Source organism: Actinoplanes campanulatus (assembly GCF_014647795.1).
In the GTDB taxonomy this organism is placed as follows: Bacteria; Actinomycetota; Actinomycetes; order Mycobacteriales; family Micromonosporaceae; genus Actinoplanes; species Actinoplanes campanulatus.
On record NZ_BMPW01000020.1, the window covers coordinates 106,435 to 161,003 of the forward strand.

The following is a 54,569-nucleotide window of genomic DNA, read 5'->3' on the forward strand; positions in this document are numbered from 1 at the left end:
AGGATCAGTGGCAGGCGTGGCTGGCAGGGCGGCCGATCCCGCCGACCGAGAACAAGGAGCTCGGGGAGTGGATGGCCCAGGTGCGGCAGCAGACCTCGAGCGGCAAAACGATCGGCCGAGTTCGGGTCGTCGACACGCCACCTACCGACTACCAGCAGTGGATGCGGTGGATGGACCGCTGGAACCGTGAATCCGGTGAAACGGTGCAGTACCTGACTCGCAGTGTCGCCGAGGCGGAGGGCATCATTCCGGCGATCGGCCCTCAAGATTGGTGGCTGTTCGACGATCAGCGCCTCATGGTGATGTACCACGACGAGCAGGGCCGGCCGGTGCGGTACGAGCTCGTCGAGGACGAGCCGGAGGTGGAGCAAGCTCTGCGTTGGCGGGCGCTCGCTATCGCAGCTGCGAACAGGGAGGCTGCCACCTCGCAGCACTGAACGAACGACGGAAGACGGCCCGCGCCGGTGATGGCGCGGGCCGTCTTGGTTTCCGCTATGCCAGGGGCACTCGAACGCCTGCGGTGAACATCGACTCATGAACGACGATCGTCGCGGGTTTCGTGCCGGCGGGTACGTCGAACACCAGCACACCCTTGATCTTGTTTCCGGGGTTGATGTTCTCCAGCCACGTCTGGTTGTCGTCGTTCACCGCCAGTTCCGCGGCAGAGTCGACGGAATATTCGGTGCCGGCCTCGTCGTAGGCCTTCTGTGAGTTGCTGTCGAAAATCTCCGCCGAGGTGCCGACGTTCTTCACCGTCACACTGACCTGGCAGAACTCGCCCTGGGCGCGGACCTCGTTGAACTGGCCGCCCACCTTTTTGGCGCCGCATTTCATGCCGGTGACCGTGAACTCGAACTTGCCGTCCTTGGCGGGCTTGCCGAGCTCACCAGCGGCAGCGTTCTTGCCCTTGTTGTTGTCATCCATCTCGGTGGCAGCATCGCTGACCACCTTTGCGGTGCCGCCGAGGACCAACGTGAACAGGCCGACACAGCCGAGGATCCCGACAACGACGACACCGGCAACGATCCACGGCCAGCGCTTCTTCTTTGGCGGCGGAGGTGCGCTGTACGGGTCTCCGGTGGCCGGCGGGTATGAGGACTGCTGATGCGACATGCGGAATCGGCTCCACGGACCGGGGGAGTGGACTGGAATGCGGCCGGGCCCCAGTCCACGAAACCCAGCCGCACCACTCCAACGCCGACACACTCATCGACGACGATGGGCCGTTACGGCGGCAACGAACGACAAACGGATGAGCAATGCCCTATCGGGGTGAATGTCGGCGTTCACCCGCGGGTGCCTACTGATCACTCACCTGGCGGTCGGCGCCGGGGATACGGCCGCCGAGGCTAGCTGCGAGGCCAGTCATGGAAGCGGGCCCGCATCTGCGCCACCTGGCGGGCGTCGAGCCCGTAGGCGGCGAACGCCCGATCCGGAGTCTGATCCAGCCTGCGTCCCGCCGCAGCAACATCTTCCTCGAACAGGCCCGGATCGACCGTCCGCGCCAACGCCAACAGCGTGCTGGGGGACCGGTCGGCGAGGAACGCCGCCACATCCACGAAGTCACGAACCTCAGCCCTGTTTACCAGCGCGGCGACCTTCCACGCGATCAGGTCGTCAACGGCCATCACCGGGCCGATGTCCAACAGCACAGGCTGCCGGGTGCGGGACAGATGACCGAAACTCAACCGCACCGCCCGACCATCGGGCCGGTAGGCGACCAGTTCGGCCATCAGATAGTCGAGGTCAACGACCTCCGAACTCATGTCCACCGGCTCGACCCGGATGCCCGCATCCTGCAGGGCCGCCGTCACCGCGGCCGCGGCGCCGACCACGCTGCAGCCCTCCTCACCGAACACGTCGACGTCCTCGGTCGGCCGGGACACGATGCCGTGCAGGATCAGCGCCAGACCGCCGCCGAGCGCGAACCCGTACCGGTTGGCGACTGCCAGCGCGGTCCGGGCAACCTGTAGATGGAAGGCGTCTACGGATTCGATCGTCACTGTGCTGGTACGGCCGCCAACTGCGGGTGGCTGGTCTCCCACGCCTGCCGTACACCACGAGGCAGGTACAGGTGTGGCCACAATGCGGTCAGCAGCGTGCCGTTTAGCCACGTACGCAGCTCGGCTTCCTGAACCGCCTCACGGAGCACAATCTCGTACACCCGCAACCGGTCGAAAGGGTCGTCCAGGTCGAAACGGCCCGCCGGATCCGGCGCCCACACCAGCCGGTTCGGTAGGACGACAGTTCCCGACGTCGGCCCCCGCAGCACGCTCAGGTTGGCGGCGACGAGCGCACGTCGGCCTGGCCTGCTCTGCCACGCCGTAGACGGTGCTGCCCGGGAAGTCACGAGAACCAGCGTACGCGGCGCCACCAGCCGCCAACAGCACTGCTCGACCCGCACCTAACCTAAATCACACCGAAGTGCGAGAAAACAACACGATGCTCGTTCTCCTGCACCTCGTAGTAGCAGACCACGGGCCGGCCATCGACCTGCACCGGCCTTCGATACAGGTCGTACACCCTGGCCCGCAACCCGAAGTAGTCGTCGAACATGCCCTCTTCGGCGAAAGGGTCGGTGTCGCCGTACGGGTCGTCCTGGCGGCTGTGATGCCAGCGTTCCACCTCGGCGAGGACCTCCGGCGGAGGCTCCGCGGCGATGGTCCACGTGTGCAGAGCCTCCGGGAAGTTGTCCAGCTTCCACTTGTCGGGCCAGTCGGGCATGCGTGCTCCTTCGGGCGGTCAGCCCCCGGTGCGTGCCTTTCGCCGTGCCGCGAAATCGGCGGTTTCCTCGGCGGTCGGTTTGCCATGCCGTTCGGCGGGGCGCCGGAACCAATCGGTGAGCCACGCCCACTCGATGCGGGGGTCATCCTCGGCACGGGCGGCAAGTTGCCAGGCGCTGGACACCTGGACCAGCGACAGCAGGTCGGCATCGGTCATGTCGGCGTACCGGTGCAGGGTGTAGCCGACAAAGCCGAGTTGCCGGTTGTTCATGTCGGCGGCGGGTTCGTCGGGGTCGGCGTCGATGTGGACGCCGGCGGGGGTGGCGTAGATGGGTTCGGCGAATAGAGGTGCGCCGGTGCCTGCCAGGAAGTGTCCCTGGCAGAGGAAGAGCAGCAGGTTCAGGCGGGTGCCGGTCTGGTCGGGGCGGCGGGACTCTATGGCTTTGATGACGGAGTTGGCGGTGGTGGTCATCGGCGCAAGGTAGTGGTCGAGGCGGGTGATACGCGATCCTCCGTCTGATACCGGCAAGTGCCCGCTTGGAGGTGGGGTGGTTGTGGTCACCGTCGGTTCCTCCTCGTCGGAGCCGCTGCCATTACGAAAGGTATCGATGCGGCTACTTGTTTGGTGTCGGATCTGAGACTTGTTCGGCATGGTCAGGCTTCCTTCATCTGCGAACTCGGCTGAACTGCCGTTAAGTAGGACCATCGGTGATGGGTTGGTCGCGGGCGAATCGGGCGGCGTAGTGCGACCTTCCGGTCGGCGAGGGCATTCGCCGTGCCCGGACTGCCTCGGTCTGGATTGTCGTCTTGGCTGCCCTCCGTTTCGGATCTTCTTCATCGATGGATGAGTGTGCGGACGACTGTGCGGAGATCGTTTAGGCGAGTGAGTGTGCGAGCGTGCGGCTTTCTTAAGCCGCCGCACACTCGCTCGACGGCGTTTTCGCAGGTCAAGGCCGCTTTTCGCCTGTTTTTGATCTCCGCACACTCCCGCACACTGGGTTGAGCTGCGAAAATTCAAAATCATCACTGCGAAATCGAGTGTGCGGACGATCAAGCCGCACACTCCCGCACACTCCGCACACTCGACCCGTTCCAGTCACGCCGGCACCGCCTTCAAACACTCGATGCACGACCGAGCGCCAGCCTCGAACGCCGCCGAAGTGATGTAGTAGCCGCAGTCGCACACCACGTTCCCCCGCGGACCGGCAAGGAACTCCGCGTCACTCACCGGAACCGACGACAACGCCAAGATCTGTCCCCGGCCCAACGCCGAGATCGTGTGCTGCAAGCCGTTACGCGGAGCATCCGCCGCAACGACGTAACCCTTGGCCGTCGCCGCCTTCAACGCCTTCCGCACCGTATCCCTGCTCCCCAGCAGCGCCGCAGCGCCCTCCTGCAAGCCACGAGTCCCGAGCCCAGGATGATCCCGCACAAACACCAACAACTTGCCCAGCGCGACCGTGTCATCGTCCTGCTTCCGGCCGCCCTCCATGTACGTCAGATGCCGCGACTCCGACTCGAACACCAACCGACCCTCACGAACATCCACATCCCGGCCGTACGCCGAGAAATACCGGGTCGCATTCGGATCCGGCTCCGCCGACGGATCCTTCTCATCCCGCTGCCGAGTCAACTTCCAATTCACATCCGGCCAGCCAATCAACCGCGACGCGCCACGAGACCGCTCCGCCCCATGCCCCATGTGATGAATCAGCAGGACATCATCAATGCCGGCCTCAGCAGCGATCGTGTTGATCCCGTCGAGAACAGCACCGACCTCGGTGTTGTTGTTCTCATCGATACCCAACGCCGACAGCACCGGCGACAGGCAGTCGATGACCCACACCGACACGTTCGCCGTCCGTAAACGCTCCACCCACAGCACTCGTGCCGCCCGATCGCGAGTATCAAAGCGCCCCGCCCTGCCTCGCTCCGTCCACACCAGCACCGCATCGGTGTTCCGGATCCGCTGGTCACGTAACCAGCCCCTCACCTTCGCACGGGGCATCTCGTAATCCAGCACCGCCACAGTCCGGCCCGGCGCCACCGGCTCGACGTCGGCGATCCCCAGAAACCGGTCACCGTCGGCCAGGCAACGCACCACGTTCCCCACCGTCGTCGTCTTGCCCGACTTCGCGCCCGCGGCCAACAAGATCCGAGCACCGGACGGCCACAACCCGGACATCCGCCACGAGTCCTGTTCATCGTCCTCGCCGAGAAGATCAGTCAGCGAGACGGGCAACTCGAGCGGTGACACGTCAGCCAGTTCGGCGTCCACGAACTGGCGGGCCTCGCGCCGCGCCCGGGTTCGAAGAATCTCCTCCGCCAGCATCGCCAAATACCGACCAGCAGCCGCATCGCCGATGGCCCGCTGCAGTGCCCGGTCGCGTGCGCTTCCGGGATCCTCAGCAGGTTCCGCATCCGCGTCGAGATGCTGCATGTTCGCCAACGCGGCGTCGTACGCCTGGAGGTTGTCCTCCTCGAGAGCCCGCGCGGCCTGAGAGTGGAGCTCCAGCCGCCGCCGGCGCACGTAGGCGTCCTTCACCTGCCGCACGTGGAAAGCGAACTCCCGTGTGCCGTAAAGGTCGGCGTAGTCCTTGCAGTCGGACAGGTATGCGGCAATCCCACCTGGCAGCGCCTTCACCGAACGGTGAGCATCCGCCGTCGCCAGGTCTGCGGTGACAAGCAGCGCCAGATTCGGGGCACCGACATGCGCCAGGATGCTGCCGAAGATCTCGCGGTGGGCAGGCTCAACAAGATGCCGGATGCTGAGGTCGCGAACTCGCTCCTCCGCCTCGGCATGGTTGGCCGGCGACAGGAGCCAGCCCAGAACCGTCTGCTCGTGAACCCGCAACGCGGCGAGATTGCCGGGTCCAGGCGACTGGGCGGCGGCGGGATGCCCGTTACGGGTCTTGTGGCGCTGGTCCTGGTGGGGGACCGTCATCCGGTACCTCCCGGCGCCTCAGGAACGTGGTCTAACGTCAAGGGAGTCAGCTCCGTAGTCAAGGGCGGGGTATGGCGAGACGGCCGTGGTGTTCGTGCACCGCGGCCGTCCTTATGCGGAGGGTTGAGCGGTCCGCGTCTTGGCGGTCTCCGCTTGCAGCTGTTCGAGCAGCCGCCGGTACAAAATCGCCTTGTCCGGTCGAGGGTCTACTCCGCCTTCGGCCTTCGGCTTCTCCCACCACTTGACGGCGCCCTCTGTCACGGCGATGCCCTGTGCCCGGAGTTCGCGTGCGATGTCTTCTCGGCTAACGCGTGCCCTTTTCCTGATGGCCAATCGCTCCTCGGGGGAGGGCAGGCGCGCGGACCGGATCCGCTGCATAAGGGGTACTGAGCCCCGCTGGCGTGTCGTGGTCATGCAACGACCTTAAAGCAACTTCTAATTTGTTGCTAGCAACCTATGAAGTTGCGTGGTACGTTGCTTACATGTCCTTGACCGCCGTGCTGCGCCCCGACACCGGCTCCGTCTCCGGCACCCCACAACCCGCCGCAGACCCGAGCTGGTACGACGCTGCCTGGAACCAGGCCGCGGGCAGCCCCGCAGTCACCATCACCTGCGCGATCCTCGCCGCCCTGGTCACTGGCCTCGCCGTCTACGCACTCACCCGCCGGCCCTCGAAAACCGACCTCGGCAAACGGCTCATGTACGCGCCCTTGCTGCTGGTCAACGGCGCCGCCGTCTACGGCCAGGTCGCGTTCTTCTACGAAGAAGTCGCACCCCACACCTGGCCCACCCTCGGCAAGGTCGTCCTCGCCCTCGTCATCGCGCTCGCCATCGAATCCGTGTCCGTCTACGTCGGCTGGCACGCCCACGACGCGCTGCTCAAGAAGGCCACCAACACCGCCGCCCGGCTCCGCCGCTGGTCATACCTCATCGCCGCCGGTGTCGCCGCCATCAACTACGCCCACTTCGCCGACGACACCGGCCCGCTCGGCATCAACGCCGCCGCCGTCGCGTTCGGCATGCTGTCCCTACTCAGCCCCTGGCTGTGGGGCCTGCACACCCGCCGCGAACAACGCGTCCAACTACTCCGCGAAGGCCGCGTCGACGAAGCCGGCGCCACATTCTCCGGCGAACGGATCCGCTCATTCCCGATCCGCTCCTACCTCGCCCGCCGCTGGTCCATCGACCACTACGTCACCGACCCCCGTCAGGCGTGGGAGGGCTACAACACCGAACTCCGCACCCGGTGGGCCGTCGAATCCACCGACCAGCCCGGCTGGTGGCTGCGCATCAACCCGGCCGCCCGCGTCCGGCAACTGGTTGCGGCCACCACCGAACTTCGTGCCATCACCGAACGGCAGGCCGATGCCATCGCCGACCGGGACAACCGCATCGCCGATGTCATGCAGGCACTCACCGCCGCGCACACCGAACTCACCGAGACGACCGCCGCCCTCGATGAGGCGACCGCCAAGAGCGTCACCGCCGACACCTCATTGCGGGAACTCACCGACCAGGCCGGCGCCGACCGGGAGGCACTCATCGCCGCCCACGAGACCGAGAAGGCGAACATCATCGCCGCCAAGGACACCGAACGCGATGAGGCTTTGGCCAAGCGCACCAAGGAACTCACTGACGAGTTCAACGCGAAGCTCGCCGCGGCGAAGCTGACAAACCTTGCCCAGTACCGCCATGGGCATCCCAAGAACGGCTCATCGAAGGGGCCGAAACATGCCTCATCGAAGGTGGCATCAGCGGCGGCGAGCAAGCAGCTCATGACCGACGAAGAAGCAGTTCAGGCCATGCTCGCCGTGCACAGCGACCCGAACCATGAGTGGTCGGACTATGCGGTCCGCAAGACCACCGGCGCCGGGTACGGGGCCCGTATCCCACGGCTCGTCGCGGCGTGGCGTGAGGCGGCCACCGATAAGGCAGCCGATGACAGTGCCGACGATGACAGCGGTGAGCCGTGGGCGGTTGGCCAATGAGATGGCTTCGCATCGTGCATCGGCTGTTCGCGGTGACAGCCATCGCCGCCGGTGTCATCGGGATCCGCGATGCGTACGCCGGTGAGTTTCCGAACCAGGCGGCGTGGGTGTGGCTCGTTGCGAGCCTCGGTGTCATCGCCACCTACCGCCGCATGAGGACTGTGGCCCAACGCGATAACCACCAGACCCCCGAGGAGACCCGATGACCACCACCCCCACCGACTTGGCCCCCGTCATCGTCGTGTTCGACGAGTGCCATGGGCTGCTCGCTTCCAACAAGGCGGAACTCCCGGACCTCACCGCCGAGCAGACGCTCGCCCTGATGCGTGCCGCTCATACCGAGATGAACCGGCGGGCCGCCCCCGTGGCCGAGACGGCGACCGACCAGCACATCAACACCGCCGGGTCGCTCATTGTGCTCGCCGGCGCGCTCACCGGACTCGCGCAAACCGCCATGACCCGTCCTGACCTGGTCGGATACCCGATCACCGCGAGCTTCGCGGCCATGGTGATCGGCGCGGTCGTGCTGCTGCGCACCCCTTCCGGGAACGCCCGGTGAAGCGCATGCCGCGCCGGGCGAGCCCGCGTGTTCCGTTCATTGTGCTCACCGTCATGGTGATCGGCTTCGTCTACGTCATCGCGCTTGTGGCCTGACCTGCGCAAACACTGAGGAGAAGTCGCTTGAAAGCCGTTCGTGGAACCACCGCCGAAGAACGTTCGGCGGCACGGCGTACCCGCCGAGGTCAGCGCCGGTTGGCGTTCTTCACCGAAGAGATCCGCAAGGCGGCGAACGGGCGTCAGCGGCTCCAACAGGCCTGCCAGTTCGCGAAGGCAGTCGGTGACGAACTCGACGAGCACGGCCGCAACGAACTCGCGAAAGCGATCGCAGAAATAGCCGATCGGCGGAACCCGCGGTGAGCCCGCGAAGCCAGCACGGACCGGCGACCGGGCATGGCAGTCATGGCATAGCAGTCGCTGTGGCAGTGCCCGACCCGACTGCACAGGGCGAGCGCAGGCCTGTAGGCCTGCACGCCTGCGGGCGCGCGATCTTACACAGCAGTGCCTGTCACCAGCAAATGCAACCCTGAGGAGGTGCACCGCCATGTCGATCAGTGAAGCGTTCGACGGGGTGATCCCGGCCCGCCCGGTGTCACCCGCCGCCCCCCGACTCACCCCGCCGGCGAAGGTGGTGCGCATCCACCCCGACGCGCCCACAGACAGCCGCACCCGCCGCATGCCCCGAGCTGTCGCCGTCCGCCGGCTGGCCAGGGTCGTCTACACCGACGCCGCCGACTCGTGGATCACCGAGGAGCAGTCGCCGTCGGCGAAGACCGTGTGGCACACCGACCACACCGCCCACCTCGACAAGCCGTGGAAGCCCTACCAGGCGTGGGCCTACTGCTACCGGCCCGTCGCCGTCGTGGTCGCACTGGCGCTCGACGGCGTCAAGTGGCTGCTCATCCACCCCGCCCGAATCCTGCTGACCGGCACCGGCACGTTCGCCATCTACCTGATCTACCTCGTCACCCACTGACCACCCCGGAAAGGACACATACGTCATGAAGGTTCTCGCTTGGTTCGGGTTCGTGCTCGCCATCATCGGCGGCGCCGGGCTCGTCGGCGCTGGCTACGCCACCGTCGTGCAGGTCATCGCCGTCCTCGGCGTTCTCACTGTCATCGGCATCGATATCTACAAGGACAAGACCCCCAACCAGTACGCCGTCATCGGCGCGTTCGTCGTCCCGTCGCTGATCGTCGGCATGAACGGCAAGGCCACCGAGAAGATCAGCGACGGATTGACCAGCTTGTGGGACTGGGCCGATCGCAACCTCGGCGACTGGGTCGGCACGACCACCGTCGGCCTGGCCCTGGCCGCGGTCGTCATCAGTTTCCTCGTCTCCCACAAGGCGATGCCGCGCGGTGGGCGGTAGCCCGTGGAGTTCATCGTCTGCATGCTCCTGGCATCGCTGATCACCGGTTTCCGGCCGGTCAGCGACCTGGTGCACCTCATGAGAGGCCAGGAACCGCCCCACCTCACCAAGGCCAGGCTACGTGCCGAAACCGAGAAGCTGCGGCTCGCCGCGAAACAGGCCAAGACCGAGAACCGGCGGCCCCGGCCCGGTGAGGACAAGCCGACCATCGGCGACGTGGCCCGCGTCTATTGGGGCGACGCCCTCGCCGACGTGATCGCCGCCCACGACCGGCGGCGCACCGAGAAGCACGCCCAGCGCGACGAGGACCGGGCAGCCGCCGAGGAACAGCGCCCGGCCCGCCGCGTGCGACCGCTGTGGAAAGAACGCCTCGCCCGGCTCGCTCAAATGCTGGTCCGCCCGGTCGGCGACGCCCGACACCCCGGCGACACCGAAACCACACCGGCACCGGCAGGTGACGCCTCAACCGAACCGAAGTTCACCGACCCGGCCGGCACCCCCAAACCATCGGCAACGAAACTGCTGCACCGCTGGGACTGCGACGACTGCGGTATCGGCTGCGACGGCTACCCCGACGACGACGCGGCAGCAGCCGCCGGCCAGCAGCACATCGACACCGTGCACGGCGGCCGCGGGCGTCCGATGTGGCGGCCCACGCCGATCCCCGACCGCGTCGCGGCCGACTGCCCCGGCTGCGGGCCAACCCCGGACCCGGACGCCGCCCTGTGCAGCCGGTGCGTGACGAAACGGATCGCCGCAGACCACAGGCACGGGCGGAACTGCCGCCGGCCCGGCTGCCCTACCTGCACCGCCCCCCACAGCCACACTCCGCCCGTCGACAACCACAGCACGACACGTGACGAAGAGGAGAACCCCATGACCGACACCATGCCCGCCGCGACCGGCGACGCCCACGACGTCGAATCCGCCCTCAACGAGTGCAGCCTGCTCGGCGACGACCTGACCCGCATCGACACCTCCCTCGACGTCATCGACGAGGCCATCACCTCCGCCGGCGCCGCCGCGGAGCGAATCGAGGCGTTCCTGATGTCGAAGAGAGTCGACGACTGCGCGGTCGGCGGCATGTCCGTGGCCCGCGACATGCTGTCGCCCACCCACATCAAGGCGCTGATCGACGCGATCAGCGCCGCCAAGCAGGGTGTGCAGGCCGCCGAGGAGGAGCTGCGGCGGCTGCAGGAGCTGGAGTCGCAGCTCAATGGCGCCGACGGGTCCGTGCTGAACGGCCGCTGACCCTGCCGGACTCCACCCGTGATCGCCGAACCCTCTGTTGGTTTGGCGGTTGCGGCACCAGCCCGGCACCACCACCCCGACCACACCTGGAGTTTTTCCGTGAAGACCGAGAACCGGCCCGTGCCGCTACCGAACGGCGGACCTCCGGGCGCACCGCAGCAGGGCCGTGCCCGTCAGGCGTCGCGTGACCTGGACGGCAAGCTGCTGCTGCCGTCCGGCGCTGTGTCGTTCTCCTGGCACCACGCCGGCCCGAACGGGCAGACCGTGAAAGCACGGCGGCAGCCGGTGCCGGTCAACGACAGCGGCGAGGTCACCCACGTGGAATGGGAGTGCCCCGAGTGCCCGGACAGCGGGCAGTGGTTCTCCGCCAAGTCGAAGATCGAACGCCCGCTGTGCGGTATCTGCGGGGTACGCCTTCACAAGACCAGCGACCGGCGCATCTCCATTCCGTGGGGGCGCCTGTACCGGGATCACACGGGGTCTGTGAACAGTGCCGCCGCTACCAGCCTTGTGGGGATGGCGGGTGTGGCGGCGGACGTCGCTGACCTGTCACTGGCGGGAGAGGTCGCTCAGTTCGCGGCGATCCCCGCCATCGTGGCCGGGTCCTGGTGGATGACCCGTGCCTGGCTACGCCGGCAGGCCGAGACGGACGAGGAACTCACCCGTGACACCATTGCCCGCCGCGCGCGCGGCGCCGGCTACCTGGCGGCAGCGGCCGGACTGTGGATCGAACTAACCGACGTGATCGGCTTCGCTGACCATGCGGCAGTCGCGCTCACCGCGTTGTTCGGGCTCGGGGTGGTCGGCTCCCGCCCGTACCGGCGGTGGCTGGCTGACCGGCGCGCCCAGGCACTCCGCCCGCCTGTGCCGCTCGACGACGAGGACGACCTGTACGACGACACGCCGCAGCCCAGCGAGGAAGACCTGCTGCGCGAGTACGTGCTCGCCCGCTGGGAGAAGGTGTCCGCGAAGGGTCGGGTGCTGCACGGCACCAGCCTCGAGAACATTCAGGCGTCGGTCGGTGGCTGGTCGGCGATCATCGTGGCGCACGACGACTCGGACCTGGATCCCGAGAAGTTCGACATGCCCGAACCGGTCCGGAAGATCGCCCGCGCCTACTCGGTCGGCACCTCCATGGTGTCGATCATCGCGGATCCCCTCGACGCGAACCGGGCCATGATCCTCGTCCAGCGGACCAGCCCACTCTCGACCGGCAGCCGCTGGAACGGCGACGGCATCGACCTCACCACTGGCACCGCCGAAACCATGACCCTCGAAGACGGCAACCGCGGACGGCACCCGTTCTGGCGGCCCGGCTGGGGCGCCCTCATGGAACTCATCGCCGGCTGCACCGGATCCGGCAAGAGCGAATACGTCAACCTGCTCCTCGCCCTGGAACGCAAGTCCGGGCGGGTGGTGTCGTGGGTCGGCGACCCGCAGATGGGCCAGTCTCTCGGTGACGTGCGCGACGGTGTCGACTGGTTCGCGCCGACGAACGAGGAAATCCTCGTCATGCTGCGCACCGCCGTGACGGTGATGCTCGCCCGCAACCTGCTGATCACACGGATGCGGGTCACCGAGACCCGGCCCGACGGGACAGTGGTGCAGCGGCGCGTCAAATACGTGGAGGTCTCCCCGGACTTCCCCCTGCTGTCGATCACCATCGACGAGGCGCACCTGCCGATGAACGACCCCGACGTCGGCAAGGAGATCGTCAAACTGTTGGCGCTGCTCGCCAAGTCCGGGCGTAAGGCCAACGTGAAGGTGCGGCTGTTGGTGCAGTCACCGCTGCTGTCCGAACTCAAAGACAGTGTGCTGCGCGCCCAGCTCGCCTCCGGCGTCGTCACCGTGTTCCGCACCGCCGACCGGCTCACCGGCCCCGCCGCCTGGCCCGGCGGGAAGATGCCCGGCGACCCGTCCGCCCTGCCGGCCGAATGGGAGGACGGCACCACCGCTGCAGGGGTCGGCTACAACTCGGCGACCGCCCGCATGCGGATGCGATCGGATTACGCCGGCGACCTGTGGGACGTCATGACCAGGGGTGACACCGTCAGCCTGGAAACGGCCGTGCTCGGAGCGGCAGGCCCGCTATACGCGGACCGGTGGAAGCGGCTCGAAGCGTTCGACAACATGGACCCGGCCGAGATCCTCGGTGCGGGAATCCCGTCGAACCTGCTGGACTCCGCACCCGGCGACACCACCCCGCCCGCGGGCGGCCGGGAGGCGGTACTCCGGTTCTTCGCCGACCGGTGGCTCGACGGCGACCGCGACCCGGTCCAGTTCGGCGACCTGGCTGCCGCTGTCCGATCCGTCATCAAGACTCGGGCCTGCACCAACGCGGTCAACAAGCTGGCGGGGGAGCAGATCCTCGACACCGATGGCCGTGGCGGCTATTGGCTGACCGAGTCCGGGGCCGAGCAGATCGGTGTGCTGGACGAGGTGATGGCGTGACGTCAGCGCTGCCGGAACTCGTCGATGATGGTGTGCTGCATCAGGGTGAACCCATCGCGGATCTCTTTGGCTACCACGGCGAACCCGACTGTGACGGCTTTGATGAGGGCAGCATGGCGTTCGGCGGCGACCCGGTCTCGTTTCTCGGCGTCATCGACGAGCCGCTGGAGTTGCCGGGCGATCTCAGCATCGGACATGAGCCGAGGGTAGCGGCCGGATCGCTGTACGGCGATCTGCCCGGTGGGGAAGTGCCTCAATGACCGCGACCTACTCGTCCCGACGCCGCGCCGATGCCCGCTACCGGGGTGTCGTCTACGGCCTCGACGTCATCGACCACGACACGGGGCAGATCGTCCGCAACGACTACGTCGGCCAAACTCGGCAACGTGGCCGGGGCCGGGAGAACCAGCACCGCGACTCGCAGCCGTGGGCCGACCTGATCGTCGGATCACCGCGAGTGCTGTGGGAAGGCCTGTGTACCGACGTCGAACTCGACGAGATGGAACGCCTGTTCATTCAAGAGCCACCGACTGGTGAGCGGCCTCGCCTGAACTGGCTGTTGAACGAGGACAACCCCCGCCACGTGCCGAAGTGGGTGCTGGTCGACCAGCGCCATGAACGCGACGACCGGGAGGGTCGGCCGCGGTGGGTGCCCGTTGACGAGCGGCGGCGAGAGGGCCTGCTCGAGTGGGAGTCCGCACCCGTACAGCCAACGCGTCAGCCGAAGGTCCGGCGCCCATGGAGTTCGCGGCGGCGGCATCTGACCGGCCTCGGCGTCGCACAGGCGGTGTTGCTGCTGGCTGGCTGGCTCGCGCTGCTGGTGTACGGGCAGTGGCGTCAGGAGACGGCCCTCGCCGTGGTGGTGGCGTCCCTGGTGCTGCCGGTATGGGTGTGGGCGGGCTGCCCCATCCGCAGACGCGGGCGCCGGAAAGCCGCAGCCCGGGTCCGCAAGCGTCTCCAGTGGAGGCGGTCACGGTGACCCGGCCCCGCAACGAGCGTGCCGGGCACCCGCCGTGGTGCGAACACGACGAAGGTGCTGGCCGTCTGGTGCGGCACCGATCCCGGCGGTTTCGGGTGGGCGCCCGGCGCCGGATCGGTGACCGCGGTGAAGTCACCGCCTGTCTCACCCAGACCGGTGACGGGCCGACGTGGCTGACCATCAACGCCGCCCACATGGTCGGCGTTTCCGTAGACATCGCGCTGCTCGACACCGCCGAGCTGCGAGACGCGCTGACCGGGCTGTTGCTGGCGGCCGGCTACGAGTAGTGCTCCGAAACCAGAGAGAGGCTGCGGGGTCCTTCGTTCGATACAACCCCTATCGCTTCCTATTTTAGGAAGCTACTGTGGTGTCAGCGGTCAGGGGAAACAGCCCCAGACCCCACCGGAAGGAACCGGCCATGACCACTCACTTCGCCTGCATCGCCACCGCCCCCGATGTAGTCGCGGATAACGTCTGCGACCTCAGCATCGGCACCGCCACCATCACCGGCTACCGACTCGACGACGCCGGCAACGAAACCGCCGAGTACGCGATGAGCGACAACATCATCTTCACCGCCGACCTGACCGTGCTGGTGAACGACGAGGACAAGCTCGCCAAGGCAGCCAACGAGGCCGACGAGATGCTCACCAAGAACGCCTGGACCCGCACCGCCGCCTGGGACATCGTCGACAACGCCATGTACGCCGAAGTCGAGCCTGCCTGACCAGAACCATCCGACAGTGACCCCGGACCGTCTCGGCCGGGGTCACTGTTTACCCAAAGGGAGACACCGTGGAGTACACCGACCCGCCCGGCATGCCGGAAGACGAGCGCATGACCGATGCGGAGTTCCGGGTCGTCCGCGAACACCTCGGCCTCACCGGCGACTGGCTCGCCGGCCACCTCGGAGTCTCGGCCCGCACCGTGCGCCACTGGGAGCAGGGAAAATACCCGATCCCCGACGGGGTGCGACTGGCCATGGAGGATATAGAGCGGCGTACCGGCGAGTTCATCGGCGGATGTGTCGAGAAACTCGTCGGCATTCCCGACCCGGGCGTGCTGGTGTACCGCAACGACCACGAGTACCACGCAGCCCACCCTGAGGTCGAGTTCCCGGCCTCGTGGCACCGGGCAGTCGTCGCCCGGATCGCCCTTGAAGTGCCAGGCCTGCGCATTGCGTACCCTGCCCCGGACGGCCAGCCGTGAGTAACTGGACAGCCTCCCGCCTCCCAAAGGTCCGTGACGGGCTGCAACGCCTGCTTGCCGACCCAGGCAGCGCGCTGCGTGCGAGTCTGGCCCGATCCGGGCGCGACGACACGGCTGCCCAACTCGACCACGTTGCCCGCAGCCTCGGCGTTGCCGATCTGTATTGGGTGGCGCCGGAGATGGCCGCGTTGTCCGTCGGCGCCGCTGAAACGATCCCGCAGGTGCGGTGGACGGATGCAGATCGGCCCTCGACTCATGGTTTGCTGGTCTTCGACGGCGGCATTGGCACCCTCGACTACGAGAACGTGCCGATCCCCGTGGATGCCGTGTCGTGGGGTCCGCACCCGCAAGGGCTGCTGGTCTCCTACTATGTGGCCCGCGGCCGGCTCGAAGACCAGCTTGCCGAGCGCGGTGCCCGGATCGACACCACTGCGGTGCCGCCGCTGGTACCAATTGCCGGGCAGAGTTTGGCCGTTGACGACAATTGGCAGGACCCGGGCGAGCTGCCGGACCGGGACAGGACCGTGCTGACCACCCTGGCTGCGGCGTGGGCACTCATGCAACAGCCTACGGTCATCGACCGGGTTCCCGTCGAGGTCGAACGCAAGATCCGGGCTGCTTACGGCCGAGCTGGCCGCGGTGATCCCGAGGTGACCCTCGTGGAGTTGCGCCGACAGTACCGACTCTCCGGGCAACCTCCACTCGACCCCGACCAGCCCGGCCGACACTACAAGCACCGGTGGATCGTCCGCGGGCACTGGCGGGATCAGGCGTACGGCCCGCAGCGGTCGTTGCGTCGCCCGACGTGGATTGCTAGTCACGTCAAGGGGCCGGAGGGTGCTGATTCGCTGGAGACGGCGACGGTCAACGTCTGGCGGCGTTAGCTCGGGTACGAGAGAAACGCCCCATCCCGTGGCTGCTGGCGGGCAGCTCACGGGATGGGGCGCAATGGCGTTCGGCCGGGTGTGACTTCGCGGGGGCGCGAGACCGGCCGACGCCGATCAGTGGCAGCTCCAAGTTCTTGGAGAACCTTGGAGCAACGTTGGAGAACGGGGCTAGTCGGCGTGTACGACGGCTGGCGTTTTCGCGTCGACCTGCGTGCGGACGAACATTGCGGCGGCGGTGCCGACGAACGACATGATGACCGCCTGCGACTCCGCGGACAGGTCCGCGCCGAACCCGACCGCCAGGGCAAGCACGGCTTGGACGACACCGAGCAGGGCGGCGACCTGCCCGTCGCGGCGAACCCAGACGGCGACGATGAGACCCGCGACCGCGGTGGCGGTCGCGTTGAGAACGGCCTGTTGGCCGTCGGACAGGTCGAGCCAGAACGCGGCGAGCAGCCGTACCAGCGTCGCGAACAGGGTCAGGTACAGCGCGGGCTCGCGGCTGATCTTCATGACGGGCCCTCCCGGGCTGTGTAGGAATCTGCGGGGCGGTGTAGTGATCTGTGGTGCATATGTGGGGTGCGGCTGTGCTCCACAGGGCGTGGCTGGTGCGCCAGATGCGCGGACGCCGTTACGGTGCGCACATGGGGGCGGAACGCATGACGGCAGACGAGCTCGCGGCGGTGACCTGGACCCGGGCGTGGCGGCAGGGCCCGGTCACGGTGCGGCTGGGGGAGACCGGCGACGGCCGGTGGGTGGCCTGGCATTCCCGGCGCGGCGGCTACGCGTACTGGACCGAGCGGGGCGCGTGTGACCGGGCGGAGCGAATGCTGAGTCGTGGCCTGTGGTCAGCGGTCGAGCCGGCGCAGGAAACTACAGCCGCGTAATTCCAGGCCAGCCCCGTGATTTGAGCGATCAGGGCGGGTAGCTTCGCGGCATGAAGCGGGTCGAGGCGGCGATGCAGACACCCGACGGCTACTGGCGGGTAGAGGTCGTCAGGTCCGGGCGGGAACGCTGGTATCGGGTGTCGCATGCCAACACCGTCGTGGCCGAGAAAGCGGCGATCGCGACGGTGGAACGAATCCTTGGACCGGCGTTCGAGACGCTGGTCGAAGCGGCTTAGTCTTCGTCGTCCTGGTGCGGGCGCTTGACCTTCACCCAGGCTTCGACATCCGAGGCCAGCCAGACTTTGCCCTGCTCCAGGTCTGCGACCGGTTTGGGGAAGTCTGCGCGTTGGGTGATCTGGTAGGCGCGCTGGCGGGAAACGCCGCCGAGCCGGACCCGGATTTCGTGCGCACCCATTAGCTTGACGCTAGATGTCATGCGCACACTCTAGCTGCGCGACGACTAGGCGTGAAGGATGTTCAGTCGAACGTGACCGGCGGCGGATCCGGGAAATCCGGATGCACCCGCCGCAGAACGGTCGTGGCCTGATCGTCCCACTCGGCGTGCCGACGGAACGCCTTCTCCACCCCGGACAGGCGGGCTTCCATGGTGCGCATATCCGCCTGATGCTGAACCCGCACCGACTGGATCTGTGCCTCCTGCTGGCCGCGCGCCATGGCGATCTGCTGCTCGTAGGCTTCCCGCTGCTCGGTCATCATCTGTTTCACGTCGGCGAGCAGCCCACGGGCGGTAGCGACTTCGATCGACACGGTCTCCGCGCGCGCCTTCCCGGTCTCAGCCTCGGTCTTCACCGTCGTCGCCTCATCCAAACGCCGGTTCAGCCGCTTCACCACGATCGTGCCCACAGCACCCACCACGGCCGCCACAATCACACCGATCAACGCCGGCGCCCACGTCTGCCACGCCGGGGGAGTAGCCGGGGCATCGCCGGCCCACCACAGCCATCTCATCGGGCTGCCTTCCGCCGAGCCCGGCGGATCTTCGCTAACGTCCCCAAATGCACGATCATGATGGTGAACAGGTGTAGATAGATGCCGTGGGCGTACGGTGCAGGCCGGGACCCGTCCACCCAGTCCCAGCGCAGATACCAGCCCGCCGCGCCGAGCCCGAACGACACCGCCACGATCAGATACCAGGACAGCAGCACACACAGCCCTGCCATCTCCCAGACGAGGGCCCGCCGCCACGTGGCCACGCCGAGCACCACACCACCGGCGGTGAGGAGCACACCCAGTGAGGTGGTGCTGCCCGGGATCAGCCGGATCACCGCCCATGCGGCGCCGCGGCGGCTTTCCTCGCCGATCAGGGTGAACAGCGGGCCGATGTAGCAGGCGGCCAGCGCGTGGAGGTGCAGCATCGACAGCCGGTTGCGTTCCGAGCGGCGGGCCGTCGCATCCGACGACCGCAGATGGTCGTCGAGGGCGTCCAGGGTTCGGGCGAGGGCGTCGATCGTTTCCTCGCCGGTCACTGCGGGCCCCCACCGCCACGGCGCTGCTGGGCTCGGCGCAGCATCTGCCGGAACGCGAGGATGAACCCCCAGGTGCATACGGCCTGGGCGACGTGCCACAGCATCCACGGCCAGCCGTCGTGGCCCATGACCGCCATCCACGTGTGGCTGCCCGCGCAGCCCACGAAGAATCCCGCGCCGAACAGCCGCACCATGCGCGTCAGCGGCAGATAGGGCAGCACCAGGAACGGCACCGACAGATACCCGGTGACGATTGCAGTATTGGCGGCCTGGAACAGCAGCGACACGGCATCGATGTGGTGGTGCACGGCGGCTCCCCGTATGTAGTTGTGGTGGGAAGGCGGCTACGCGCCTGACTGCTGGCCGAGTCGGGCGAACACACCTGCCAGCGCCTGTTCGAGTTCGGCCGTGGTGATGTCGTCGCGGTCCGCGGGCAGCGCCGCCACCACGCCCTGCGCGACGAGCGGGGCGATCGCCGCGGCGAGGGCCTGCTCGTCGATGTGGTCCTGCTGCGCCAGCGCGGTGATCGCCTTGAGGGCGGTGTCGGCGAGCAGCCGTGCGGAATCGGCGTGCCGGTAGGTCCACTGGGCGTAGGAGGCGAGCGTCCAGTGGGTGTTCGGGGTGCCGTCCGCATTCACCGATCCGGGCGGGCCGGGGATGAGCCCGTCAGCGGTCAGCAGTGCGCTGGCCAGTGCCACCCGAACGTCCTTGTCCTTGAGCAGGGCCAGGAACTCGGCCTTCGTCACGTCGTCCTCCTCGGGGATTTTGCCGATGTGCTGCAGCCAGCGGGTGGCCAGCCGCACCATGCGATGCCCGTCGGCGTCGCGGTGCTCCGACAGGTGGGTGTGGGTCAGGTGCGAGGTGTCGCCGCTCATACGCCGGCCGAGCCGATCCCAGCGCTTCACCGTCCGGCCGTCCGGGCTGTAGATGACTTCCCGCAGGTCGGCGGTGTCCGGATCCCCGGCCTTGCACAGGGCGATGAGCCAGGCGTTGAAGTCGTACAGGTCGAACACGCCGCGCCCTGTGGTGACCTTGAAGGTGCCGATGTCCATCGCCGACGCGTAGTCGCTCAAGCCGCGCTGATCGCGCGGGGACTCGTCGACCGAATACCGGTCCCGGCCCGCCCGCGCCCGGATCTTGTCCTTGCCCAGATGGTAGGAGTCGCCGCCCGCCTGGTGGGCAGTGTCGCCGACCAGACCCAACTCCAGCGGGTCGAGGTCGTTACCGACCGTCTTACCAGGATGCACGTCGAGGTGGTCAAGCAGCAGCCGGCGGGCGGTGAGGTGATGGGGTTTCGCTGCGGTCACGGCCGCCCCTTTCCTAGACGCTGCGGTAGGTGAGGTTGACCCGAAGCCTTTGGCCGCTGGTGATGTCCTGGAACGACGTGGACGGCAACATGATCACGATCGTGTCGAGGGTCGACACCACCATCGCCGCCAACGGTGTCGTCGGCGCCCCCGAACCAGTGATGATCGCCTGCCCGAGCAGCGGCGGAGTCGACGCCAACGCCGACACCGGCAGCTGCAGCCCGCACCCGCCCGAGCTGGTGGCGCCGGCCAGCACGTCGACCATGACGTTCACCAGCCCGGCGCGAACCACGTACTGGGCTGCGGATACCGTGCGGGTGATCGAGGATTTGGTCGTGCTCATGGCCGAGTACAGCAGCGGGCTGTACGTCTGCCAGCCCGCCAACAGTCCGTTGATCTCGCTGGCGGGGATGCGTTTCCCGGCGACAGCCACCCGCCACCCCCTGTCAGAGTGAGTAGGTGGCGGGGTCCGCCAACTGAATCAGGTCACCGGCGCGGTGTGCCTTCACAATGCCGTTTGCCCCGCGTTCCACGGTGGCGGTTTGCAGGTAGGGGCCGGACCCGGTGACCGCGCCCATCGCTGTCACCGTGACTTCTTCACCGTTCGACTCCCAGACGTAGCCGACGTCGACCGTCTCCCACACGTCCCCGAGCAGAGCCGTGGAGATCTGCCACGACTCCACCGCACCCACCGACGTCGCCGGCTGATCAGCAACCAGAGTGGTGGACACCGAATCGGCCAGCCACGCGTCGTCGTACAGGCCCACATCCCACACCTCAGCCGGCGCGCCCTCGATCGACGCCACCCACGTACGGCGGCCGAGCGTCTCCGAGAGACCCTCCGCAACCTGATCGACCGTGCCGAGCCCGGCAGTAAGCGGCTGGTTGATGCGCTGCACCCGGGCACCGGGGGCGCACAGCAGCCAGTCGTCGATCAAATCGGGGTTCGCGGTCAAATCAATCGACGCGCCCGGGTAGTGAGCGCCCCGGGCATCCTCGACCAGGTGGATGCGCCACTGGGCGTGCCCGAGCAGATCCCCGTCCTCCAACAGGTCCAGGGTTTTGGAGGCAGCCAGATTGCCGCGCCGCTTCCGGTACTCGGCGTCCGCCGCCCACATGGCCTGGGAACCGCCGGTCCGCTGAACAGTCCAGATCGTCGGCTCCTTCAACCGCAGCTGTGGTTGCAGAACCTCGGCCGGATCCGTGCCACCAGTGCGCCGGTAGGTAGCCAGGTCGATGGTCAGATCGACGGCCCGGTTGTAGCGGGCGACACGGGGCAGCATCTCGTAGCCGAACCCTGCCTCGTACAGCAGCCCACCCGACTCGGCCTCCACCGCGGCAACCAATAGGTCCGGGGTGGTTCCCTCCTGCTGGCTGTTGAGCCGGGTCACCTCGTCCGGCTCCGCGACCAGCCGGAACGGTACCCGGCCCTCCCGGGAGACCCGATCCGCCCGCAAATGGGTGGGCTCCCGATACCAGCCCTGATCGGCCCGGTACAAGGTGAGATCGTCGTCGTAGTAGTACGGCAGCGAGGAGGCGGTAGCCGTGTCGTGGATGACCACATGCCCGGCCAGCCACCTGATGCCGAACGCGCTGGTGGAGCCGGTGGTATTGGCCCGGTCCGGGTTGACTTCGATCGCATGCGGCGCCCCGAGTGTGCCGGCGACGCTGCCGGCGGCGTAGACAACCGTGTCCAGGAGCAGGGTGACGTCGATGTTGGCGCCGGCCTGGACCGCCTGAACGTCGAAGCCGCACAGCGCATTCACCGAGTTCACTGTCGAACACGCTGTGGTCGACGTCCCGGCGACGTCGTTGTAGGCGCGTACCTCATGACCCGTTGCCGTGGACACGAGCGCCCAGCGGGTGAAGGTGCCGAGCGTCGACCATTCCAGCATGCGAATCTCGGACACCGGCACCAGCGCGGCGATCACCTGCGCGGTGATCCCGACCGTCCACTCGTTCTGCACCGAGCTGGGCGTGAACGCGGTCGACAAGCGGGCGCCCGCCGCAACAGAACACAAATTCTTGGATCCGTAGCGGCTGATGAGGGTGTCTTCGGGTTCGCCAGTGTCGAACGAGAACACCACCGGGCCGGTCACCTGCAACGCCGGCTGGCCGGTGATCCCCGACGCGGCCTGGGTGGCACGGTCGGCGTCCTCACAATGCCAGTAGGCGACCGGATCGGCGTCACCCCACTGGATGGAACGCCGCATCGGCGACCACGCGTCGGAGTCCCGCAGTTCAAGGCGGGTTCCGACCCCACCGATGTCGATCACGGCGATCGAGTGGGTGGTTTCGTCGTCGACCGGCTGGTAGGAGGCCTTGATGTCGGCGATGTAGCCCTCGATCCGCGGATAGCGGGGCTGGGTGATCGTGAGGTTGTCGATCGACACGGAGACCGGCAGCGGATTACTCAGCGTCGAGATCGGCCAGGCCGCGATGCCGAAGTAGTTTCCTCCGGCGATCAACGCGGCGTCGGTGAACGTGTAGTCGAGAGTCCACTCGCCCGGCTCGATCCCGGCGGCCAGCCACGCTTTTGCCCGCAGCCGGGCGCCGATCAGTAGGAATCGGACCCGGATGACGGTGCCGACTGTGTAGGTGAGGCCGGGAATGGTGGCGGTTTCGAGCTGCGTGTAGGAGCCGCTGAGCCGTCTCCACAGCGCCCACCGTAGAGAGGCGTCGGGCTGAAACTCCAGCAGCGGCCAACTGTGGTCGGCGTTGGAGGTGCTGGCCCGCAGTGTCGGCCCGGTGGCCAACGGTCCGCCGGTGGTGACTACCGAGGAGGCGACGTCGTAGGTGACGTCCACATCCCGGTGGGGCTTGAAGATGCGGGACGTGTAGACGGTGTTCGACACCGCGCACGAGATCTGCGCCGCGGTCCCGTCGACGGACAGGCCGCTGGTGTTGAGCCAGCTCGTGCCGCCCTCACCGCTGACAGCCTCTGCCGTGCCCCAGCCGGACGCCACGGTGCGCGTGAACGTGTCAGTCAGATACGGCACGGTGCGGGTCCGCACCGAGATCCGCACCGGCGTGCCGGCGTCCACGTGCGGCCACCACGGGCTCCCCGGATGATGCAGCGACAGCCAGCCGTCTTCGTTGAGCAGCGCAACCGTGCCCGACGTACCCCGCGACGTGCGGCCGCCGACCAGCACACCGCGGGTGATGCTGATCGGAGAGTCGATGACCCGATCCGACAAGTCCGTCCACTCCCACGAGTCGGGCTCTGCATCGAGGTCGGCACCCCAGGCTGCTTCGCAGGTGAGTTCCAGGTCCTCTTCCGGAAACAGGCCGGTGGTACCTGGGCTGGGGGAGGTGAGCAGGCCAGGCAGCAGAACCGGCACTAGCCACCCCCTGACAGAGAAGTCGCTAGTGCCGACAAGGGCCTAGGCTGCTTGCGCTTGATTCCGCTTTCGGGCGCAGAACTCCAGGACGCGTCGTTTGGCGCAGGTTCGGCAGGCCCGGTGGCCACCGGGAGACACGTAGAGATTTTCGCCCGACAACGGATGCCCGTGTTTGCAAGTCGTACGCGGCGGCCTCGGCACCCGCGCGCTGAGGCGACGCACTTCAACGGGGACGCGGCGGTTGTTTTCAGCCTGCGTCACAGGTTCCAGGTGATCCGGATTGATGCATGGGCGGTTGCGACACAGATGGTCGATGGTGAGTCCGTCTGGAATGGGACCAATCAAAGACTCGTACGAGTAACGATGCGCAGTAACCGCCTTGCCATGCTCGTTCCGGAACATTCCGTAACCGTGGGTCCCAATCGCGCCCGTCCAGACCCAGCAGTCACCGTCGGCGTCCACCTTCGCCCAGAAGCGCTGCTCCGGAGTTGCCGTCTTGGCGAGGCCGTGCTTGCCGAGGTAGTGCACGTCGCCGTGCCTGTACCACCGGTTGCGGTGCATCGAGCACCATAGGCGGGAATCCTTCGGCGCGGACGGTTTGCCGCATGCCTTGCCGTCGGTCTCGACGGGACAGGTACGATCTCCCATTACGGGATACCTCCGAGATAGGCTATTCCGTCAGGTCCCGGGCGATTGCAGTCGCGCCGGGGCCATCTCATTCTATCGATTTTTGCGCGCTATACCTTGCACGCAGGAGTGAATTGCTCTAGCTAGCCGCGAAGATTGAATACCGGCTCACTCGCCATCTGCTATTTGCCGAAGAATAGGTGGCCGCGATTTCCGCGGTGGATCCGGACGCGATCGCCGCCACCGTCACTGCCGGGCTACCCGTCGCAACGACGAATCCGCCCGCGCCTGAGGCGAGAGTAGGAGTACGGGCACCACCGGACGCGGTGAGCCGCCATACCACGGTCTGCCCGTCGAGTGGGTTGGTGGGCGCGCCGAGCGTGCGGTTCCCGGCGATCGTGCAGTCGAACAGGTTCCCCAGACTGGCGTCGGTGGCGATCGTCGCCGCATCCGACAGTGTGATCGCCCGGGTTGGGGCGGGCCGTGCCGGCGGCCGTCGAAGCGTGGACGCGTAGGTGGCGGAGTCGCCGTCGAGAACGATGCGTTGCAGCACGGCCGTGTTGCCCGGCGTGGCGTTCGCGGTCGCGCCGGTGTCGGCGTAGATGTTGATCCGGTCGTACACCGATGGCTTGGCGTCGTAGCCGTTGCTGTCGGTGAGGATCGACACGGTTGCCGACGGTTCGATGTACGCCAAGCCGCAACGAAAGACGCTGTTCGAGCCCGCACTGTTGAACAGGGTGGACCCGTTGCGCAGTGTGACGTGTACGAGGTCGATCTCCAGGTCGTTGGCATTCGCATCCGCTGAGACCGTGGTGGCGAACTGCTCAACATTGCAGTTGATCAACCGGATGTGGCTAGTCGAACCGGTAGTCCCGGTGAACTTCCATGCCACCGTGCCAGTGTTGGCCGGATTCGCAATAGAGTGGCAGGTTATCCAGGTCACCTGGTTGAGGTTGCCTGCCGCCGAATCACACGAATACGCGACCGCGTTCGTGCCGACCACCTCGACGAAACACCGGTCGATGGTCATGTCACCGCTGTTGAACTCCGACGTCTGGTTCAACAACCTGATGCCATTGCCGGTACCGCCGACCTCCATGTTGGCCATCCGGGCACGGAACACGTTGCCGAGGTCGATCGCCCAGCCGGAGTGGCTACCGTCCCACGGGCCTTTCACCTGCAACCGCTCAAAACTCGAGAACCACGCCGACCGGTACAGGGCGGCAGGTGTCGCCGAATAGGTGGCGACGATGCCGGACGAGCTGCCGCCGACCTCGATGCCCAGGTCGGAGATGTGTACCCGCACTGCCTTGCTGAGGTTGAACGCGCTGGCCACACCTGAGCCGACGACCAGGGTGGTGTTCGACGGGCCAGCCCCGCGAATGTAGATCTCACCTTCGACGTCGGCGTCGTCGGCGCCCCACACGTCGACTACGTCAGCGAGGTTGAACGTTCCGGAGGTGAGCTGGACGGTGCCGCCGAGTGCGGTCGCGGTGACGGCTGCTTGAAGCTGGACATCGTCGGCGGTGCCGTCGCACACCCAGTCGGCATCGAGGATCCCCGAGTCGGCCGAGGCGACGACCAACGTGTTCGGCAAGCTCGACCCGCCGCCACCGCTGGTGCCGTCGGACGGCTGCATCACCCACGACAAGCCGGAGGTGACGTGTTTGAGCCGGATCGGTCCGGTGTAGTCGTCGGGGGCTTTGAACTGAGGGATGACGCCGGCGCTCGAGGAGACGACGATCCCTGACGGCAGGGCGACACCGGATCCGTCTTGGATGTCGGTGAGCTGCTCGGTGTTGGCGTAGTTCCAGACTTCGAAGTTCTGCGAGGCGGGCAGGCCGGCGACCTGGGTGGTGCCGATCGTGACTGGGGTGATGACCACGTCATCGACGGAACCGCCGTAGATGGTGCGCGCCAACATGACCTCCTGCCGGGTGAACTCGGGCAGGAGCCGAGCCTGTGGTGGATAGGATCCGAGTGCCGGGCGGGAGGCATGCCGCTTTGCCCGCCCGGCGTCTTATCGGCGGGTGCGGGTGAACGCCGCCTCGACATCCCCCTGATAGGAGATGTCGATCAGCCGGGCCACCGCATCCAGCAGTTGGTCTCCCGTGGCGCCGGTCTTCCAGCCCAGCAGCATGCGCTGCTGGTCGGCGACCGACAGACTCTGCGCGATCGTGGCGTCCGCCTCCCAGCCGAGGCCGAGCGCCGCATCCTGAACCTGCGGCAACGCTGCCGCTGCGATCCGGTCTGCGGCCGCCTCGACCCGGCCGGCCTCACCCTCCATGCCGAGGGCGAAACCTTGGGCGGTGTAGGCGCCGGCCTGCGCCATCACCTTCGACGGCGATTCGATGCCGAGTGCCGAGTTGACGGCGTTGGTGACGTAGTTGCGGGCAAAGCTGGTGACCTTGTTCCACAGCCAGGTGCTGAGGCTGGAGATCCCGTTCCACAGGCCGTACACGACATTCTTTCCTGTCGAAGAAAGCCAGTTGATCGAGTTCGACAGTGCGCCCGTCACCGTCGTCTTCAAGCCGGTGGCCTTCTCGCGCAGCCACGTTCCCAGCGACGAGAGCCCGGAGCCTAGCCCGGAGACGGCGTTCTTTCCGGTCTGGACCAGCCACGAGCCGGCGCCCGACAGGGCATTACCGATCGTCGTCTTGAGTCCGACTGCCTTTTGCCGTAGCGACTCCACCATCGCGCCGATCCCGTTGAGGAGACCGCGAACCAGATCCTTGCCGATCTCCGCGAACACCGTGCTAGGCGACTTGATCCCGAACGTGGTCTTCACCGCGTCGATGAAGTTGGTGAACGGCGACAGCAAAAATTTCAGATTCGCCTCGAACGCCGCCCCTAGACCCGCGAGCAGACCAGCGAATATTGCCCGGCCGATGTCGGCGCCGACCGAGCCGCCCTTCTCCGAACCTCCGACGCCGATCCTCTTCAGGAAGTCGTTGATTGCGGTCGCAGCCTCACCGAACTCGACCGCCGCGTTGGCGATGTCGCGAATCAGGTTGCGGATCTGTTCCTGGTTGGTCGGGTTGTTCAGCCAGTCCGCGACCCGGTCCAGGCCGCGCCGGAACGCTTCCAGCGGCGACTGTGACGAATCCGTCGCCTGCGCCCCAGTGATCGTCTCGATGATGCCGCCGATGATGCGGACTACGGAGCCACCGATCCGGCCGATCTCACCGAGTGCGACGGTGGCACGTTCGAAGAAGTCCTTCAACGCGTCGGAATCCTCGCCAGCCTGCACCCAGTCACTGAACTTCGTGACCACCGTGGCGATGCCCTCACCGAGCGCCTCGAGGAACGGCGCTGACGCCTCGACCAAGTCACCGAGCGCGGGCACCAGTTTCTGCGACACCGAGTCGAAGACGGCGTCCATGCCGACGCGGAAGCCCTCCAACCCGATCGAGATGTCCTTCATGAACTCTCGGTCTGTCAGCGACGTGCCGAGATCCTTGAAGAAGCCGTTGAACGTGGTCGCATAGTCGCCGAGGTTCTTGTGTAGCCGCGGAATCCACTCCGACCCCAGATTGGTGACCGTCTTGTCCAAGTCACGGAACAGGCGTTCCTGCACGTCCAGGCGCAAGTCCTCGAACGCCGGTTTCAGGTCCTTGACCGCCTGCACGAACTTCGCCGCCGCCGGCGCCAGCCTCGTGATCTCGCGGGCGACGCCGCCGCCCCCCGCCGCGACACCCTGCTGTGCCTGCGCCAGGGACTCCTGCGCCGACGTCAGCCCGTCCGCCGCCGACTTGACGCCGTCCATCGCGGCGGCGACACCGTCCTGCGCGGAGGCGAGGCTGTCGTTGGCCTCGATGATGCCGATCTGCGCATCCCGGACACCCTGCAAAGCGTCCCGCTGCTCCTGGAGTGCGTCTTGAACCTGGTCGGAGCCCTCAACACCCTTGCGGTTGGCTTCCTCGGTCTCCGCCGATAGGTCGCTGGTGGTGTCCTTGGCCTCGTCGAGGGTTTGCAGCGCCTGCCTGTAGGCGAGATCCGCCCGCTTGATGTCGGGAATGTTGCCCGACAGTTTGGCCTCGTTGAGGGCCCGCAGCGCCTCTTCGACACCGAGGGCAGCATCCTCCTCCGACAGGCGGGCCCCACGAAGACTGCGGTTCAAGTCGTCAATCGACTCGGCCGCCTCCTCGCGGGCACGGGCGATCGCCTGCTGCGCCGACAGAGCACGCCGCTGCGCCTCCACCAGCCGCAGCTCCGCCGCCTCCACCCCCCGGTGTGCGGCAGCCAAAGCCCGCTCGGACGCCTCTACCTGCCGGTTCGCGGCGGCGATCCCACGCCGGGCAGCCTCCACCTGACGCGCGGCCGCAGCGATCTGCTTGCCCTGGTTGCCCGCCCCGCCACCACCCCCGCCACCGCCCCCGCTCGGCTTGAACGCCTCCGAGATGCCCTTGAACCCGAGTGCCAGCGCCCCAAATGCGGCACCCGCACCCGCGAGAGCGCCAGGGATCGCCGCCGCCGCACCCGCCACCGCCGTGATAGCCGGCACTGCCGCCACCGCCGCTGCTGCCAGCGCAGCCATCGCCGCGACAGCCCCACCGAGCAGGCCGATGATGGTGCCGAGCGGCCCCGTTGACGAGCTGAGGGCGCCGACGAGTGCCCCGCCCATCTGAGCCGCGCTGGACGCGGTGCGGGTGATCGCCGCGTCTAGGCCGTTGAGCAGCCCACCACCGAGTCCCGAGAACAGGCTGCGGATTTTGGACAGGGCTCCGCCCTTGTCAACATCCACATCGACCGGGACTCGGACTTTGGCGCGGCCAACCGCCCGGTCGGCGGCAGCCTCGACCTTCTCACCGAGCCCGGTCGTGTCCGGATCAACCTTGATAGAAGCCTTGACCCGCTCCGACAGGGCAGCAACGGACGCCCGCAGTTCGGTTTCCAGTTTTGCCCGGTCGTCGACCTCGACCGGAATCTTCGCTTTGGCCTGCTGCGCCACCGCAGCCAGCTCGGCGGCGAGTTCACGGCGCAACCCGTCGGTGTCGGCGCCGACCGGGATTTCGGCGTTGATCGTGCGTGCCAGCGACTTGATCTGCCGCTGCACTTCTTGCTGGAACGCCTCAAGCAGCGGATCCAAGCCGACCGGCACCCGCGGGGTGCGAGTCTTCTTCGCCTCCTCCTCAGTGTCGGCCGGCAAATCCTTCGTCACCGGCTCCGGCACGACCGGCAGCGGGATCGGCTTCGACCCCTTGAGCTTGGCTTTGAGCCCCTTAGCCGGGTCGAGGTCCTTGAACCCCTTCTCGACTTTGTCTTTCAGATCCTTCGCCAGCGTCGCTGCATCGGCGACAACCTCTACGCTGACTTCGCCCACCGAATCCGGGGATGTCATCACACCCCCGACCCGCTGATTCAGCTACCGCCAGGCGGGATCAGTCCGAGATTCATCAGCCGCTGCGCGACATCCGGGCCCGCCGGTTTCGTCCGTGGCACCTTCTGCTTCGGTAGCTCGACCGGTTTCGGTTTCTGCCCCTTACCGCCGCCGCGCTGCCAGTTCGCGCCCGCCAGGCGCAGATCGATCTGGCGAAGCAGGAACTCATTGACACCCCACTCAGCCATCGGACCCCGCCGTGCCCGGTCCAAGGCGCCACCGGACGGCAAGTATTTGATCCGGACTAGGAGTTCGCGGGCAGTGCGCCGGCCTCCCGCGGTCGGGCCGTAGAGCGCCGCGCCGAGCCGGATGCCGTAGACGGCTTCGAGGTCCGCTTCGATGGCCTCCCCGTGCTCGGTGAGGAGCTGGTGGAGGCCGAGGATTCCCCCTCATCGACGCCAGATTGTTCGGACCACTGGGACAGCAGGTCCATCAGCATCGGCAGCGGCCGGGGCTTCACGGCCCGCCAGTCGGAGGCCTGGCCTTCATGTCCGGCGTCCATGATGAGGTCGAACAGGTCGTTGACCATCGCCTTCAAGGCGTTGACGTCGGGGTTGTCTTCCGACACCCGGCCTTGGAAGCCCATGACGTCGACTTGGATATCAAAGTCGAGCATGTGCATGTTCGGTAGCCGCCACCAGCGGTCGGCCCACCGGAACCAGAAATCGGGCTTGTTTTCGGCGTAGGTGCGCTGTAGGTCGTAGCCCTGGCCGGGGGGCGGCGCGAACTCGGTCACTGTGCCCTCCGGTGCGACACGGGCGGGTACTCGCCGGTCTGCCCGCGGCCCGCATCCGCTCTCGCGGGTGGTGGCTGCCAGCCCGGAATGTTCGCCCGCGGATCCGGTTGGCGCGGGTCGCCCCACGTGCTGACCGGCGGCTGGTTGGGTGTCTCCATGCGCCGCGTGGACTCCAGATCGGAACGACGCGGCGGCACACCGATCTGCAGGCTGTCCGCGAACACGGCCAGCGACACGATCAGCCTGCCCTCGGCGTCGGGTTCGGCGGCGTACGAGTCGATGGGCAGGCTGACACCGGCGAGGGTGGCGATGTATCCGGCGGAGCCTTCCCCGCCGGGCATGATCTGTACTGCTGTCATGACACTCCTTGCGCGAGTACGCGGGTAGGAGACGCCGCCGGTCACCCGCGCGGGACCGGCGACGTCGAATAGGGGGTCAGAGGGCAAGCGCGTCTGACGCGATGTACCGGTACGCGAAATTTCCCGAAGGGTCGGCGTAGGCGCTCAAGGTCCACTCGTAGACAGTGACCCCGGCCGCCGACCACACCACGTCGCCCCGCTCGGTCACCTCACCGAGCGGAACGTAGATGCGCTGCAGATCGCTGCCGTCGATGCCGTGCAGCACCCACTGACGGATGTCGGTTCCGGGTGCCTTCTCCTCGATCGAAACACCCTCGGCTGTCTGGGTGATGGTCGAGCCCGCGAACTGAACCCCCAGCGTCATCAGGTTCGTTTCACTCGCTGCCAGGGTCCAGGTTTTGGTCGTCTGACCGGGGATACGACGGGCGAGTGTGTTGTTCTGCCAGATGAACACATCGGTCCGGTCCTGGCTGGTGGATTCGGTGATGCCGTCCTCGGAGATCGCGCCGACCTCCTGGAAATCGGGGTCGAGCGAGGAGCCCGCGTCGGTCGGTGCGGTAGCGGTGACCGCCGAAGAGCTGGTGGTGTATACGGCCCCGTTGGTGTACGCCCTGATCAGGGTGATGTCGACCGCCATGGGTCAGCCTCCTTGTGGCATGGCAAAGGCCCGGCGGTCGCCGGGTAGGGAATTCGGAAAGCCGAGAAGGATCAGGCAGAGCAGCCGATGACCACGATGTCGTAGGTGACGCTCGTGCCCGACGACGAGTTCGCGATCTTCAACAGGTCGGTAGAGCCGGCGGCCGTCACGTAGCCGGTCGCGTCGGCGGACCCGGCCACCAGAGCGAACACCGCCCCCGGGCGGACAGTCACCGTGTGCGTGGCACCGCCGTTCCAGGACACGAACTGCGTCGCCGAGGCTCCACCCACGAGCACGTTGTTGGTGTTCGCCGCTGCCGCCGCGATGATCAGGCCCTTGACCCGGGCGAGCGTGATGGTGGACCCGAACGCGTCAGTGAGCACACCCGCCAGGTCGATGTCCTCAGACGAACTCGCGGCGAGCGTGCGCGTGTCGTGGAAGATCCGGTTCGCCTGGCCGGCGGACGTACCGTCAGTGAGGTCCGTCATGTAGCTCTTGGCCAGCTGGGCGGACGCGGAGCCCAGGTCTAGGGCGGCGGTCTGCATTGCGGACGCGGCAATGGTGATTCGGCTGGTCAGCGACATGGTTCCTCCGGGCATGCAGAAAGGCCCGACACGGCGCCGCCGTCCGGGTAGTGGGGAAGTATTGGTGGGTTAGATGACGCCGTGCAGGAGCACGCGGTATGAGGCGGTGCGCCGGTAGACCGTCGGGTCGGGTGACCAGCAGGGCGGTGACGCCTTCACTCGCTTCACAAAGATCCCGTTTGCGAAGGTGTGCCGGGGGAGCAGGAACGTCATCGCCTGCCAGATGGTGTGGGCGGCGTTCCGGGCGTGGGCGGCTTCGGCGGCGTAGGTGTCGACGTCGAACAGCGGCTCATCGAGGCTGACCGCCAGGTCGTCGGTGCCGGGCGCGCGTTGCAGGTGGTTGAACGCTGCCGTAAACCGGAGGTTCGGTGGCAGGTTGGGATCGCACCAGATCTTTAGCCCGGTGACGGTAGCCAGCCACTCGCTGATGATGAGTTCGGGGTCTGCGTACTCGGCCATCAGCGACCTGCTGCTCTCAGCGCGCGTCTAAGGACGTGGAGCGCCGGCGTGCCGGGGTGGTTGACGCGCCGCACCGGGTGTCGTGCGCCGGGCCAGGCGAGTGCCTTCTTGTTTTTGGGTTCGATGACGTGGGGACGTGACCCGTTCTCCAAGATCACGGCATGGTCTGAGTCGTTCACGACTTGTACGGCTGCCATTCCGCGAATGCGTGTGCGTTCGGTGCGGAATGAGTTGTGGTATTCGCCGGTGTCGCGGTGGGGTGCGGCGATTTGTTGGGCGAGGGTGATGACTTTGTTGGCGCGTCGTTCCAGCTCACGGTAGATCGCGTTGGACGACCCGGCCTGGCGCACGCCGCGCGAGTTGGGGCGGAAAGTCACGCGGACGGAGGCCATTGTCGCCACCTCCCGTTCGGGGTGACGCGGGCGTTAATGATCGTCTTTGCGTGAGATAATCAAGGCTCAAATTAAGACGGGCCGGGCAGGAGTTGGCGCTCCTGTAATCCCGGCCCTTGACCGCCTATCGGGAGGCGACCCGTGACCATCGTTGCACAAGAAGATGCCGACCAGGATCAGACGCTTTATCGCTTCTACGACGCCTCTGATGCCCTGCTCTACATCGGCATCACCGGCGACCCCGGAATCCGCTGGTATGACCACGCCAAGCTCAAAGGCTGGTGGCGGGACGTTATGACGGTCAAGGTGGAGCACTTCGACACCCGCAAGGAGGTCGAGGCCGCCGAGAAGTCCGCGATTGTCACCGAGCGTCCGGTTCACAACATCACTTACAACTCCGACAAGCGGAGACTCGCCGCCGTCGTGATCGGGCCACCTACTGACCCAGCCCATTTCAGCGGTTCGTGCTGGAAGTGCGCTTACGCGGTCACCGGCAAGCACCGTGGGCACCTGCCAACACGGATGGAATGGGCCGAAGGCAACCTCACGATCCGCTATCGCTGCATCATTGGGCACGAGTGGAAGGAGGAGTGGGAGGACGCGATCTACCGCATCGCTGGGTGCAACTGTGACTGGTGCCTCGACGCCAACCATGCGCGGCTGGAGATGAGCTATCCGCAGTAACCGACTGCACGCGCTCGCTTCGCTCGACGCGGCCGACGTGAAGATCCGGAAGAGCAGAACACCTCGACGAGCGATGCCGCCCGCTGCTCGTCGGTGAGAAGTTCAAGACCGCACCGAAGGAGAAGACATGCCCGGTCCGACTCAGCCCGAGGGCTACGACGACGAGGCGCTGGAAGCCGAAGGCTGGGCGATTGGCCTCGACGTGTGGCTGGTTGTCACCGGTGCGCTCGCCCGTCACTATGGCGGCGACGCGGAGCTCGCGAATGCCCAGTTGTGGTCGCTGCGGCGGGCGATCCGGGCGGAGGTGTTCGACGAACTCGGCCATCCGGGTCTCGACGGCGAGTGAGCCTGCCGCGAGCTTCGCACTACCTCGCACCTGTGCGATGTTGGGTGTGAAGTAGTGCGAAGCTGCTGCCAAGTAGAGGAGACACGTGGACGACCTGATCGAGTTCTACCGGGCGCGGCTCGACGAGGCTGAGCAGATCGCCCAGCAGGCGACTGCCGGGCTATGGGTGTGGAGCCGTGAGTACGTCACACCGCCCGGCTACCACCACCGCACCGTCGGCCCGCTTGAACCCGGCGACGCGGTGCATATCGCCGCGTGGAATCCGGACCACGTGCTGGCCGACATCGCGGCGAAGCGGGCCATCCTCGATGAGTACTCGTGGGAGGCTGGCGAAACCCGCGCGATTCGACATCTCGTGCAGCCGTTCGCCGGCCACCCGGACTTCCGTGACGAGTGGCGGCTACCTGAATGACTGAGCCGCGCCGACGCCTGCGAGAACTCCGGGCCGCCGCCGCCGAGCGCCGCCGGGCCATGCCTGATTACCCGGACAGCCCGGAGGATCGGGCCGAGCAGCTTGCCATCGTGATCGCGTTCGAGCCGTTGCAGGCGGAGGCCATCGCCGGACAGGAGGTTGAGGCGGGCGGCTACCAGTAGCTGGCGTCGTCGTAGCGCGGGTCGGCAACTGGAAATGACCACACCGGGTAGGCGATGTCCAGGCCGAAGTCCCCGGAGTCCGTCTCCGTGTTCGACGCCGACACCAGATCGGCCATCAACAGATCGGCCCGGCGCTCCATGTCGTTGGCGCGCTGCAAAGACTGGTCGTCGTTCGGCCAGGACCGTTCCACCCAGGCGGCGCTCAGGAGTGCGGCGGCGGCACGGGCGAGTGCGTGGTGGGTGGCGGTCAGGTTGGGGACCCGTGCCGACACCCAGGCTGCCGAGTCGACGATGAGTGCGTCGACTTGCCGGCCGGTGGGGGTGGTCGTCTCATCGAACGTGTAGGCGTGTTCGTCTTCGGATGTGACGGTGCTGGCAGCGGACCGGACGAGAGTGCGATGGGGCACGTAGTTCGCGACCCGCGACCGGCCCGGTGTCCAGGTCGGCCCGCCCGCTGTGGGTGAGGCGACCACGAAGACCTCGACGTCTTCGACGCCTTCGCCGGTGCCCGTGACGGTCCAGGTGAGGACCCACCGGCCGGGCTGCGTGTATTCGAGCGGGTCGTCGGCGGTCCACGTCTGCCGTGACTCGGCCGGATCCGTGCCCGCTACCGGCTCCAGCGCGCCACCCGAGACCGGAACGTCGGTGCTGGTGCCGTCCGGGGCGGTCGCGGTTAGCGTCGCCACCGTGTCCGTGTCGGCCGGCAACACGGTGATGTACGGCAGATCCGCGTCACCGACTCCAAGGTCGCTACCCATCGACGCCTCCCGTCCGGTAGGTGCCGGCCCGTACCGAGCCTGCGGTGATTCGGGGCCGGGTGGAGCCGGTCGTGTACCGGCCTGGCTGCCGCCGGGTGACCGTAGCGGCGGACAGGGTTCCGGTTCCGGCTAGCACTGCTGTCGCGGACACGGATGATCCGGCCTCCGCCGTCAAAGATCCGACGGCAGCGAACGTCCCGGCCGTACTGTGCGCGATAGTCGCGGAGGCGGTGAGACTGGCGGACGCCGCCAGCGTTGCCGCCTGCTCGTTCGCTACCTCGCCTATCGCGGCGAGGGCAGCAGTGCCGGCGAACGTCGCCAGAGTGACCCGCTCGACTGTCGAGGCAGCAGTGAGAGCGCCCTGAACGGACAGAGTCGCAGTGTCGGACGTCTCCCGGGCCGCCGTCGCAGCCAGCGCGCCTGAGGCCGAAAGCGTGGCGGCATCGGCCGCAGCTAGTGCCGCCGTGGCGTTGAGGGTGCCGGTGCCGGAGAGTGTGGTGTCGGCGAACTGGCTGCGGTCGGCGGCGGCTGCCAGGCTTCCGCTGCCGGAGAGAGTGACGGTGGCGACCGCGGTACGGTCCCCGGCCGCTGTGAGACCGCCCGTGGCGGCCAGGGTGGCGCTGCCCTCGACCGGTAGTGCGTCGGCGACGAAGTCCCAGTCGGCGAAGTAGCTGCCGTTGCTCCCGGCGCCGGTGGCCGGGTAGGCGAGTCCGGCCGAGATCGTGAACGTGGCCTGCCTGAGCGTGCCAAGCCCGACCGGGTCGTCACCGGCGGCATCGGCGATCAGGTCGCCGTTGGTGATGTCGCTGTTGTGCACGTTGGCCGAGTACACGTACCGGCCGGCGCTGCTGTGGACGGCGGCGCGGTAGAGGACGCCGGCGGTGATCGGGACCGGCGAGTCGAAGGTGATGCTGTTCCAGCCGCTGCTCGTTGGCGAGCCCACCAGGGTCTTCTGCGCTAGTTCGGTGCCGGCCGGGGTGGGGTCGTCGGCGGCGGTGACCTCGTAGAGCGCGCCGATGTAGGTGCCGCTGGTCGTGGTGGTGGTGTACCAGCGGACGCCGGTGACGTAGCCGTCCACTGCGGACCGAATCGTGGTGCCGAAGGTGATGCCAGGAGTGCCGTCCGACGCGTCGGTGATGGTCGGCGTCTGGTCGGTGAATACATGCTGGAGCTGACCAGGGATCTCACCATCGGCGGTGAGCGTGCCGGTTGCTGCCAGGGTGGCGGTGGCGTCGGTGGAGCGGAGGCCGCTGCCTGCCAGAGCGCCCGTCGCCGCCAGCGTGGCCGTCGTGTCTTGGGCGCGAACACCGGTGCTGGTGAGCTCGCCGGTCGCGTTGAGCGTTGCCGTCGCCGCCTGGGTGCGTTCGCCGGCGGCCGCCAGTGTTCCGGTGGCGGCGAGGGTGGCGGTGGTGCTCGTGTCCTGGGTGGCTGTCGCGGCGAGGCTGCCGGAGGCGGTGAGGGTGGCGTCGGCGTTGTGGGTGCCTCCGCTACCGCCGCCACCCTGATTGAACAGCAGCAGCAGGGACACGCCCACACCTCCCCGCTCTTGGCTTGCATCAGGTGCCTGTCACCCCATTAGGCACTGAGGTTCAGAGGCCAAAGCGGATACAATTTATACGTGCTAGAAGAAAATCCCTATGCATACATTCTTGGCGTGACGCTGGGCGACGCATCTCTTTTCCTGACCCGCGAAAAAAGCTGGAACGGAAAGTACTACACGCGATACACCATCTCAATGGAGTGCAAGGATGAAGTCTTCATGTCCAGATTCACAATGGCCCTTGCGAGAATTGTCAAAAAGCCGGTGAACTATCGGCCTGTAACTCGAACCAATTTTTCAACCTCAACCATCAAGGGCTTGCCGAAGGACTACTGCTTCAACGGTTTCACCATGCGGATTCGTAGCAAGCCGCTCGTGTCTCAACTCATCGCAGATAGGCAGGCGCTCCGGGAAGGAACCGTCAGCTACCCATCCGATGAATGCTTGGCGATCATCTCCGGGATGGTCGACAGCGACGGTTATGTCACTGTCGACGGGCATGTTGTTGTGCGGACGCGTGAAACCACAGCCTTGTCAGCCCTTTGCAGGGCTACAGGGATGCCGTTCCGGGCCTACGACATCCCTGGGCAGTCCGCGCCAGAGATTCACCTTCGGCGCAACAGTGTGGCGCTTATTGACACGTTCAAGAAACGCAAGCCCCGGCGGTCGAAGGCTGCCTGATCATTCTTCCGTGCCAGCCGCCACCACGCCAATCGCCCCAGCAGTGAGCGCTGCGCTGAGGTTCACGTTCAGGTTGGTGTTGATCGCTGCCGCGCGGACGCCGTACGGGCCGACGTCGATCCAGCCCGACGACCAGCCGCCCAGCGCGGTCCCACCGGTAGCGGGTACGTAGACGGGGATGGCGAGTCCGGTGGAGGTGGTGACGTCCCGCAGCGTAACGGTGATCACCCCGCCGCTCGACTGCGCGGCATCAGCGGTAGCGAACAACTGGAAGCGCAGCAACTGCCAGCGCTTACCCGACGTCGGCGTCCACACCGCCGTGTCACCCGAGGCTGTCGCGGTGACCGACTTGAAGATGTTCGCCAGTCGCTGCCGGGACCAGGTGGCACCGTTAAAGCCCAGCCCGAGCGAACCCACGGTGCTCCACGGCGTATTGGCCTGGGCGTCCGACAGAGTCGTAGTACCGGTCGCCGAGGAAGAGACCGACAGCGACGAGTTCGCGACATTGACCCGCATCGCATGCAGCGGAGCGGCGGTAAGGGCAACCTGATACGTGCGCGTGCCGCTGGTATAGGCAGTACACACGAACTGGTAGTAACGGAACCAGACGGGCACGTAGTAGCCGTTCGAGCCGTTGGGTGTGCTCGACTGTGTGAAGTCGCCGTTGGAGGCAACGCCTGCCGTCGACGCTCCCATCGCGGAGAGACTCACGGTCGTCCAGTTAGTGCCGTCGAATGAGCCCTGTAGCACCGTGGTGCCACTGAAGGTCCCAGTGACGGTGATGATGATTGCGGTGTAGCCGCCCGACACGTCAAACGAGCCGACTAGCGTGCCTGTGCCGGTAACCGACCCTGACCACTGCTGGTATGCGGGCGGGCCGACTGGGAGCGGGTTGCTACCGGACACCATGGTCGCGCTGCCGTCTGCCCCGAACGCGGGCTTGACGAGCTGGACCTGTCGGCCGGAGCCGATGTCGTCGGTTGCGACAACGGCTGCGGTACCGGGTAAAACAATGTCGTCGGCCATGGCGTCCAGCCTTTCCGGAATGGATTGCAACCATCCATTTGAGCGACGCGCCGTTGGTTGCAACGACGTACCTTTAATAAGTGACGAAGAGGTTCAATCCGGAAGCCGAAAAGCTTCATTCCACCGTTGACTGGTGGACGACTGAACGGGTTGCAGGTCGACTCCACGTGAAGGTGACTTGCCCATGGTGCAAAGAGCCCAGGATGGAATACGCCGGGCAAGTCCGAAACCGGATCAAGAACGGCACCTTCACCGGCTACTGCTACCGGGATCGACTACTACAGAAGGGCAAGGTCAGCCGAACAGGCAGGCCAGAGCACCCAGCCGTTGACTGGAACGACACAGCCATCGTCAATACAGGCCGTCAGCGCCTCACCAAGGTTGCTGTTACCTGCCCTGGCTGCGGCGAGAAACGACACGCATCGCCCGGACCGATCGCAGCACGAGTCCGGTCCGGGAAATTCACCGGCACGTGCCTGCCATGCAGCCCAAACGCCCGCAAGCGGGAATGGACGGTTCTAGGCCTCGGTCGCAAGATCGACCCAAACAAGGGGTATATCCGCCTATCCCACGAGGCCATCGCGCCCGAGCACCGAGAACTATACGACGCGATGCGTGGATCTCTGACCTTCGTCACCGAACACAGGATGGTTGTGGCGATTGCGCTTGGTCGTCCGCTCAGCTCTCGGGAGTTGGTCGACCACATGGACGGCGTCAAGACCAACAACGACCTCGCCAACCTGCGAATCTACCGCCGAGGTCGGAACGAGCCGGGTGATACTACCGGATACGGCACCTTCTACCACGAGTGGCAAATGGCGCTCGCAGAAGTCGAACGACTGCGCGCCCAACTTAGAGTGCCGTGATTTGTACGTCGTCTGCCACGTCAGGCCGCCAGCGTGCCCTGCGTCGCCGTCACCGTCACGTTCAGCGTGTCCCCGTTCGCCACCGACTTCGACGCGGAGAGAGCAGCGGACATCAGGAAGTTGCCGCTGGTCGACGCATCCCACAGCGACACGTGGGTGATCGTCTCCGAGCCCGCCGACCAAGACGTCCACGACACCGCCGACGCCACGCTGCTGCCCGCTGACGGGGAACCGAACGTCACCTGCTTGCGGGTGGTCTCCGCGCTGGCGTTGCTCGTCCCAGCCGACGCCGGGTCCCCCGTGTGCAGCTTCAGCCACACCGACGCCGGGGCCGTGTAGTTCGTGCCCCGCAGCACGTTCAGTACCGCGTGCGAGTGCGTGGTGGAGATCCCGACGCTCATGGTTCCTCGTTCTCCTGTTCTCCCTCGACGGCTGGGCGGATCACCTCGGCGGTCGCGGTCATCACCAGCACCCCACCCAGCGGCTGCTCAGCCGGAGCCTCCTGCTGTTCGCTCATGAGCCCTCCTCGGGCACCGAAAGTGGCCGCCCGAAGCGGCATGAAGAGATCAAGTGTTGGCGTGGTCGGCACGACGGGGCCTGCTGTGGGGCGGACACAGGTGCAGCAGCCGCCCCACAGCGGGCACCACAGCCGAAGCTGCTACTTGGCGGCAGCGACGAGCGCCTTCAACTGCGCCCGGTCCGCCTTCTCCGCCTCGGCCCGGTCGTAGCCCTTGCCGACGAGGAACTCGACCATCACCGCGTCCGACGAACGTCCGTCCGGGACGCCACCGGACTCGGCCAGCTTCGCCCGAGCGTCGGCACGGCGTGCCTCAGCCTCCGTGTCGGTTGACGCCTGTCGGGGCTGCTCGGCCGCCTGCACCACCGAGCCCTCCTCGACCACAGTCTTCGCCACCGCGTCCGACGCGTCCGAGCCTGAAACAGACTGCTCCTCGGCCGGTTCTCCACGCAGCACCTCGGAGGTCACTGAGCCGAGGCCCGTTTCGGGGTCCTGCGGTACCGCGGAGTTCGGGGCGATCGGCACCTCACCCACAGGTGCGATCAGGTGGGCGTCGAGCAGATGCCGGATCCGGGCCTCCGGGACACCGGCTGGCAGCCGGGATCCCTTGTACAGCAGGGTCAGCGACTTGGCGCCGCCCAGCTCTTCGGTTTCGACGTGGGCGCATTCGCCCACCACCTGGTATTCGGTCATCACGACGTACCCGTGATCTTCCGGCCGGCGAGCGGGTCCGTGACCACCGGCACGGTGATCCGGCGCGCCCACATGTGCCAGGCGTCCCGCTCGGCGACCCGCCGGGTCTGGACCTGCACGCCGTTCTCCGACGAGGCGTAGCCCGGGTCGAGCTCGTTCTCGTCGGCCAGCCCGCCGAGGGCACGGCTGTCGACGACCCACGCGGCGCTGGCAGCGCCGGGCATGTTCGCGACCGGCGTCTTGAGCACCTTGAGACCGGCGATCGTCTCGATGACGCCGCCGTACACCGGGTTGTCGGTGGACTCCCGACGCCGCAGGGTGGCGATCTTGTCGTCGGCGGCGAGGTACGCGTACAGCGTGTTGTCGATCAGCAGGGTGTCGGCCTTGTAGCCCATCTCCTGCCCGTCGACTGCCGCCTTCGACTTCTCCAGGTCCAGGAGGATGTCGGCGGACGAACCGGTCCACACCGCGGCCGCCGCCACGGTCTCGGTGACCGCCGACGCGACCGCGGCGATCGCCAGCCGGTCGATCTTCTGGATGATGGTGTTGACGACGATCCGCAGCGCCCAGTCCACCGCGCTACCCATCGGCAGCGACCGCTTGATCCGCTCGTCGGTCAGCTCGGTGGCCTGACCCCACTTCGACACCGCGGCCAGCGCAGCGGTACCGGACTGGGGGAGCGCCCGCGGGTACTCAGAGCCCGGTGCCACAGCGGTGATGCTGCGGTTGGTGAACAGCGGCTGGTCGTTGATCTCGTAGGCGACGGAGCCGCCCGACGTCCGGTACTTCGCCGGCAGCAGCTCGTCGGCGATGAACCCGATGTCGGTGAGCATCTTGAGACGCCGCTGGATGACTGCAGGATTCTGCAGCATCCGGTTGATGGTGAGCAGGTCACCCGACAGGGACGCCGGGGCCGGCGGGTATGCCAGCAGAGGCATGGCTTGAGTCCTTCCGCCCCGGTGTCAGGGCATGAAAAAACCCCGCACCGGCAGGTGACGGGGTTGAGAGAAGAGCGAGGGGAAGCAGCTGGGCTGCTAGATCTCCATCCAGGTGACCGTGGCCGTGTCCGCCGCGGTCGTCAGGGCGATACCGATCACCGACCTGGCGGAGTTGATGTCGGTCGCCGTGTCGGTGCTGGCAGCCGCGAGCGCGGCCACGTTGCCCGACGCGGCCGTCACCAGCTGATCCCCGGCAGTGATCGCACCCGCCGCGGTCGACGTGTGGACCTGGCCGCGGCCGTGCATCGGGCCGACCGCACCAGAGGCGATGTCGCAGGCGGCGACACCGACCCACTTCACCGACGACGCGGACGACATGGCGACGGTTCCGTTGCCAGAGACGACGAGGCACTTGCCGCCGGTCACCGCGGCGGAGGTGGTGACGGTGATGACGTCACCGGGCATCCACAGGGGGGCGTAGTCAGCCATCAGGCACCAGCCTTCTCGCCGAAGAGGCGCTCGTACTCGGCGTCCAGGCTGTCGCCGCTGGTCGGTTCGGCCGGCCCGGCGTGCCCGGCCGCCATCACGGGAACCGCAGTGCCGGGGGCGATGGAAGCGAGAACCCGGGTGATCGCGGCTGGGGCGTCGTCGTAGTCGGTTTCCCACTGCGCCTTGTCCGCGGGCTTGATCTTGCCCTGCTTGATGGCGTCATCCAGCACGGAAGCCTTCACCGTTGCCGCCTGCTCGGCCTTCGCCGCCGCGAGTTCGGTGGTGACCTGCTCCATGCGGGAAGCCAGGACGTTGACCTCCTTGCGGAGTTCGTCCTTCTCCGCCTCCGCCTGCTCGGCCTTCGCCGTCGCGTTGGCCGAAGCCTGGATCATCTCCGCCGTCGGCTCGGGGCTCTTCTCGGCCGCCGCCTTCAGCGCGTCGATCGCCGCCAGAGCGTCGACCTCCTCGGCGCCGTCGGCGAGGCCGAGCCGCGAGCGCAGTTCATCGCTCAGGGACACGAGGTCCTCCTCTTGTTTGTTGGGCTCCGGCTCGGCGGCCGGGAGACTGGATGCCGGGTCTTCCGGCGGGGGATCGGCGGGTGCAGCCGCGGCCACCAGCCGGGCCAGGCGTTCCCGGATCGGCGGGATCCGGCCACGGATCGCGGCACTCGCCGCGACCATGTCGTCTTCGTCTGGGCCGATCAGCGGGATGTCGATGTGCTCGCCGCCGAACGCCACGCGGATCCGGTCGAACCGGACCGGCCCGATCCGGTCGACCAGGTTGGCCAGCTTCGACAGATCCTCGGTGTACTCCAAGGTCATATGCGCGTGCCACGGGCGATGCTGCGGCGGGACGTCGATCGACCACAACGCCTCACGTAGCGCTTCGGCCACCAGGTCGTGGACGGCGTCGATGGGGTCCCCGGACAAGCCGAGCACCAGACAGGTGTCCCGATCTTGGCCGTCGTCGCGTTGCGCACCCGGCGGGTTGAAGACGTTCAACGCGAACGCTTCGGCCTCGAACTGGGGGAGACCGTTGGCTGCGGTGGAGACGCCGTCGATGACGTCCTGCCTGCCGCGGGCGCCGAGGGCAGCAGCCTCACCGAGGTAAGCGAGCGTGACGTGCAGTTCCTCGGCCGGTTCCCCGCCCTCGACCGCCAGCCGTGCCGCGTCCTCGGGCGTGGGGATGAGCGCCACCATCGCGCCCGTGTGCACCTCGGCGGCGGCCTGAACCTGCGCGGCGGCGGCCTGCACCGGTTTCGCGGCGCCCGCCTTCTCCAGTAGGGCTGCGAGCCTGGTCAGGTGTCGCACTTCGAGGATCTCGTCGAACCGGGACGGCGCTTCCCGGCTCGCTTTCACCTCGACCTTGAACTGCGGGCTGTCGTCGGACATGTACGCCTGCAGGTGCAGGTCACCCCACTCGGCGTGAATCACGCCCTCTTCGAGGACACCGAAGTCGGCGAGCTTGTCCAGCGCGTCCTCGTTGGCTTTCCGCTGTTCCCGGATCTCGTCCAACTTGTTCTCGTCGGACTCCGACATCGACGACTTGCCAAAGAGTTTGTTCTCGGCCGCTTCGAGCCGGTCCCATTCCTTATGCAGGGCACGGACCTTGGCTTTTCCGGTCTTTGCCGCTTCGAGGAGCTGGGCGATCGCCTCGCGGGTTTGGTCGAGACGTTCCTGGTCGAGGACGACCGTTCCGCCCCGGTTGGCGCCGGACCACTGGCCGATCTCGTCGGGGTCGATGCCGACACCGAGCCGGACGGTGCGCCCGTCCGGGCCGTCCACGGCGGCGACCGCGAACCCGCCGTCACGGACGGTGCCGCTGCCGACATACGTTTCGCCCTTGCCGAGAGGGATGCGTTTCGCGAGCCGCTCATTGCGTTTCAGCCCGGAGGCTGGGGCAGGCTGAACAGGCGATCCGTCACCACCGCCGCCACCGGACCCGGACGTGAACTTGCCGTCGTCGTCGCGGGCATGTTTCGACTCGTCGAACGAGTGCCGGCCCGCCAGGACCGTCACCTGCACATGCTCGGCACCCTCGGGTACCTCACCGGTTGCGGCGACCCCGAGCATCTCTGGCAGGTCGTTCAACGACCGCAGCGTCTGCACCCCGGGCGGGGTTACACCAAGCAGGGCGACGGTGTGAATGACGAACGGGTGCAGGTGGCCTTCGGAACAGCGATGGTTGTAGTTGCCCTCGATCGACCGCGATGGGTAGGCGGCAGCCTGAACCGAATGCAGCCACGGCAGCGTCACCTGGTCGGCGACCAGCGTGTGCCCGCCGTCAGCGGCACGCAGGTTCTCGAACCAGCCGAGTGCCGGCTCCCCGTCGCCGCGAGGCACGAACCGATCGTCGGTGTGCCCAAGCCGGATAACCGGCTTTCGGATCGCCGGGCAGTCCATGGCCTCGACGGCGGCCTGAATGTCTTTCGGTGTCGGGTTCCACGAGCCGGTGAGGGTTTGGAACCTGCCGGTGCGGACCAGCTCGACGCCTTCACGGCGGGCGAGTTCCACGTCAGGCATGGGTCACCGCCTCACGTTCGCGTCGGCCAGTGCCACGTGCCATAGGTGTGGCCGTCGTCGTACGGGCATTCGTTCTGGCTGTGGGCACCACGGTCCGGCGTCATCACGTACAGGCCAACCGTTCCGTCGTCTTCGACGTCGGTGATGATCGCGGCGCGGCATTTGTTGCCCTCGTACTGCACGTAGTGGACGATGCGGCCGATACTGGGTTTCTGCTCCACCACCGACCTCCTTCCGAAGTCGGTCCTACCGGCTAGAAGATCGGAACGATGAACCCGCGGCAGCGTGAACGCCCCTCGCACGCGGCGTGCTGGCCCGACAGCGGGTAGGCGGCGAGCGCGGCCCGCAGCGTCTGAAACTCGGTCCCGTTGATGGCCTTGCAGGGGTCGCAGGTGTTCCGGTCCGGCGTCTCGTTCGCCCGATATGCCGTGGCCGGGTTTTCCTCGAGGACAGCGAGGCGGCCAGCGAACTGTGCGGCACTGAGCAGGCTGCCGATGTTGTCGCCGACCAGGCCGTTCACCGAGGTTCCCAGTTCGGTGAGATGCCGCTCTACCTCGTTGCGGACTTCCTGCGGCGCAGCTCCGGCGAGTTGCAGGCTGGTTCGGGCCGCACCGGAGGCGTAGCCGGCGGCGATGATGCGGGCGACGGCGTCCGCGTGCTGCTGCACCCGGTCCGCGCCCGGCTCGGCCGGCACGTCGATGACGGTGTCCTGGGCGGCGGCCTCCGCCACCACCCCGGCTGCAGCCTCCGCAGCCAGGTCGGTGCCCGACTTTCGTAGCGGCACCGCCAGCGCGGCGACCACACCGGCGGACGCCTGCAGCTGCCCGAGCAGTCCCAGGTCGCCGACTTCTACGGCGGCCTGCGCCTGGTCGGCGAGTTCGCCGACCAAAGGTGCCGCCAGTTTCGGCCAGCGGCGCAGCAGCCGGGCTTTCGCCTGATCCCACTGCTGCTGAATGCGGGCCGCGTCAGATTCCCCGTCGTCGTCGTCGAACAGTGACGGCTGCTGAGTACGGCGCCGCGACCGCGGGCGAGGCTTGGCTGCCGCCGCAACCTCTTGCTCGGGTTCGGCGGGCGGCTTCTCGTCCTTGTCCGGCAGGTCCACGCCCGGCGCAGTCGGCTTCGGCTGGGCCATACCCTCACGTTCTGGCAGCCGCCATTCACGACGGATCCACGCCTCGAGACCAGGGTCGGAGGCGAGCCCACCGGAGGCGAGAAGCATTTGCAGCGCCTCAGCGGTGACTTCGCGCCGGCTACCGACGCCGGACACCACGATGCGGGGGACGGGTTCGTCGGCGCCCCAGTTCCAGTCGACGATTCGTGCCGCTGCCTGCCGGGTGGCGGTGTCCGCGACGGCTTCGGCGGTCGCCTCGAGGGCAAGCAGGAACGCGTCGACGAACGTTTCGCCAAGGGCGCGGGATCCGTTCGGTGTCTCGCCGAGGTCCAGCATGCCCATCAGGGCGGCGCGGGACATCTGCTGATCGAGCCAGCGCATGAACGACAGCGTGTCCGGCACACTACCCGAGAGTCCCTGAATCTTGAGGGTGAAGCCAGGCGGAGTCGCCGCGCCGGCCTGTTCCCCGGATCGGGCGGCGGCAGCCAACTGCATGGCTTCGGTCATCTGCCCGCTGGTCGGGTTCGTGCCGGGCAGCGCCTCCATGACGGGGACGCCCATGCCCCATCTTCGGTTGGCGATGGCGTGGACGCGCCGCATCTCCTCCTTGATGAGCCACGCAGCGTAGGCGGGCCGCAGTAGAGAGGTGCCCGCCCAGTTCGCGCCTTCCCGGTCGGCGACGTACCAGACGAGCCGGTCAGCCTTGATCTGCGGGCTAACGAGGTTGGTTGCCGCGTCCTGGGTGATGCCCTCGAGTAGGCCGGTCTTCCCGTCCACGTGGATGTGGGAGATCGTCCACTGCGGGCGCTCCCACAGCCCCGACAGCAGTGCCTTGCCGCTGGACACGTCCGCCTGCATCTCGAACGCCGCGTGCCCGAACGTCAGCGCACGCAACGCGGCCTGGAGATGCTCGCTCCAGGAAACGCCACGCAGCCGCGCCGCACCCGGCTTGTCCGCGCCCGCCACCGCGAGCCCGAGCCCGTCCGCGACCGCCGACACCACCTCGGGCCGGCAGCCGGCCGGGTCGATCTGCCACTGGGCGCGCCGCAACTGCAACGTCCAGCCCTGCAAGATGGCGGTCAGCTGAGGATCGCGGCGCATCTTCGCGTACACCGGAACCGACAGCGGCCACGTCAGGTCGGGCACGTGCTCGAGCAGGTCAACGTACAGGGACCCGAAATCGGTGCCGAGCGTGTACGGATCGACGAAGCCCTTCACGGAGGTTGGGGCGGTCACCGGAGACCACCACCTCACCAGCGTCTATCACATCGGGCTGTTCAGCGGGTCTCCGCCCGATGACTGGTCCGGTGGGCGAGGCGGCGGTGGCGCCCACTTTGTCACCGCGACACGAACCGCGTAGGCGAGTGTGTCTACCTGGTCGTCGTGGGCGGCGTTCGGGAACCCGGCGAACTCGTCCACCCACGTTTTGATCCAGTCGGCGCCGGCAGGTAACCAGATCCGGCCGTTCGACGCCCACGCCGACGCGGGCAGGGCGCGGCTCAGTTTGTCGGTGTCAGCGACCAGCGGTGCGATCGGCACTCGGTCGTTGGTTGCTTCACGGACCAGTGTGGTGCCGTACTGGGATTGTTCGACGTACAGGGTGTCGAGCTGCCAGCGCTGTACGAGCGGCCGGGCGTGGGTGAAGTGGTCGATTTCGCCGATCTTCGCCCGGGTGCGGTCAAGTAGGACCAGGTCGCCGTCGATGCTGCGCGCCCATGCGGAGATGACCGTCCAGTCGCCGGACGTCTTCGTCGAGTTGGCGAGGTCGACGGTCGCGAACCGCCAGCAGTCCTGCAAGTCGAAGATCCGGCCACCGAGGTCCAGGCGCGGGCTAGCGCCGGTCTGTGGGGCATGCGACCAGTAGCGCCACCAGATTCGTTTGAACAGGTTGCCTTCGGCGGGGCTGGGCCGCTGCTGGTAGAGGGCGGAGAACACGTATTCGCCGACGGTCTTGCGGATGCCCGCCCAGTCTCGTTCGCCGCGAGCCGATTCCTGCCATTCGCCGATCTTCCGGCCGAGGTCGTCATTGGGGGAGTCCGCGATCGCGGGGATGGTGATGGTGCGCCACCGGCCGCCGTTCTTGCGTTCGCCTTCGTTGGCGAGGATCTGCCGGATCGGCTCGGACTCGTGCCAGCACGTTTGGATCCATCCCATTCGTGCTGACGGGCCGAGCCGGGGCACGATCGCGGAGCGGTAGACCGACATGGCCTTTTCGCGGATCTTCTCCGACTGGGCTTCGCTCATGTTTTTGAGCGGGTCGTCAACGAGGATCACGTCGCCGGGTTTGCCGGTGATGGATCCGGCGATGCCGGCGCAGTAGACGGAGCCCTTGTGCCCGGCGATGTTCCAGCGGCCGGCTGCGCGGGAGTCTTTGCGTAGTCGGAGGCCGAGGTCGATGGTGCCTTCGTCGCCGGACCAGCGTTCGAGGGCGTCTTTGATTTCGGCGCCCCACCGGCGGGCCATCTCGTCGGAATACGAGATGATCAGAATGCGTAGGTTGGGGTTAACACAGGTGAGCAGCCACAGCGGGAACCAGAACGAGACGGTCGTCGACTTGCCCTCTTGAGGGCTCATGAACGCGGCTAGCCGCTTCTCCCGGCCTTCGGCCAGGTCGACGAGGGCGGTGTTGATGAGTTCGAGCGCGGGAGTGCGCCATGCGCCGGCCCGGTCGCCGTTTTCGTCGAGCCGCGGCGGATCGAGATCCGCTGCCATGTCCAGAGGGCTGGGCCAGCGCTTGCGGTTGGCGTCGCGTTTGGCCCGCGCTTCGGCGGCCTTGCGGTGTTCCTTCTCGGCTTTAAGTCTGCGGAGTTCCCGCAGCTTCTCCAGCTTGATCGCCTTCAAGCTCGGCGGCAAGCTTGGCGATTTCAGCGTCGAGGCTGTCAATCGTGATCGCCTCCACGCGGGTGGGGGCATCCAAGCCGAGGTACTTCGAACGCCGTTCTTGAATCTTGAGGATGCGGTCGATCGCGGCGAGCGTGGGTCCGTCGTCGAGGATCGGCTGCCCGGTGGTGTCGTCGTACACGACCTTGCCGTGGGAGACGGTCAGGTGCTCGCGTTTGAGGACGGCCCATGCTTCGGCGAGGAGCGCGTCGAGGCGCTGCAACTCTTCTTCGCGGTAGGCCTCGGCGGAGATGATCTGTTCGGCGACGGCTTGCTCGAGGGCGCGGGTGATGTCTTGGCATGCGGCACCGCGGCTGGTGTAGCCGAGCTGATCGGCGATGCGCTGGTATGAGGCGCCGGCCATGCGCATGTCGATGGCTTGGCGGCGTCGCTGGGCGGTGTCGGCGCGTTTTGCTCGTGAGGCGGGCATGTTCACCGATCCTTTACGAGGTCACGCATTGTGAAATGAAACCCCGACGTGGTTGGCATTGCGGTGACGCTGTGTTGCTGGGTGGCCCGCGGGGTCGAGGTCCGCGGGCCACGTCTGTCAGCGGTTGGTGTCCTCGGGGAACACGTCGCCTTCGTTGCCGTCGGCGGGCTGGTCGGGCTGCGGCTCGTGGCCGTTGTCGGCGTCGTCGGCGGCCTTCTGCAGGGCGTCGAAGCCGTCGCGGAGTTGCCCGACGGCGGCTTCGATCTCGGGGGAGGCTTCGCCGTCGCGGACGGCGGTTTCGAGTCGGTCGATCGCGGCGTGCAGGTTGTTGAAGCTGGTGGCCTGCGCGGCGGACGCGGCGGTCTGCTGGGCGACGAGGCCGTTGAGCAGGTCGATGATGCGGGCCATGTGTTCCTCCAGGATGTCGGTGCCGGTGAGGCGGCGGATCCAGCGGGTCATGTGCACCGCCCGGGAATGCGAAAGGCCCGCCGAGCGAAGGCTCTGGCGGGCGCTGGAGACACTGGTCTCGCGCAGAACTGTGACACGGTCGCAGCCGATCTTGCAAGCATGTCTAGCTGGCGTGTTGCCCAACTCTCGCCAGGGCGGCTGCTTCGAATACCTTCCCGGCGATGTAGGTGCGTTCCCGGCCCCGCCATCCGTACCGGGGGAGCAGGTTGAGGCCGGGGGTTGTCGGGTGTTTCTGGCATGCCCATTTTCGGATGAGGTCGGGGCTTACCTGTACGAGTTCGGCGGCTTCGGTGGTGGTGAGTTCGCGGTCGGGTTCGACGATGTCTGGCCGTTCGAGCATCCATGTCTCGCCGAAGTCGGCTGCGGTCTGGTCGCAGTCGTCGCATGCCTCAGGGTTGAGGGCGTGGAGTCGTGCCCGGTACATGCCGGCGATGCGGCGGGCGCGGTCGAGTGGGGTGTCGATGTTGTTGGGCCAGGTGCGCTGGTTTCGGCGTGGCTGCCGGTCGAGGTCGGGCTTCACTCGTTGTCCTCCGTCCAATCGCCGGTGACGATCGGGGAGCGGCTGCCTGCTGCGACGAGTTTTGGTGCCTGCGCTACGAGGCAGTCGTTGCAGTAGTCGTACTCGTCGCGCCGGCCGCCTTCCTCACTCTCGTTGACGGAGATGATGACTTCGACGAGGGACAGGTAGTCGCCGTCGAGGCCGCAGCCGTCGCAGGTGGCGCCGCATGGTTCTTCGCGTTCGTAGGTGAAGGTTTTGTAGCGCTTCATGCGGCGATCCGCACGTTGGCGTCGGTGTCTTGGCCGGGCCATAGCAGGCTGGTCATGTAGGTCTCGTAGTCGGCGTATGGGCGTGTGGCGCCGCATGGCTGGCAGTGGACTTCCATGGGGTCTTCGTGGCGGCGGGGTTCGCTGCGGTAGAGGGGTCCGTCGACGTCGCGGGTGGGGCGGGCGTCGCAGTGCCAGCATTCGCCGGGGATCCAGAATCGGCGGGTGGTGCGGCCGAGGGTGGCGCGGGCGCGGGTGTGGAGGTTCTGGAGTTGGTGGATGGCTTCCCAGCCGTGCATGACGGTTGGTTCGTCTTCGATGCCGGTGGGGCAGACGGTGATTGGTTCGAGGCGGGCGAGCTGGTCGAGGCGGCCGGTGATGATGCTGATGGCGCGCTGAACAATGGCGCCGGGCCGCGCTTTGACGAGGACGGGCTGCCGGTCGGTGAGGCGCAGGTGGTCGTAGACGGTGGTTCGCCACAGTGGCGTGTACGTGCGCGGGTTGGAGAGCTGCTGTCGGGCGCGTAGGGCGTGTTCCCAGGTGGCGGCTACCCAGAGGATTTCGGCTTGGAGTGCTTCGACGTGGTCGGCGAGGAGGGTGGGGCTTTCGTGTCCGCCGCCGGTGGTGTGTTCGTCGGGTGCTTGTGACAGGGATGCCTCGTGCAACTGGGCGAGGTCGAGGTAGTCGTAGACGAGAGCCCGAATGTCGCGGCTGGCCCGGTCGAGGCAGTTGTGGCAGAACGGCTGGTCGGTGGGTGCGGCTTGTTTGCCGTTCCAGCCGGGGCAGGTGTGGCCGTTGTGGCAGGTGGTGTTGTCGTCCATCAGGGTGATCACCTCGGGGCCGTGTCGCGGGTACGGTTCCGGTGATCGCATCGGGCGGTTGCGTCTACAGGTGGGCGCGGTGGATGGTGGACGGCGTCGGGTGGTTCAGCCCCGGCGCCGTTCGCGTTCAGGTGCTGGTGATGCGGAAGAAGTCGCGCGCGTTGACGACGCGGGCGGCGAACCGGTCGGCGATGAACCAGGCGGCGAGCGTGCTGTTGAACCTGGCCGGCTGGATGTCGAGTCCGTCGTAGTCCAGTCCGTCTGGCCACGGCTGGGCGAGTGGCACAGTGTGTGGCCGGGTGACGGGTTCGCCGTCGTGGATCTGGAGTTCGCCCTCGTCACCGCGGACCCAGACGTTGACAGTGATCTGCCCGTCGTGGATTCGGATGGCAGAGGCGGCGGGAATCACGTTGGGGTCGAGGTGGTTGGCGCGCAGCCAGTCGCAGATCCGCTGTTCGTCTCGTGCGTAACGGGCTGCACGGTCTTCCTGGCGCTGACGATGCCAGATGTCCCATGCGCTGATGTTCCGGTGGGCGGGTTCGGTGTGCCGCTGGTTGCCGAGTTCGCGTTCGAGTCGGGTCCAGGCGTCGGTCATGCGGCGTACATGGTCGTCGGCGAGCACGTCCACGGTGTCGTCGAAGGCCAGGTCGAGGCCGACGTAGCGGTGTCCGTCGTCGAGGCGTAGATGCCAGGTTGTCGTCTGGCCGCGGTGCGGGATGCCGCGCTGGTAGAGGCTGGCGTTGGCGGCGCCGGTGTACCAAGTCATGGTGCCGAGGTCGTGGAGGTCGCTGTCGTCGAATGCGGTTACCAGGTCGGGCCGCCACCGCATCTGGGTGCCGTCGGTGTCGCTGATGGTGTGGACTGCGCGGTGGGTGGGTTCGCAGTCGTAGCCGCAGTAGGCGGAGCCTTCGCGGGGTTCGGCGCCGCACGGGCAGAGGCCGTCGATTGCAGCGTCTAGGCGGTCGAGGATGTCGCGGGCCAACTCGGTGTCCTTTCGGCGCGATCAGGTCCAGTAGTCGGCCCACGGGTCGTCGAACGCTGTAGGGCGTGTGGTCCGGCGGCGGGTGGGCCAGGGGCGGCAGCGGCAGGTCACGGCCGAAGTGTGCCACGGGTTTGCTGGTGTGGCGGTGTCTCGCCGCCCGCTTGGGTGACGGCGTCCGCTAGCAGGTCGAGCAGGTTTGGGCCGTGGTGTCCGGTGTCGGTGGTGGTTCCGGTGAGGCCTAGCTGGGTGGCGCAGTCGCTGCCGTATCCCTGGATCATGCGGTCTGCGCGTGCGAGTCGCCAGCAGCGTCTACACAGCCGGGTTTCGACGTTCATCGGCTCATTGGTGCGCGGTGGCGCCCGGCCGGTGGGTGCGTGATGACCATCAGTGACGCATTGCTTCCGCCGGCCGGTGCGTCCCGCTAACGGTACCGATCGGCAGGGTTTGTTGGTCGCTGAGCGGGCCGGGGCCGAGGACCATGTCGTCGCGCCACTTCCCGGCCCGCCGGATCGCCTCTACGCAGTGCGCGGTGCCGCGGCTGGTCGGGTCCCACACGACAAACGAGTCTGCCGTCTCCACCATGATCAGGTTGCGGTGGAAGTTGATGTGCAGCCCGTCGACCTTGAGCGCTGTGGTGCCGAGGATCTGCTCGGCCACAAACGTGACCTTCCACGCCGCCGCCTGGATCTCAGCGAACTCCGCGGTGCGGTCCCGCTCGAGCACGGATGCCCGGCCCCAGTAGTACGCCGCGTACGACCGGGACGGGAGCATCAGGTGCAGGCGTACTCCGAGCCGGATCGCGACGCGGGCCAGGAGCTCGTCCCAACCCTCAGCGGCGCCGGACATGACGACCAGGCGGCTCCCATGCTCGAGCACCCGGGCCGCGACCGCCTCGGTGCAGCGGTGCATCGCCTCCACCTGCACTTCATGCGGCGCGACACGCAGCGACCGAGAGCCGGTGCCGGCGAGAACGAAGTCGGCGGTCACTGGCACACCTCCGTATGCTCGGCAGCCCGCTGGTTGAGGTCGGCGAAGCTAATTGGGTCGTCGAGCACCGCAGTCCAGGGGCATCGGTCGCAGGACAACAGGATCTGGGCGCCGCCGGCGCTGGCCACGCCTTCGACCTGGAACCGGTGCTGGTCTTCGAGTTCCATCACGCGTCCGTCCATTCGTCGGGTGAGGTGTCTGCCATATCCCTGTGCACCGGGCAGATTTCGCCTTCGGCCTCGCACCAACTGCAGCGTCGTTTGAGTAGCTGGTCGTACGGCTCCACCGACGGTGGGCCGGGCCGCCCGTCCGGAGGCAGGCGGCCGAGATTTGCCTGCAATGCTGCCTCGTCCCGCTGCCGGATTGCCTCGTCGTCGGCGTTCAGCAGCGCGCAGATCCGTTCGGCTGTCCCGGTCGGCGCGGCAGAGTCGACGTACACGATGAGTTTGTCGTCCGGGCGGCGCCCGTCGGCGTCTGGAGGCTGGGTGCCGGTCAGGATGATGGTCTGGTTGTTCCAGTGGTTACCCACCCGGTAGATCATGCGATCACCTCGAACGGCCGGATCTCGTACGCCCACTTGCCACTGACGTACTTGCCCTTCCTGTCGAGCCGCCAGGCAAGTGCCTCTTCGGCATCACGTTCAGCGACCACCTTGGCGGCGTCAGCGGTTTCGGCGACTGACATGACGGTCCACTCGTCGGCGGAGACCAGAACCCAGACGGTCACGTGTCCTCCGCATCGTCGGTTGCCGGGTGAGGTGTGCACGTGTACCGGTAGCAGTGCGTCGTTGAGCAGTCGCCGTCGTGCCAGTTGTGGGTGGGCGGGTGCTGGTTGAGCAGGTCACGGATGCGTTCGGCGAGGTGTTCGTCGCCGTTCACGACGACCGCTACGAGCTCGCTGTCGCCAGGAGGGCCGCCTTCCCGCATGAGCGCGACGTCCCGTTCGATGCGGTAGGTCATCGCCATCCCCCTTCGTGCACGACCAGCGCCGGCCATGCTGGCGATGTGGGCGTGGGAATCGACGGTCATTGGCTCGTCGGTCATCCGGCGCTCCTCGGGTTGTTGGCCGGCTTCGGCCGCGGCTTGTCGAGTTCGGTCACCCACCACAGGGCGGCGTCGTAGGCCGCGCGGACGGGCAGCATGATGCGGGCTGGCGCTTGTTCCCGTTCGAGGGCGGTCATCCAGGAGCCGATATCTTCGAGGAAGTTCCCGGCGATCTCCCGCTCGGGCTTGGCAAGGTGGTTCGTGGTGGTGTTGCAGCCGCCGGAGCCGCAGATGAACGTGTTGAACGGCTCGTACACCGACGGGTTCGGCGCGTCGGTGTCGGTCACAGCTCCTGCCTCGACTTGCAGAATTCGCCGTCCTCACAACGTAGAACGTCGTCGACGACTTGAAAGTCAGCCTCAAGAGCTGCGGCGAGCGCATCCGCAGCGGTCAGGTGGTGCCCGATTCCGAACTGGTCGGCATCAACCCACTTGCCGCAGGCAGCTTGCGCGGTCCAGCAGCGTCCCAGCCTCAGCGTGGGACTGGTGCCTTTGTGGCGGTCCTCGTCGTCTTCGATCGCTTCGAGGGCGGTGTCCTGGTCGGGGTAGTGGGTTTCGTCGTCGTTTGGTGTCTCCCAGCAGGGTTCGGTGAGTTCGGTGATGCCAGCGGGCAAGTGTGTTGTGGTGGTCATGCGGTGTTCCTTCCTCGGGTGTGGGGCAGAATCGGGGTGGGCAGCGGAGCGATTCCAGCGTTCCGCTGCCCGTCCAGCAGGTCAGACAGCGATGAACAGTTGCGGTAGATCGGCGAGTGCCGTGCGTACATCCTGATGACGACGGCGCCGGTCGGCCTCTGTTCGGACCTCCGCGAGCAACTTCTCTTCGGCGTCGGCCAGTGAGATCACCGGCATTGCCGCCAGTGCCTTCTCAAGC

General features: G+C 67.1%; 72 protein-coding genes (2 of these 72 only partly in view). 23 read left to right on the plus strand and 49 right to left on the minus strand.

Translation table 11 applies throughout. The features are described from left to right. Positions 1-437 carry the 3' portion of a DUF6879 family protein gene (locus IEZ13_RS33135; RefSeq protein ID WP_183225128.1) on the plus strand. It extends 106 nt beyond the left edge of the window, so only the last 437 of its 543 coding nucleotides appear in the window; the start codon falls outside the window, past its left edge; its stop codon occupies positions 435-437. 55 nt (positions 438-492) lie between these two features. Here IEZ13_RS33135 and IEZ13_RS33140 read toward each other — a convergent pair whose 3' ends face one another. From IEZ13_RS33140 to IEZ13_RS33165, 6 genes are all read right to left on the minus strand, one after another. Next, a complete protein-coding gene (locus tag IEZ13_RS33140) occupies positions 493-1,113 on the minus strand; it encodes a DUF4352 domain-containing protein (RefSeq protein WP_183225127.1) in 621 nt (206 codons plus the stop codon). 236 nt (positions 1,114-1,349) lie between these two features. After that, positions 1,350-1,997 carry a nucleotidyl transferase AbiEii/AbiGii toxin family protein gene (locus IEZ13_RS33145; protein ID WP_183225256.1) on the minus strand — a complete coding sequence of 216 codons (648 nt, stop codon included), beginning with the start codon at positions 1,995-1,997 and terminating at the stop codon, positions 1,350-1,352. Between the two features lie 2 nt (positions 1,998-1,999). Then, a complete protein-coding gene (locus IEZ13_RS33150; RefSeq protein ID WP_183225126.1) occupies positions 2,000-2,350 on the minus strand; it encodes a hypothetical protein in 351 nt (116 codons plus the stop codon). A 59-nt stretch (positions 2,351-2,409) separates the two neighbouring features. Continuing rightward, positions 2,410-2,724, minus strand: a complete 315-nt coding sequence (locus IEZ13_RS33155) for a hypothetical protein (protein ID WP_183225125.1) — start codon at positions 2,722-2,724, stop codon at positions 2,410-2,412. Positions 2,725-2,742: 18 nt separating this feature from the next. Next, positions 2,743-3,195 (minus strand): hypothetical protein, encoded by a 453-nt coding sequence (locus IEZ13_RS33160; protein WP_183225124.1) that lies wholly within the window; start codon positions 3,193-3,195, stop codon positions 2,743-2,745. Positions 3,196-3,819: 624 nt separating this feature from the next. Continuing rightward, entirely contained in the window at positions 3,820-5,667 is a 1,848-nt protein-coding gene (locus IEZ13_RS33165) for an AAA family ATPase (RefSeq protein ID WP_183225123.1), read from the minus strand. 401 nt (positions 5,668-6,068) lie between these two features. On the opposite strand from IEZ13_RS33165, the gene IEZ13_RS33170 reads away from it, so the two are divergent. The 14 genes from IEZ13_RS33170 to IEZ13_RS33235 all read left to right on the plus strand — a co-directional run bounded on the left by IEZ13_RS33170 (position 6,069) and on the right by IEZ13_RS33235 (position 16,360). After that, complete coding sequence (locus IEZ13_RS33170; RefSeq protein ID WP_183225122.1) at positions 6,069-7,655, plus strand: hypothetical protein; 1,587 nt, start codon at positions 6,069-6,071, stop codon at positions 7,653-7,655. A 14-nt stretch (positions 7,656-7,669) separates the two neighbouring features. Then, the gene (locus IEZ13_RS33175; RefSeq protein WP_183225121.1) at positions 7,670-7,861 is read left to right on the plus strand and encodes a hypothetical protein; all 192 of its coding nucleotides are present in this window, start codon (positions 7,670-7,672) and stop codon (positions 7,859-7,861) included. Continuing rightward, positions 7,858-8,214, plus strand: coding sequence for a hypothetical protein (locus tag IEZ13_RS33180; protein WP_183225120.1), 357 nt, complete (start codon positions 7,858-7,860; stop codon positions 8,212-8,214). The genes IEZ13_RS33175 and IEZ13_RS33180 overlap by 4 nt, the downstream gene beginning before the upstream one ends. 194 nt (positions 8,215-8,408) lie before the next feature. Continuing rightward, on the plus strand, positions 8,409-8,573 hold the full coding sequence (locus IEZ13_RS33185) for a hypothetical protein (protein WP_183225119.1): 165 nt from the start codon (positions 8,409-8,411) through the stop codon (positions 8,571-8,573). 184 nt (positions 8,574-8,757) lie between these two features. Beyond that, positions 8,758-9,189 carry a hypothetical protein gene (locus IEZ13_RS33190; RefSeq protein ID WP_183225118.1) on the plus strand — a complete coding sequence of 144 codons (432 nt, stop codon included), beginning with the start codon at positions 8,758-8,760 and terminating at the stop codon, positions 9,187-9,189. A 25-nt stretch (positions 9,190-9,214) separates the two neighbouring features. Next, positions 9,215-9,586: a hypothetical protein gene (locus IEZ13_RS33195; RefSeq protein ID WP_183225117.1), complete on the plus strand. Its 372-nt coding sequence runs from the start codon at positions 9,215-9,217 to the stop codon at positions 9,584-9,586. Between the two features lie 21 nt (positions 9,587-9,607). Further along, positions 9,608-10,837, plus strand: coding sequence for a hypothetical protein (locus tag IEZ13_RS33200; protein WP_203834019.1), 1,230 nt, complete (start codon positions 9,608-9,610; stop codon positions 10,835-10,837). A 99-nt stretch (positions 10,838-10,936) separates the two neighbouring features. Beyond that, positions 10,937-13,288 carry a P-loop NTPase family protein gene (locus IEZ13_RS33205; RefSeq protein WP_183225115.1) on the plus strand — a complete coding sequence of 784 codons (2,352 nt, stop codon included), beginning with the start codon at positions 10,937-10,939 and terminating at the stop codon, positions 13,286-13,288. After that, on the plus strand, positions 13,285-13,548 hold the full coding sequence (locus IEZ13_RS33210; RefSeq protein WP_183225114.1) for a hypothetical protein: 264 nt from the start codon (positions 13,285-13,287) through the stop codon (positions 13,546-13,548). The genes IEZ13_RS33205 and IEZ13_RS33210 overlap by 4 nt, the downstream gene beginning before the upstream one ends. After that, positions 13,545-14,267 carry a hypothetical protein gene (locus IEZ13_RS33215; RefSeq protein WP_183225113.1) on the plus strand — a complete coding sequence of 241 codons (723 nt, stop codon included), beginning with the start codon at positions 13,545-13,547 and terminating at the stop codon, positions 14,265-14,267. The genes IEZ13_RS33210 and IEZ13_RS33215 overlap by 4 nt, the downstream gene beginning before the upstream one ends. Positions 14,268-14,335: 68 nt before the next feature. Then, positions 14,336-14,554: a hypothetical protein gene (locus IEZ13_RS33220; RefSeq protein ID WP_183225112.1), complete on the plus strand. Its 219-nt coding sequence runs from the start codon at positions 14,336-14,338 to the stop codon at positions 14,552-14,554. 131 nt (positions 14,555-14,685) lie between these two features. Next, entirely contained in the window at positions 14,686-14,994 is a 309-nt protein-coding gene (locus IEZ13_RS33225) for a hypothetical protein (RefSeq protein ID WP_183225111.1), read from the plus strand. A gap of 68 nt (positions 14,995-15,062) precedes the next feature. Beyond that, a complete protein-coding gene (locus tag IEZ13_RS33230) occupies positions 15,063-15,476 on the plus strand; it encodes a helix-turn-helix domain-containing protein (protein ID WP_229795373.1) in 414 nt (137 codons plus the stop codon). Next, on the plus strand, positions 15,473-16,360 hold the full coding sequence (locus IEZ13_RS33235; protein WP_183225110.1) for a hypothetical protein: 888 nt from the start codon (positions 15,473-15,475) through the stop codon (positions 16,358-16,360). Before IEZ13_RS33230 ends, IEZ13_RS33235 begins: the two co-directional genes overlap by 4 nt. 171 nt (positions 16,361-16,531) lie before the next feature. On the opposite strand, the gene IEZ13_RS33240 is transcribed toward IEZ13_RS33235, so the two are convergent. Beyond that, positions 16,532-16,876 carry a hypothetical protein gene (locus IEZ13_RS33240; RefSeq protein ID WP_183225109.1) on the minus strand — a complete coding sequence of 115 codons (345 nt, stop codon included), beginning with the start codon at positions 16,874-16,876 and terminating at the stop codon, positions 16,532-16,534. A gap of 146 nt (positions 16,877-17,022) precedes the next feature. Here IEZ13_RS33240 and IEZ13_RS33245 point away from each other — a divergent pair, with 146 nt between their 5' ends. Both IEZ13_RS33245 and IEZ13_RS33250 read left to right on the plus strand, forming a co-directional pair. Further along, positions 17,023-17,250: a hypothetical protein gene (locus IEZ13_RS33245; protein ID WP_183225108.1), complete on the plus strand. Its 228-nt coding sequence runs from the start codon at positions 17,023-17,025 to the stop codon at positions 17,248-17,250. Positions 17,251-17,300: 50 nt separating this feature from the next. Further along, positions 17,301-17,486 carry a hypothetical protein gene (locus IEZ13_RS33250; protein WP_183225107.1) on the plus strand — a complete coding sequence of 62 codons (186 nt, stop codon included), beginning with the start codon at positions 17,301-17,303 and terminating at the stop codon, positions 17,484-17,486. Here the strand turns inward: IEZ13_RS33250 and IEZ13_RS33255 are convergent. The 17 genes from IEZ13_RS33255 to IEZ13_RS33335 all read right to left on the minus strand — a co-directional run bounded on the left by IEZ13_RS33255 (position 17,483) and on the right by IEZ13_RS33335 (position 32,559). Next, positions 17,483-17,686 (minus strand): helix-turn-helix transcriptional regulator, encoded by a 204-nt coding sequence (locus tag IEZ13_RS33255; RefSeq protein WP_229795375.1) that lies wholly within the window; start codon positions 17,684-17,686, stop codon positions 17,483-17,485. The two genes, IEZ13_RS33250 and IEZ13_RS33255, sit on opposite strands and share 4 nt — an antisense overlap. Positions 17,687-17,727: 41 nt before the next feature. After that, a complete protein-coding gene (locus tag IEZ13_RS33260) occupies positions 17,728-18,114 on the minus strand; it encodes a hypothetical protein (RefSeq protein WP_183225106.1) in 387 nt (128 codons plus the stop codon). A 101-nt stretch (positions 18,115-18,215) separates the two neighbouring features. Then, a complete protein-coding gene (locus IEZ13_RS33265) occupies positions 18,216-18,737 on the minus strand; it encodes a hypothetical protein (RefSeq protein ID WP_183225105.1) in 522 nt (173 codons plus the stop codon). Next, entirely contained in the window at positions 18,734-19,045 is a 312-nt protein-coding gene (locus tag IEZ13_RS33270) for a hypothetical protein (protein ID WP_183225104.1), read from the minus strand. Before IEZ13_RS33270 ends, IEZ13_RS33265 begins: the two co-directional genes overlap by 4 nt. A 36-nt stretch (positions 19,046-19,081) precedes the next feature. After that, a complete protein-coding gene (locus tag IEZ13_RS33275) occupies positions 19,082-20,044 on the minus strand; it encodes a hypothetical protein (RefSeq protein WP_183225103.1) in 963 nt (320 codons plus the stop codon). A gap of 13 nt (positions 20,045-20,057) precedes the next feature. After that, complete coding sequence (locus IEZ13_RS33280) at positions 20,058-20,477, minus strand: hypothetical protein (protein WP_183225102.1); 420 nt, start codon at positions 20,475-20,477, stop codon at positions 20,058-20,060. A gap of 13 nt (positions 20,478-20,490) precedes the next feature. Then, entirely contained in the window at positions 20,491-23,241 is a 2,751-nt protein-coding gene (locus IEZ13_RS33285; protein WP_183225101.1) for a hypothetical protein, read from the minus strand. Between the two features lie 186 nt (positions 23,242-23,427). Further along, positions 23,428-24,033, minus strand: coding sequence for an HNH endonuclease signature motif containing protein (locus IEZ13_RS48015; protein ID WP_221245999.1), 606 nt, complete (start codon positions 24,031-24,033; stop codon positions 23,428-23,430). A gap of 118 nt (positions 24,034-24,151) precedes the next feature. Further along, a complete protein-coding gene (locus tag IEZ13_RS33295; protein ID WP_183225100.1) occupies positions 24,152-25,936 on the minus strand; it encodes a hypothetical protein in 1,785 nt (594 codons plus the stop codon). Between the two features lie 96 nt (positions 25,937-26,032). Next, positions 26,033-29,353: a phage tail protein gene (locus IEZ13_RS47645; protein WP_183225099.1), complete on the minus strand. Its 3,321-nt coding sequence runs from the start codon at positions 29,351-29,353 to the stop codon at positions 26,033-26,035. Between the two features lie 20 nt (positions 29,354-29,373). After that, positions 29,374-29,580 (minus strand): hypothetical protein, encoded by a 207-nt coding sequence (locus IEZ13_RS33305; RefSeq protein ID WP_183225098.1) that lies wholly within the window; start codon positions 29,578-29,580, stop codon positions 29,374-29,376. Between the two features lie 56 nt (positions 29,581-29,636). After that, on the minus strand, positions 29,637-30,128 hold the full coding sequence (locus IEZ13_RS33310) for a hypothetical protein (RefSeq protein WP_183225097.1): 492 nt from the start codon (positions 30,126-30,128) through the stop codon (positions 29,637-29,639). Continuing rightward, positions 30,125-30,487 (minus strand): hypothetical protein, encoded by a 363-nt coding sequence (locus IEZ13_RS33315; RefSeq protein WP_183225096.1) that lies wholly within the window; start codon positions 30,485-30,487, stop codon positions 30,125-30,127. Before IEZ13_RS33315 ends, IEZ13_RS33310 begins: the two co-directional genes overlap by 4 nt. A gap of 76 nt (positions 30,488-30,563) precedes the next feature. Further along, positions 30,564-31,124 carry a phage tail tube protein gene (locus tag IEZ13_RS33320; protein ID WP_183225095.1) on the minus strand — a complete coding sequence of 187 codons (561 nt, stop codon included), beginning with the start codon at positions 31,122-31,124 and terminating at the stop codon, positions 30,564-30,566. A gap of 71 nt (positions 31,125-31,195) precedes the next feature. After that, positions 31,196-31,708 carry a hypothetical protein gene (locus tag IEZ13_RS33325; protein ID WP_183225094.1) on the minus strand — a complete coding sequence of 171 codons (513 nt, stop codon included), beginning with the start codon at positions 31,706-31,708 and terminating at the stop codon, positions 31,196-31,198. A gap of 69 nt (positions 31,709-31,777) precedes the next feature. Continuing rightward, positions 31,778-32,167 (minus strand): hypothetical protein, encoded by a 390-nt coding sequence (locus IEZ13_RS33330; protein WP_183225093.1) that lies wholly within the window; start codon positions 32,165-32,167, stop codon positions 31,778-31,780. Further along, a complete protein-coding gene (locus IEZ13_RS33335) occupies positions 32,167-32,559 on the minus strand; it encodes a hypothetical protein (RefSeq protein ID WP_183225092.1) in 393 nt (130 codons plus the stop codon). Before IEZ13_RS33335 ends, IEZ13_RS33330 begins: the two co-directional genes overlap by 1 nt. A 141-nt stretch (positions 32,560-32,700) precedes the next feature. On the opposite strand from IEZ13_RS33335, the gene IEZ13_RS33340 reads away from it, so the two are divergent. The 4 genes from IEZ13_RS33340 to IEZ13_RS33355 all read left to right on the plus strand — a co-directional run bounded on the left by IEZ13_RS33340 (position 32,701) and on the right by IEZ13_RS33355 (position 34,183). Beyond that, complete coding sequence (locus IEZ13_RS33340) at positions 32,701-33,243, plus strand: GIY-YIG nuclease family protein (protein WP_183225091.1); 543 nt, start codon at positions 32,701-32,703, stop codon at positions 33,241-33,243. Between the two features lie 127 nt (positions 33,244-33,370). Then, a complete protein-coding gene (locus tag IEZ13_RS33345) occupies positions 33,371-33,589 on the plus strand; it encodes a hypothetical protein (protein WP_183225090.1) in 219 nt (72 codons plus the stop codon). Positions 33,590-33,674: 85 nt separating this feature from the next. After that, a complete protein-coding gene (locus IEZ13_RS33350) occupies positions 33,675-34,001 on the plus strand; it encodes a DUF6221 family protein (protein WP_183225089.1) in 327 nt (108 codons plus the stop codon). Continuing rightward, on the plus strand, positions 33,998-34,183 hold the full coding sequence (locus IEZ13_RS33355; RefSeq protein ID WP_183225088.1) for a hypothetical protein: 186 nt from the start codon (positions 33,998-34,000) through the stop codon (positions 34,181-34,183). Before IEZ13_RS33350 ends, IEZ13_RS33355 begins: the two co-directional genes overlap by 4 nt. On the opposite strand, the gene IEZ13_RS33360 is transcribed toward IEZ13_RS33355, so the two are convergent. Further along, positions 34,174-34,941, minus strand: coding sequence for a hypothetical protein (locus IEZ13_RS33360; RefSeq protein ID WP_183225087.1), 768 nt, complete (start codon positions 34,939-34,941; stop codon positions 34,174-34,176). The two genes, IEZ13_RS33355 and IEZ13_RS33360, sit on opposite strands and share 10 nt — an antisense overlap. After that, positions 34,934-36,469: a DUF4082 domain-containing protein gene (locus IEZ13_RS33365; protein WP_183225086.1), complete on the minus strand. Its 1,536-nt coding sequence runs from the start codon at positions 36,467-36,469 to the stop codon at positions 34,934-34,936. The genes IEZ13_RS33360 and IEZ13_RS33365 overlap by 8 nt, the downstream gene beginning before the upstream one ends. A gap of 126 nt (positions 36,470-36,595) precedes the next feature. Between IEZ13_RS33365 and IEZ13_RS33370 the strand changes: the two genes are divergently transcribed. After that, positions 36,596-37,162, plus strand: coding sequence for a hypothetical protein (locus tag IEZ13_RS33370; RefSeq protein WP_183225085.1), 567 nt, complete (start codon positions 36,596-36,598; stop codon positions 37,160-37,162). Here IEZ13_RS33370 and IEZ13_RS33375 read toward each other — a convergent pair whose 3' ends face one another. Continuing rightward, positions 37,163-38,188: a hypothetical protein gene (locus IEZ13_RS33375; protein ID WP_183225084.1), complete on the minus strand. Its 1,026-nt coding sequence runs from the start codon at positions 38,186-38,188 to the stop codon at positions 37,163-37,165. Between the two features lie 80 nt (positions 38,189-38,268). On the opposite strand from IEZ13_RS33375, the gene IEZ13_RS33380 reads away from it, so the two are divergent. Beyond that, positions 38,269-39,054: an HNH endonuclease gene (locus tag IEZ13_RS33380; protein WP_183225083.1), complete on the plus strand. Its 786-nt coding sequence runs from the start codon at positions 38,269-38,271 to the stop codon at positions 39,052-39,054. 20 nt (positions 39,055-39,074) lie between these two features. Here IEZ13_RS33380 and IEZ13_RS33385 read toward each other — a convergent pair whose 3' ends face one another. The 22 genes from IEZ13_RS33385 to IEZ13_RS33490 form a co-directional block, all read right to left on the minus strand. Beyond that, positions 39,075-39,455 (minus strand): phage tail fiber protein, encoded by a 381-nt coding sequence (locus tag IEZ13_RS33385; protein WP_183225082.1) that lies wholly within the window; start codon positions 39,453-39,455, stop codon positions 39,075-39,077. A gap of 257 nt (positions 39,456-39,712) precedes the next feature. Further along, positions 39,713-40,264, minus strand: coding sequence for a hypothetical protein (locus IEZ13_RS33390; RefSeq protein WP_183225081.1), 552 nt, complete (start codon positions 40,262-40,264; stop codon positions 39,713-39,715). Beyond that, positions 40,264-41,202 (minus strand): phage major capsid protein, encoded by a 939-nt coding sequence (locus tag IEZ13_RS33395; protein WP_183225080.1) that lies wholly within the window; start codon positions 41,200-41,202, stop codon positions 40,264-40,266. Before IEZ13_RS33395 ends, IEZ13_RS33390 begins: the two co-directional genes overlap by 1 nt. Positions 41,203-41,298: 96 nt before the next feature. Continuing rightward, positions 41,299-41,691, minus strand: coding sequence for a capsid cement protein (locus IEZ13_RS33400; protein ID WP_183225079.1), 393 nt, complete (start codon positions 41,689-41,691; stop codon positions 41,299-41,301). Then, on the minus strand, positions 41,691-44,213 hold the full coding sequence (locus IEZ13_RS33405) for a phage protease (protein WP_183225078.1): 2,523 nt from the start codon (positions 44,211-44,213) through the stop codon (positions 41,691-41,693). The genes IEZ13_RS33400 and IEZ13_RS33405 overlap by 1 nt, the downstream gene beginning before the upstream one ends. A gap of 11 nt (positions 44,214-44,224) precedes the next feature. Continuing rightward, a complete protein-coding gene (locus IEZ13_RS33410) occupies positions 44,225-44,434 on the minus strand; it encodes a hypothetical protein (protein ID WP_183225077.1) in 210 nt (69 codons plus the stop codon). 32 nt (positions 44,435-44,466) lie between these two features. Next, positions 44,467-46,560, minus strand: a complete 2,094-nt coding sequence (locus tag IEZ13_RS33415) for a phage portal protein family protein (RefSeq protein WP_183225076.1) — start codon at positions 46,558-46,560, stop codon at positions 44,467-44,469. A 27-nt stretch (positions 46,561-46,587) separates the two neighbouring features. Further along, complete coding sequence (terL, locus tag IEZ13_RS33420) at positions 46,588-48,207, minus strand: phage terminase large subunit (RefSeq protein WP_183225075.1); 1,620 nt, start codon at positions 48,205-48,207, stop codon at positions 46,588-46,590. Then, positions 48,119-48,634, minus strand: a complete 516-nt coding sequence (locus tag IEZ13_RS33425) for a hypothetical protein (protein WP_183225074.1) — start codon at positions 48,632-48,634, stop codon at positions 48,119-48,121. Before IEZ13_RS33425 ends, terL begins: the two co-directional genes overlap by 89 nt. A gap of 117 nt (positions 48,635-48,751) precedes the next feature. Continuing rightward, complete coding sequence (locus IEZ13_RS33430; protein ID WP_183225073.1) at positions 48,752-49,093, minus strand: hypothetical protein; 342 nt, start codon at positions 49,091-49,093, stop codon at positions 48,752-48,754. A gap of 112 nt (positions 49,094-49,205) precedes the next feature. Then, a complete protein-coding gene (locus IEZ13_RS33435) occupies positions 49,206-49,622 on the minus strand; it encodes a hypothetical protein (protein ID WP_183225072.1) in 417 nt (138 codons plus the stop codon). Further along, positions 49,619-49,870 (minus strand): hypothetical protein, encoded by a 252-nt coding sequence (locus IEZ13_RS33440; protein WP_183225071.1) that lies wholly within the window; start codon positions 49,868-49,870, stop codon positions 49,619-49,621. The genes IEZ13_RS33435 and IEZ13_RS33440 overlap by 4 nt, the downstream gene beginning before the upstream one ends. After that, positions 49,867-50,688 carry a hypothetical protein gene (locus IEZ13_RS33445; RefSeq protein WP_183225070.1) on the minus strand — a complete coding sequence of 274 codons (822 nt, stop codon included), beginning with the start codon at positions 50,686-50,688 and terminating at the stop codon, positions 49,867-49,869. The genes IEZ13_RS33440 and IEZ13_RS33445 overlap by 4 nt, the downstream gene beginning before the upstream one ends. Before the next feature lie 127 nt (positions 50,689-50,815). Then, entirely contained in the window at positions 50,816-51,670 is an 855-nt protein-coding gene (locus tag IEZ13_RS33450; protein WP_183225069.1) for a hypothetical protein, read from the minus strand. 384 nt (positions 51,671-52,054) lie between these two features. Then, entirely contained in the window at positions 52,055-52,657 is a 603-nt protein-coding gene (locus IEZ13_RS33455; RefSeq protein WP_183225068.1) for a hypothetical protein, read from the minus strand. Continuing rightward, complete coding sequence (locus IEZ13_RS33460; RefSeq protein ID WP_183225067.1) at positions 52,654-52,824, minus strand: hypothetical protein; 171 nt, start codon at positions 52,822-52,824, stop codon at positions 52,654-52,656. Before IEZ13_RS33460 ends, IEZ13_RS33455 begins: the two co-directional genes overlap by 4 nt. After that, positions 52,824-53,198, minus strand: coding sequence for a hypothetical protein (locus tag IEZ13_RS33465; protein ID WP_183225066.1), 375 nt, complete (start codon positions 53,196-53,198; stop codon positions 52,824-52,826). The genes IEZ13_RS33460 and IEZ13_RS33465 overlap by 1 nt, the downstream gene beginning before the upstream one ends. Next, on the minus strand, positions 53,195-53,383 hold the full coding sequence (locus IEZ13_RS33470) for a hypothetical protein (protein WP_183225065.1): 189 nt from the start codon (positions 53,381-53,383) through the stop codon (positions 53,195-53,197). The genes IEZ13_RS33465 and IEZ13_RS33470 overlap by 4 nt, the downstream gene beginning before the upstream one ends. Then, positions 53,380-53,700: a hypothetical protein gene (locus IEZ13_RS33475; RefSeq protein WP_183225064.1), complete on the minus strand. Its 321-nt coding sequence runs from the start codon at positions 53,698-53,700 to the stop codon at positions 53,380-53,382. The genes IEZ13_RS33470 and IEZ13_RS33475 overlap by 4 nt, the downstream gene beginning before the upstream one ends. Further along, the gene (locus IEZ13_RS33480; RefSeq protein WP_183225063.1) at positions 53,697-53,987 is read right to left on the minus strand and encodes a hypothetical protein; all 291 of its coding nucleotides are present in this window, start codon (positions 53,985-53,987) and stop codon (positions 53,697-53,699) included. Before IEZ13_RS33480 ends, IEZ13_RS33475 begins: the two co-directional genes overlap by 4 nt. Further along, positions 53,984-54,331 (minus strand): hypothetical protein, encoded by a 348-nt coding sequence (locus IEZ13_RS33485; protein ID WP_183225062.1) that lies wholly within the window; start codon positions 54,329-54,331, stop codon positions 53,984-53,986. Before IEZ13_RS33485 ends, IEZ13_RS33480 begins: the two co-directional genes overlap by 4 nt. A gap of 81 nt (positions 54,332-54,412) precedes the next feature. Next, on the minus strand, positions 54,413-54,569 hold the end of the coding sequence (locus tag IEZ13_RS33490) for a hypothetical protein (RefSeq protein WP_183225061.1). 644 nt of this gene lie beyond the right edge of the window; 157 of the gene's 801 nt are visible here — the last part of the coding sequence; its start codon lies off the right edge, out of view — the gene reads right to left on this strand; the stop codon is at positions 54,413-54,415.

Bases quoted from the DNA above. Each gene is read 5' to 3' on its own strand.
- IEZ13_RS33165 (WP_183225123.1), bottom strand. From the start codon at position 5,667: ATGACGGTCCCCCACCAGGACCAGCGCCACAAGACCCGTAACGGGCAT.
- IEZ13_RS33335 (WP_183225092.1), bottom strand. From the start codon at position 32,559: ATGGCCTCCGTCCGCGTGACTTTCCGCCCCAACTCGCGCGGCGTGCGC.
- IEZ13_RS33465 (WP_183225066.1), bottom strand. From the start codon at position 53,198: ATGATCTACCGGGTGGGTAACCACTGGAACAACCAGACCATCATCCTG.
- IEZ13_RS33425 (WP_183225074.1), bottom strand. From the start codon at position 48,634: ATGCCCGCCTCACGAGCAAAACGCGCCGACACCGCCCAGCGACGCCGC.
- IEZ13_RS33140 (WP_183225127.1), bottom strand. From the start codon at position 1,113: ATGTCGCATCAGCAGTCCTCATACCCGCCGGCCACCGGAGACCCGTAC.
- IEZ13_RS33240 (WP_183225109.1), bottom strand. From the start codon at position 16,876: ATGAAGATCAGCCGCGAGCCCGCGCTGTACCTGACCCTGTTCGCGACG.
- IEZ13_RS33475 (WP_183225064.1), bottom strand. From the start codon at position 53,700: ATGACCGACGAGCCAATGACCGTCGATTCCCACGCCCACATCGCCAGC.
- IEZ13_RS33225 (WP_183225111.1), top strand. From the start codon at position 14,686: ATGACCACTCACTTCGCCTGCATCGCCACCGCCCCCGATGTAGTCGCG.
- IEZ13_RS33485 (WP_183225062.1), bottom strand. From the start codon at position 54,331: ATGACCACCACAACACACTTGCCCGCTGGCATCACCGAACTCACCGAA.
- IEZ13_RS33295 (WP_183225100.1), bottom strand. From the start codon at position 25,936: ATGTTGGCGCGCACCATCTACGGCGGTTCCGTCGATGACGTGGTCATC.
- IEZ13_RS33320 (WP_183225095.1), bottom strand. From the start codon at position 31,124: ATGGCGGTCGACATCACCCTGATCAGGGCGTACACCAACGGGGCCGTA.
- IEZ13_RS47645 (WP_183225099.1), bottom strand. From the start codon at position 29,353: ATGACATCCCCGGATTCGGTGGGCGAAGTCAGCGTAGAGGTTGTCGCC.
- IEZ13_RS33330 (WP_183225093.1), bottom strand. From the start codon at position 32,167: ATGGCCGAGTACGCAGACCCCGAACTCATCATCAGCGAGTGGCTGGCT.
- IEZ13_RS33345 (WP_183225090.1), top strand. From the start codon at position 33,371: ATGCCCGGTCCGACTCAGCCCGAGGGCTACGACGACGAGGCGCTGGAA.
- IEZ13_RS33180 (WP_183225120.1), top strand. From the start codon at position 7,858: ATGACCACCACCCCCACCGACTTGGCCCCCGTCATCGTCGTGTTCGAC.
- IEZ13_RS33325 (WP_183225094.1), bottom strand. From the start codon at position 31,708: ATGTCGCTGACCAGCCGAATCACCATTGCCGCGTCCGCAATGCAGACC.
- IEZ13_RS33445 (WP_183225070.1), bottom strand. From the start codon at position 50,688: ATGGACGACAACACCACCTGCCACAACGGCCACACCTGCCCCGGCTGG.
- IEZ13_RS33355 (WP_183225088.1), top strand. From the start codon at position 33,998: ATGACTGAGCCGCGCCGACGCCTGCGAGAACTCCGGGCCGCCGCCGCC.
- IEZ13_RS33315 (WP_183225096.1), bottom strand. From the start codon at position 30,487: ATGACAGCAGTACAGATCATGCCCGGCGGGGAAGGCTCCGCCGGATAC.
- IEZ13_RS33385 (WP_183225082.1), bottom strand. From the start codon at position 39,455: ATGAGCGTCGGGATCTCCACCACGCACTCGCACGCGGTACTGAACGTG.
- IEZ13_RS33305 (WP_183225098.1), bottom strand. From the start codon at position 29,580: ATGGCTGAGTGGGGTGTCAATGAGTTCCTGCTTCGCCAGATCGATCTG.
- IEZ13_RS33400 (WP_183225079.1), bottom strand. From the start codon at position 41,691: ATGGCTGACTACGCCCCCCTGTGGATGCCCGGTGACGTCATCACCGTC.
- IEZ13_RS33245 (WP_183225108.1), top strand. From the start codon at position 17,023: ATGACGGCAGACGAGCTCGCGGCGGTGACCTGGACCCGGGCGTGGCGG.
- IEZ13_RS33160 (WP_183225124.1), bottom strand. From the start codon at position 3,195: ATGACCACCACCGCCAACTCCGTCATCAAAGCCATAGAGTCCCGCCGC.
- IEZ13_RS33395 (WP_183225080.1), bottom strand. From the start codon at position 41,202: ATGCCTCTGCTGGCATACCCGCCGGCCCCGGCGTCCCTGTCGGGTGAC.
- IEZ13_RS33215 (WP_183225113.1), top strand. From the start codon at position 13,545: ATGACCGCGACCTACTCGTCCCGACGCCGCGCCGATGCCCGCTACCGG.
- IEZ13_RS33255 (WP_229795375.1), bottom strand. From the start codon at position 17,686: ATGACATCTAGCGTCAAGCTAATGGGTGCGCACGAAATCCGGGTCCGG.
- IEZ13_RS33390 (WP_183225081.1), bottom strand. From the start codon at position 40,264: ATGACCGAATACCAGGTGGTGGGCGAATGCGCCCACGTCGAAACCGAA.
- IEZ13_RS33460 (WP_183225067.1), bottom strand. From the start codon at position 52,824: ATGGAACTCGAAGACCAGCACCGGTTCCAGGTCGAAGGCGTGGCCAGC.
- IEZ13_RS33195 (WP_183225117.1), top strand. From the start codon at position 9,215: ATGAAGGTTCTCGCTTGGTTCGGGTTCGTGCTCGCCATCATCGGCGGC.
- IEZ13_RS33250 (WP_183225107.1), top strand. From the start codon at position 17,301: ATGAAGCGGGTCGAGGCGGCGATGCAGACACCCGACGGCTACTGGCGG.
- IEZ13_RS33200 (WP_203834019.1), top strand. From the start codon at position 9,608: ATGCTCCTGGCATCGCTGATCACCGGTTTCCGGCCGGTCAGCGACCTG.
- IEZ13_RS33155 (WP_183225125.1), bottom strand. From the start codon at position 2,724: ATGCCCGACTGGCCCGACAAGTGGAAGCTGGACAACTTCCCGGAGGCT.
- IEZ13_RS48015 (WP_221245999.1), bottom strand. From the start codon at position 24,033: ATGGGAGATCGTACCTGTCCCGTCGAGACCGACGGCAAGGCATGCGGC.
- IEZ13_RS33430 (WP_183225073.1), bottom strand. From the start codon at position 49,093: ATGACCCGCTGGATCCGCCGCCTCACCGGCACCGACATCCTGGAGGAA.
- IEZ13_RS33405 (WP_183225078.1), bottom strand. From the start codon at position 44,213: ATGCCTGACGTGGAACTCGCCCGCCGTGAAGGCGTCGAGCTGGTCCGC.
- IEZ13_RS33440 (WP_183225071.1), bottom strand. From the start codon at position 49,870: ATGAAGCGCTACAAAACCTTCACCTACGAACGCGAAGAACCATGCGGC.
- IEZ13_RS33375 (WP_183225084.1), bottom strand. From the start codon at position 38,188: ATGGCCGACGACATTGTTTTACCCGGTACCGCAGCCGTTGTCGCAACC.
- IEZ13_RS33190 (WP_183225118.1), top strand. From the start codon at position 8,758: ATGTCGATCAGTGAAGCGTTCGACGGGGTGATCCCGGCCCGCCCGGTG.
- IEZ13_RS33360 (WP_183225087.1), bottom strand. From the start codon at position 34,941: ATGGGTAGCGACCTTGGAGTCGGTGACGCGGATCTGCCGTACATCACC.